We start from the raw sequence: 55,396 nt of genomic DNA on the forward strand, positions 1-55,396 counted from the left end.
GGTCCACGGTACTGGGGGTGGCGTCGATGGTCACCCCACAAGGCGCGGCGAAGGCCGCGGTCAAAGAGGTCGCCGAAAAGGCCACCGAAGAACTGGCCACCCACGCCGATGACCTCGCCAACACCGCCAAAAAGGTCATCGACACCGCCACCGAAGCCCCCACCCCGCCCACGCAACTGGCCAACGACATCGCCGCCGCACCGGCAGCAGCCAAACCACCCCTGCCCGGCGTCGACACCCCGAAAGCACCCAACGCACCGCCGTCTGCAGACGTTGTTCCTGGCGGCGAGCTTGCTCACCCGCTGCCCCCGGCTGCCGCCGACCGACGTCTGACCACCGATATCACCAGCCGGGCGCCCCTTCGCAAGGACACCAAAGCAGACATCCATGCCGCTGCGCGGCGGGACCCAGATACCGGACTTCCTATCGATCCAAACACTCGTGAACCGATTCATGGCACCCCTGATGTCGGACATAAGCCTGGTTTCGAGGAGAAGACCACCAACGACATGGTCACTCAGTACGGGTTGTCGCGTCGAGAGAAGCTTGAGTGGTCCAACGATCCCAGCCACTATCGGCTGGAGGCTCCAGGCTCGAACCGGTCTCACCAGTATGAGAGCCCGCGCAGCGCCAGTCACATGTATGACGATTACAAAGATTGGCTGCAGAAGAACATGCAGACCAATCCGAAGCTGGCGCAGGACCCCACTGCCCAGCGACGTCTGGCTAACATCAAATCCGAGACCCGACCGACAGGTGCAGCCCAACAACGCCAAATCCAGGAGACCAGCGTCAGGCAGAGCACTAACAGCCAGCGTGATGCCGCCCGGCAGTCAGCTCAGGAAGCAAACCAGAGCAACACCCGATCCTCGTCACAAGGCGAGGAGCATCACGACAACGGCAGTTCACACAAGAAGAGGTCCAACAGCAAGAAGAAGAAAAAGAAGAGCAGCCAACACCATCCCAAACCCAAGGGCTAGACGGAAGGAGCTTTCTCATGGCTCGCACACCTTTGCACCAAGCAGCGGTCCGAGGAACCCAGGACAGTGTTCGTGACACGATCGGTGAAGGTTTCGACGTCAACGAACCCGACGCCGACGGACTCACCCCCTTGCACATGGCCGCCATCAACAAGAACTATGACGCAGCGAAAGCGCTTCTGGAAGCCGGCGCTCATGTTGATCCCCAAGACAAATGGGGCAACACACCGTTGAACCGCGCTGTCTACGAAGAGGACACAGACGATCTTGTCCGTCTTCTCGTCGATCACGGCGCTAGTCCCACCCTCGAGAACTACCACGGCCACAGTCCCTTAAGTGAGGCTCAGCGCTACCAGAAGAACGCCTGCCTATCTGTGTTCAAAAGCATCACCTACGAATAAGTACGCCCACCCGTGTCTCATTTCTAGAGAACCGAGGCACCCCCATCGGCGCCACTCCTCCTTGGGATCTTGCAGGGTCACGGTGTCTCAGTTCTCGTCTCACAGTCCGTGTCTCGGATCTGCGCTGTCGCCGGCCGATCGGACATTCACTCGCACGGCGCCGCCCGTGTAAGCGCCCTCCAGCGAGGTCTCGATCTCCCCGCCGCGGGAGCACCGATAGCAGCAATTGCTAGCTGGACTATCGAGATTCCAAAATCGGTGGCGGATCCGCCAGAATCCGCCATCTTGTTTTGGAATCCGCCATGGAAAATTGAAACCTACAGCGTCCATGAACGCGAAGGCGTCTCCGCAAGACCGCGACAACACACATCACAGATCTTGTATGGTCAGCAAATGGCCGACCCTCGTGTCCTGGAACTCGACCTGCCGCACCTGCGCATGACGGCATTGGAGTGGGGCCCGTCCGACGGCAGGCTGGTCTTGTGTGTACACGGCTTCCCCGATAGCGCGCACAGCTGGCGTCTTGTGGCACCGGCGTTGGCCGACAAGGGGTTTCACGTCATCGCACCGTTCACCCGGGGTTACGCCCCGACCGGTCCCGCGCCCGACGGGGACTACCACCTGGGCGCACTCATGTCCGACCTGATCGATCTGCACGCCGCGCTCGGGGCTCCCGCGGACGCCGTGCTGATCGGTCACGACTGGGGAGGCTGGACCGCCAACGCGCTGGCCGCCTACCCCGACTCGCCGTTCGCCGCGCATATCTCGATGGCGCTGCCGCCGATCCGCGTCATCGCCAGCTCCTCGTTCGGCCTGGCCCGGACGGCGAAGATGGCAGCGATCCAGCTGCGCAACAGCTGGTACATCCTGTTCTTCCAGCTTCCGTTCCTGCCGGAGCGGGTGCTGGAGCGGGTGATCCCGCGGTTGTGGAAGGACTGGTCGCCGCGGCACGCCGATGTCGGCGGCGATGTGGCCAGGACGCTGGCCGCGCTGCCCACGCCGGCGCACCGCCGGGCCGCCGTCGCGTACTACCGGGCGAACGCCCGCTTTACGCCCGCCACGGCGCCCTACCGGCATCTGCACCGTTACCGACTGGACCTCCCCCGCGTCGGGATGTTATTGCTCCACGGCGACCAGGACGGGTGTATGCAGGTGGGCTACCTGGAGCGCGCGCAGAAACAACTACCGGACGGCAGTAAGGTCCAGATCATCCCGGGCGCAGGACATTTCCTGCAGGTGGACAAGCCCGAAGCCGTGACGGTGGCGATCCTGGACTACCTGGCCCAGCTAGGTCTGGCCGACCCGCCCGGTGAGTGACTGGATGGTCTGGATCTCGCTGGCTCGGTAGGCGCGGCCATCGGGGTAGAGCAGGTCGTGGAACCACAGCTTGGGCTCGGCCGCGTCAGGGCGGTCCCAGGAATCCCACGGGAAGTAGGTCTGCGTCTTTCCCGCCACCAGGCCCCAGTTGTACATGCCGATATTGCGGCGTTTGGCGATCGGCAGGATGGCCTCGATGGTGCTGCCCTCGGGTCGGGCCAGGTACTCGGTGCACAGCAGGGGACGCCCCAGCGGTACCAGCTCGTTGACGCGATCCTCGAAGTCTGCCGGCTTTCCATACGAGTGGAAGCTGATGACATCGGAGTTGTCCAGCTGGACGCGTGCCATATCGCTGAGCTTGCCCGGCGCCCAACTCCCCTGCCAGACACCACTTGTCAAGGGCTGGACCGGGTTGGCCGCCCGCGCCCATTGAAACACCTGCGGCAGCAGCGCCGTCACCAGCGCGACCTTGTCGGACCGCTCCGATGTGCGGTAGACCTTGGCCGGGTTGTCGGGCTCGTTCCACAGGTCCCAGCCCAAGACCCTGGTGTCGTTGCGGAACAGGCCGATCACGCCGGTGACATAGTCCACCAACACTTTCCGGTATTGCTGATCCCCCAGCAGCGCTGCACCTGGGCTCTGCACCCAGCCGGAATTGTGCACACCGAGAACGGGCGCATGTTGGGGTCCCAGCTTGGGGTGCGGGTCCCAGCAGGAATCGAACAACACGAACAGCGGTTTGATGCCGTGGCTGGCCGCGATGCTGACGAACTGCGCGAGCTTGCGCGCGAAGCCGGGACGGTCCTGTACCCACAGCTGATCGTGCAGGAACACCCGCATGGTGTTGAAGCCGATCTGCTGGGCGACGCGAAGTTCGCCGTCGATGCGGCGCGGGTCGTACGTGCCTGACTGCCACATCTCGATCTGGTTGATCGCGTTTGCCGGGATGTAGTTGGCGCCTACCAGCCAATCTTGAGCTTTGTACCAGGCATTGGCGCGATCAGCGGTCCACCGCGCGGAATCTGCCGAGGCAAGGGGTATTTGGGTCAGCGCAGCGCCGGCAGCCAGGAACAGGGGCAATTTGAGGGCGGTACGACGATCCACTTGGCGACCATAGTTTGCCAACACTCTGTAATCCGCCTCGCTTACCGAATAGCAACCAATGGGCGTGGGAATCGTTATAACCGGACGCCCGCCCCCGGAAGCGTCCGTAAGATGCGAGGCGTGCGGTACCCCGCTCGCCGTGAAATCCTCCGGTACTTACTCGCTGCGCCGGCCCTCGCCGTTACGCCCGCCGCGCTCGCACAGGCAGATGCCGCCACGCTCATAGACTTTGCACAGCGCTTGGTCCCGGCCGACCAGATCGCCGCCGCTGGATACGCCGGCGCCGTGGTCTTCGTGTCCGAGTCCCGGCCGGGCGCGAACTTCGATTTCAAGCCCGTCACGCGACCCTATGCCGATTCCCTCCGTGCGGCCGGTCTACACGTCGTGAGCAATTTTCAGTACGGTAAGCCTGGTTGGCCCGACCCGTCGGACTACACCCGCGGCTACGACGGTGGCGTGGCCGACGCCCAGACCGCGTTACGCCTGCATGCGGCTGCCGGCGGCCCCGACTCGGCGCCGATCTTCTTCAGTGTCGACGAGGACATCGACGCGGCCACCTGGAAAAGCACTGCACTGCAATGGTTCCACGGTATCAACGCGGTTCTGGGCGTGGCCCGCACCGGCATCTATGGTCACGCCCGGGCATGCACATGGGCGATGGCCGACGGCGTGATCGGGTACTCCAGCACCGTCGGCCACCGGTGGGCCTGGCAGACCCGAGCCTGGTCACGAGGTGAGCGGGTCACGGCGGCGGTGTTGTATCAGTCGGTGATCGTCGCCGGCACAGACCTGGGTGCTCCGCTGGGCGGTACCCATGTCGACGAGGACCAGGTGCTGGCGCCCGATTTCGGCCAGTGGGATCTGGCACGGTGAAATCGCACCCCAAATTGGATGGGAGTTAACATGATTGAGGTATTGCAGGATATGCCCGACGGCGTGACGGGGATCCGGGTGTCCGGCCGGATCAGCGGAGACGACTTACGCGCCTTCCAGCCGACCATGGCACAACTCGGCGACGCCGGCGAGATCCGGATTGTCGAGGTCATCGCAGCGGACTATGCGGGGTTCGGCCCGGGTGGCCTGGCCGCGGATCTGAAGTTGGGTTTTGGCACGCTGCTGCAGCATCATTCGGCGTTCAAGCGGATCGCGGTGGTGTCCGACAAGGAGTGGGTCAAGCACACCCTGCACGCCCTGGCGTGGATGGTCCCCGGTGAGCTTGCGATCTTCGGGTTGGACGAATTAGACCAGGCCAAGCAGTGGGCTGCCGAATAGCGCAGCGGGCTTAGCGCTCGCCCGCGTGGCGCTCCAACCGGATGTCGGCGAGCTCACGCATCTCCCCCAGCAGCCGTGACGCGACCCGGGCGGCCAGCCACAACGCCGCCCGGTCGTCCTCTGACAGGCCGTCCAGCAGATCGGCGATGCGCTCAAGACGCACCTCCTTGCGCCCGGCCCATAATTCCCGGCCGGCGGCGCCGACCATCACCAACGAGACTCGGCCGTCCTCGGGATCACTCCAGCGTTCCACCAGACCCTGACGCTCCATGCGTTGCACCAGCTGGGTCATTCCCGATTGGCTGGATCCCTCGGCCTCGGCCAGTGCCGTCAGCCGCATCGGGCCCTCGCGGTCCAGCCGGTTGAGTACCAGGGTCGCACTGGCGCTCAGACTGTCGCGGTCCACCAGGTACCGCCACATCAGGTCGGTGCTCGTCTCGATCATCGCCGACACTGCTGCCGCGTCATCGCCGATCGGAGTGGCCACCACCTGGCATTTATATCATGATCGGGATTTAATTTACGGTGCGGAAACGTCGACATCCCAGGTTTTCTGGCAATGGCCTGTGAATCCCGCCGCACGCGTTGCCCGTCGGAACAATTTTAGATCCCATATGCGATATAGATTTCGATGCGCGCGGATAGGCCGCGGCATGGATCGGGGTGTGCGAGTGAGCCAGCGTTCGGTCGGCAGGGTTGTCTTGGAGCGGGCCTGGCTACCGTTGGTCGCTGTCATCGCCGTCAGTGTCGGCGCCGTCTGCATGTGGAAGGTGCACCAGAGCTCCGCCCCCGGACCGGTGATCGCGGTCAACGGTCCGCAGGCTCCCGAGGAGTTCACCCCCAAACAGCTCACCTATGAGTTGTTCGGGGACCTGGGTAGCGGCGGCATGCTGGTCTACGTCGACTTGGACGCCCATCCACACCGGGTCGACATCGCCGAACTGCCATGGTCACACACCGAGACCACGACGCTGACCGTCGTGTCCGGCAGCATCTCGGCACAGGTGAAGGGCGGCCAGGTCGGCTGCCGCATGCTGGTGAACGGTGTGGTCCGCGATGAGCAGTCGGCCACCCGGGAGAACGCAGATGTCACCTGCCGGGTGAAGTCCGCGTGAGTGCACATCAGGCCAAGCGCCCGTTCTTCGCGCGGACGGTCCGCCTGCTGGCCATCCCGATCATCGTCTTCTGGGGACTGGTCGCGGTCACCACCAACACCTTCATCCCCAAGGTGGAGGATGTGGCCGCCGAACTGGCCGGTCCGATGATCCCGACCTACGCACCGTCGCAGGTGGCGATGTTGCACATCGGCGAGAAGTTCCAGGAATCCACCTCCACCAGCCTGACCATGGTGGTGTTGGAAGCCGACCATCCGCTGGGCGAGCAGGATCACCGGTACTACAACGACTTGGTGCAGCGCCTGCAGCACGACACCCGGCACGTGCAGTACGTCATGGACCTGTGGGGCAAGCCGATCACCGCGGCCGGCGCCCAGAGCGTCGACGGTAAAGCGACGTATGTGCTGCTGCGGCTGGCCGGCGATATCGGCCAGATCCAGGCGAACCAATCGGTGGACGCCGTGCGGCACATCGTCGCCGAGGACACCCCGCCGCCGGGGCTCAAGGTCTACGTCAGCGGCGCGGCACCCTTGGCCTCGGACACCCTGTCGATCGCCAACTCCAGCCTCAACAACATCACCATCGTGACGATCTTCCTGATCATCGCGATGCTGCTGATCGTCTACCGCTCCCCGAGCACCGTGTTGGTGCCGCTGGCCAGCGTGCTGTTCGAGATGCTGATCGCCAAGGGCGTGGTGTCCACGCTCGGGCACTTCGGTGTCATCCCGTTGTCCTCCTTCGCCGTGAACATGGTGGTGTCGCTGACGCTCGGCGCCGGAACGGACTACGGCATCTTCCTACTGGGCCGCTATCACGAAGCCCGCCAGGCCGGCGAGACCCGCGAGCAGGCGTACTACACCGCATACCAGGGCGTGTCCCCCATCATCATCGGTTCGGGCCTGACCATCGCCGGCGCCGGCTTCTGCCTGAGCTTCGCGCGACTGGACTACTTCCACACCATGGGCCCGGCGGTCGCCATCGCCATGCTGCTGACGATCTCGGCGGCGCTGACGCTCGGCCCGGCCATCCTGACCGTCGGCAGCCTCTTCGGTTTGTTCGACCCGAAACGGGTTGTCCGAGGCCATCTTTACCGCCGGATCGCGGCCAGCGTCGTGCGCTGGCCGGTGCCGATTCTGGCCGCAAGTTGCGCCGTCGTCATGCTGGGAGCGGTCTTCGTGCCGACCTATCGGGTCAGCTATGACGACCGCACATACCAACCCGCCGACGCACCCGCCAACCAGGGGTTCGCCGCCTCCGACCGGCACTTCGCCCCGAGCAAGCTGTTCACCGAGATGCTGATGGTCGAGTCCGACCACGACCTGCGCAACTCCGCCGATTTCATCTCGCTGGACCGGGTGGCCAAGGCGCTGATCCGGCTGCCCGGCGTGGCGATGGTGCAAAGCATCACCCGGCCGCTGGGCCGGCCGCTGGACCATGCCAGCATTCCGTACCTGTTCACCACCCAGGGCAGCGGCAGTGGCCAGCAGTTGCCGTTCAACCAGCAGGCCAACGGCGATACCGACAAACAGGCTCAGATCCAGGCGGACACCGTCGCGACGCTGGGCAAGACGATCGACCTCACCCAGAAGATGGCCGACGATCTGCACAGCACCGTGCTCACCTTCGAGAATCTGCAGCAGGTCACTGACGAGGTCAACTCCGATGTTGCCAACCTCGACGATTTCATGCGACCGCTGAAGAACTACTTCTACTGGGAGCCACACTGTTTCGACATTCCGGTGTGCTACGCCTTCAAGTCGCTGTTCGACGGGCTCGACGGCATCGACGCACTCAACGCCCAGATCGCCAACGCGACCGCCGACTTCCAGGCCATCGATGCACTGATGCCGCAGATGATCACCCAGCTGAAAATCCAGCGAGACCAGACCCAGGCCCTGCAGGCCGTCATCGTGAACTCCTACGGCCCCTCACACCTGCAGTCCACCCAGACCGATCAGACCTTCGACGACATGATCAACGTGGGCAACGATTTCGACGCATCCCGCAGCGATGACTTCTTCTACATGCCCCGGGAGGCCTTCGACAACGAAGACGTCAAGACCGGGATGAAACTGATGATCTCACCCGACGGCAAGGCTGCGCGGTTCATCGTCACGCATGAGGGCAACGCCATGGGGCCCGAGGGTGTCGAGCACGTCGAACAGTTCCCCGACGCCATCAAGGCGGCGCTGAAGGAGACATCGCTGGCCGGGTCGCGCATCTATATCGGTGGCGCGGGATCGAACAACAAGGACATCAAGCAATACGGCGCGTCAGATCTGCTGATCGTGGCGATCGCCGCATTCATCCTGATCTTCTTGATCATGTTGTTCATCACGCGAAGTCTGATCGCCGCCTTGGTGATTCCCGGCACGGTGGCCTTCTCGTTCGCCAGCGCGTTCGGGCTCTCGGTGCTGGTGTGGCAACACCTGATCGGACTGCACCTGCACTGGCTGGTGCTGCCGATCACGTTCATCATCCTGGTCGCGGTCGGATCCGACTACAACCTGCTGCTGATCGCCCGCGTCAAAGAGGAGGTGCACGCGGGGTTGCACACCGGACTCATCCGAGCGCTCGGCAGCACCGGCGGCGTGGTGACCTCGGCGGGGCTGGTGTTCGCGTTCACCATGTTGGCGATGCTCACCAGCGATCTGCGCACCATCGGGCAGGTCGGTACGACGGTGTGCATCGGCCTGCTGCTGGACACCCTGATCGTGCGGTCCTTCATCGTGCCGTGCCTGATCCGGATTCTGGGCCCGTGGTTCTGGTGGCCGACGCTGGTGCGCGCACGGCCACTGCGAGCCCCGTCCGATTTCGCGGGGGTGCGGCGATGAGCCTGTGGGCCACCTTCACGATCGTCTCCTTCGGGGCCTTGATGATCTTCGCCATCCTGGCGTCGATCTTCGTGGCGCGTCTGGTGCGACGGCCCACCCTGCCGTTGAGCGACGACGTCGGAGGAGTCGCCGAGGTGCTGCGCAAACTGCGCAAACGTGAACCGATGACCGACGAGGAGGTGACGCTGGCGCGACAGGCGGTGACCGATCGCGGGTCGTTCCTGGCGCTGTGCATCCCCCTGACCATCTTCAGCATCGGCTGTTTCTACGTGTTCGGCAGCCTCGAGCATCTGCACGGCCTGCGGCCTTCCGAACGCACGTTCCTCGGTGTCATCCCGATGTTCACCTCCACCAATCTGGGCATCCGGATGCTCAAGAGCGCCGGTCTGAAACGGCGGCTACCGAAGCTTGCACCCCAGCGTGTGGAAGAGTGACGGCATCCTCGACGACTACCTGCGCCAGTTCGACGAACCGACCGGCTACCTCGACTTCGCGCGGGTCGGGCCACCCTCACGCGCGGTAAGGGAGACCACCGCCGAGCTGCTGCAGCGGGTTGCCACCGCAGGCGTGGGCACCGTCGATGACCTGATGCGGCAGGAGAATCGGGCCAAAGCCGCCGTCGCCCGGCTGACCGGGACCGACGTCGGCCACGTCGTGCTGGTGCCGAACACCAGCCTTGGCTTGTTCCAGACCGCGTTCCACGCACCGGCGGGCAGCGAGGTACTCATCTCGCCGAGCGAGTTCCCCGCCAACACCTATCCGTGGCGCCGAGCCGAACAGGCAGGCCGCCTCGCGGTACGGCAGATGGACTCCGGGCCTGCGACCCCCGAGCTGGTGGCCGGGTCACTGACACCGGGCACCTCGCTCGTCGCGCTGAGCGCCGTGGACTTCCGGACCGGCTATCGGGCAGATCTGGCCGCGCTGCGCGATGTCGTCGGCGACCGCCTGCTTGTCATCGACGGGATTCAGGGCTTCGGCATCACCGACGAGCCGTGGGAAGTGGCCGATGTGCTCGTCGTCGGCGGCCAGAAGTGGCTACGCGCCGGATGGGGCACCGGGTTCGCGGTGCTCTCCGATCGTGCCCTCGACGTCATGGCACCCATCCTTTCGGGATGGACGGGTGCCCGTGACGCCGACGTCTTCGACGAGATGGTCCACCCGCCCGAACCCACCGCAGCCGGGTGGGCGATCACCCACCTCAGCCCGGTGACCTCCGGTGCGTTCGCGGCCGCCCTCGAACTCGTCGAGCAGACCGGCGTGTCCGCGATCGCCGCGCGCATCGCCGAACGAGTGACCGCGTTGGAGCAGATACTGCGGTCCCTGGGCGCACAGATCGTCTCCGAGACGCAGCGGCGCGCCGGAATTCTCGCGTTCACGATGCCCGGCCATCCGGCGCCCGACGTCGGTGCCGCACTCTCGGCGGCGGGCATCGCGGCGACCATCCGGCGCGAACACGTCAGGCTTTCGCCACACGCCTCGACACCACCGCAGACCGTGGCGCTGCTGCAATCGGCGCTCAAGTCCCTCGGCGGCACCTAGACTATTGCTGTGCGTCGCTGCCAGGTAGTCATTGCGCCCCTGCTGCTCGCCACCGTCACCCTCATCGGATGCGCTTCTCCCGCACCACAATCCGTCCCGACGCCGGCCACGCCGGCGGCTTCCCCACCGCGTGCCGCCATGCTGGACGAGACGACGACGGCGCCCGGGGCACAAGCACCGTTGGCTGCCGATCCGGCGCAGCTGGCCGACGACCTGGTCACCGATGAACGGGCACTGCACGACCCGGCCACGACCGAACCGGCGCTGAGCCAAGCCGCCCGGCGCCAGCAGGTGGCCTACCGGGCCATCGGCCGCCACCCCGAATGGGACGGGATCATCCGGCCGCGGATCCCGGCCGAACTTCTGAAGGGCTACGACCGCAATATCGATGCCCGCCGGCAACTCGCCGCGATGGCGCATCCCAAGGACACCGTGCCCGCGTGGCACATCGTCCCGCCCGCCCCTGCCGACGAGCTGATGAATTACTACCGCGAATCCGAGGCCGCCTCCGGCGTGGGGTGGAACTACCTGGCCGCGATCAACCTGGTGGAGACCCGGTTCGGCAGCATCGCCGGGGACAGTGTGGCGGGCGCGCAGGGACCGATGCAGTTCATGCCGTCCACCTTCGCCTCCTACGGCGACGGTGATATCCGGTCCCCGCGCGACAGCATCATGGCGGCAGGTCGATACCTGGCCGCCAATGGTTTTGCCGACGACCATGCTCGCGCGCTGTTCCGCTACAACCACGCCGACGAGTACGTCCGCGCGGTCGACGACTACGCCACGGCCATGGCGGCCGACCCGGCGGCGTTCCCCACCTTCTACCGTTGGGACGTCTACTACGTGACGACCGCCGGTGACGTACTGCTACCGATCGGCTACGCCGCCGACGCGCCGATCCCGGTGGGCGAATACCTCACGGCGCACCCGCAGTAGCGCGTCAGCCGGGCGCCTGTGTGCACAAGGTGCCACGTGCGGCCTGCACCAGGGCTGCGGCTTGCTCCGGTGTCGCACCATTCGGGCCCGCGACTGTGTCTATCGCTCCTTGGACCCCTTGCCGCATGTACAGCGCGCGGCAGGCCTGCTGCCCAGCCATCAGAATCTGATCATCGCCGCCGGGAAATCCCGCACCGCGGGCCTGGTCGATGAAGTTCTGCTGCTCCGGCGTGATCGGGATCGGCCAGGCTTGCGCGGTGCCGGCCGCCAGTCCCAGAAAGGTGCAGGCACCGAGCGTGGCCGCCAGTACCCGGACGAAATGTGTGCCACTCATGGTTCCCCCGCTTCACCACGTATCGACGTACCCCCGCTCCCCAGTACACCACCATCGGGAGGCCCGGCACCGAATGTCGTCGATATTTCGTTCGAGAGCCGCCGACTATCCGGCGCCCTTGCCGTTGTCGACGCGGTAGACCGCGCCATGGACGGCAGCGGCGGCGTCGCTGGCGAGGAAGGCGATCACGTTGGCCACGTCGAGTGGTGGCATCAAGCCGCGCGGTGCAGCCGTGCGCATGATCAGGTCGTAGTTGGGATCCTCGGGCGGACTGAACTGCTCGATCTGCGGGGTCAGCATGCCACCTGGGCATACGGCATTGACCCGCAGGCGTTCCGCGGTGTACTCCACTGCCAGCGCACGGGTGAGCCCGATCAGTCCGTGCTTGGCCGCACAGTAGCCGGCCGAGTACGCCTGGCCTTCGACACCGGCGATGGAGGCGACGTTGACGATGTTGCCGCCGCGAGTGAGCAGGTGCGGCAACGCCGCCCGACACAGATAGGACGGTCCACTGAGATTGACGGCGAGGTCGTCGGCCCAGTCCTCGTCGGTGAGCGTTTCCGTTCGGCGCATCTGGTGACGCCCCGCGACGTTGACCAGGATGTCCAGACCGCCCCATTGCGTGACGCACTGTTCGATTGCGTCGCGGCAGGCCTGAGCGGACGTCACGTCGACCACGGCGTGCGAGCCGCGCTCCACGCCCGCGAAGACTTCCGCAAGCCGCGTGGCATCGCGCGCGATACCGAAAACCGTTGCCCCCTGGCGTGACAACAGGCGGGCGGTCTCTGCCCCAAGACCTGATGAGGCGCCCGTCACGAAGGCGACCTTGTCCTTCAGCACCGGCATCAGTGGGCGTCCGCCTTGACGCCCGCTGCCTGTTGCAGATTCTCGGCGACCTCCTGGTGCCAGAATTCGTTGGCGTGGTGGGTGTCCACTTCCAACTCGAAGCGGTCGGTCATATCGCTGGTGACGTCGGCGGCGTCGACGTAGAACTGTTCATACCAGCGCCGGTGCTGATAGACCGCGCCGTCCTCTTCGGTGAGCAACGGATTCTCGATGCGGCTCTTGTGTTTCCAGATCTCGACATCCTCCAGGAAGCCCTCGCCGAACGATTTGTTCATCGCCGTGGCGAGCTTCGCGGCGTTCTCGGCGGGCATGCCCGGGATGAGCTGCACCGCGACACCCCACTGCAGTACGAATGAATCGTGCGACACCGGGTAGTGGCAGTTGATCAGGGCGACCTCGATCGTGAAATCGGGGGCGACGTCGTTGTGCAGCCAGTTGATCATGTACGCCGGGCCGAAGTAGGTGGCCTCCGAGCGCAGCTTCGTCCCCTCCCAGAGCTTCTCGTAATTCTTTGTGGTGTCCGGACGCGCCTTGGACTCCATGAACTGCGAGGCGGTGTGCCCCTCGATGACGTTCTTGAAGTAGGTCGGGTAGGCGTGGTGAATGTAGAAGAAGTGCGCCATGTCGACGTTGTTGTCGACGATCTCGCGGCAGTGCGAGCCCTCGATGAGGATCGAGTTCCACGACCACGGTGACCACTGCCCCTCGTCGTATCCCTCGATGGTCGGGGGGAACAGTTCGGGCGGCGGCGCGGCGCCTTCGGGGTCGTGCCACACCAACAACTGGCCGTTGACCTCGCCGGTGGGCCATCGCCGGGTGCGGGCCAGCCGCGGTGTGCGCTTGGCGTACGGCACCAGGGAGCACTTGCCGGTCGAGCCTTGCCAGCGCCAATCGTGGAACGGGCATGCCACCGAGTCGCCCTTCACCGAACCCCGCGAGAGATCGCCACCCATGTGCCGGCAGTAGGCATCCAGCACCTGGAGGTCGCCGTGCGAATCGGCGAAGACCACCAGGCGCGTTCCGAATGCATTGACGGCATGCGGGTTTCCGTCCCGGAAGTCGTCGGCCAATCCGATGCAGTGCCAGCCGCGCGCGAAGCGTTCCATGGGCGCGCCCGTGTCGATCTCCCGGACGTCATCCCGGATGTCGTTGTTGCCTGCAGCCACGATGGCCTCCTCTTTCCGCACCTCACACTTTAAGCACAAATGCTTATTTTGTCAGGTGCGATTATTATTCTGCCCATGAGGCGAGGTCAGCAGGCCCGAACGGCAATCTTGGACGCAGCCGAACGGCTGATCGCAGAGCGCGGCGCCCAGGTGCCGTTGCGCGATATCGCGCAGGCCGCCGGCCAGCGCAACAACTCCGCGGTCAACTACTACTTCCGCAATCGCCAGGAGCTGATCGACGCCGTGGTGCAACGTCGACTCCAGCCCATGGAACGCGAACGACGGCTCATGCTCGACGCGTTAGGGCCCGCCGCCGGCCATGACGTGCACGCCCTGTTGAGAGTGCTGGTGCTGCCGCTGACGACAGTCGAAAGTGACTGCTATGCACAGTTTCTCAGGGCGGCCGCCGTCTACCTGCCGACCGATACCGACAACGCCGAGGATTCGGCGTGGAGTGAGGTGCTCGACCGCCTGGCCCGCATGATCCCGACGACCGACTCTTCGGCGCGCCGACGTCGGGTCGCAGCGCTGGGAACCGCGATGTTCGCACTGCTCGCCGAACTCGAACGGACGGCAGGCAGTCCGTCGACCTGCGCCGGAAGCCTGGACGAGGTCATCGAGATGCTCGCCGCGATGCTGACGGCTCCCGTTCCGGCGGTGGCGCGGTTGAGTAGCATCGCGGCTAGCAACGCGGCCATGGGGGGACGTTTTGACGCAGGATGCATTGATCAATGAGTTGACGGCGGCCGTGGAACGGGCACCAGAGGCGGTCGGATTACGGCTTCACCTGGCCGAGCGGCTGTTACAGGATGGTCAGGTGACCGAAGCACTCGGCCACTGCAGCGCGGCGCTGGCCCAGGACGCCACGAATGCGACGGCCGTCGCGTTGCTGCAGCGGTGCAGCAACGCGTTGACCACCAAGGCCGACCCCGCCCCAACCGCAGCCGGGGAAGGCTTCGACTGGCCGGCCGCCGAGCAGCAGGTCTCCCACATCATCGAGCCGGCATTCGTGGATTCTCACGATCGCCCGTCAGCGCTGGACGAGGCTGACTATGAATCGGTGCAACGCAGCACGGTTCGGTTACGCGATGTTGCCGGCATGCCAGAGGTGAAGAAGCAACTGGAACTCTCCCTGTTGGGCCCGATCAGTAACCCGGAAATGATGAAGGCCTACAAGATCTCGGCGCGCGGCGGCCTGCTGCTCTACGGCCCGCCGGGCTGCGGGAAAACGTTCCTGGCCAGGGCCATTTCAGGGGAACTGGGCGCCAGCTTCTTACCGGTCGGCATCGCCGACGTGTTGCACCGCTGGTTCGGCGCCTCCGAACGGGCCTTGCATGAGGTCTTCGAGACCGCTCGGCGCAACTCGCCATGTGTGCTGTTCTTCGACGAGGTCGATGCGCTCGGCCAGCGTCGCGCTGCCCTGAGCAGTCACTCATCTCTGCGGCTGGTGGTCAACACTCTGCTCGCGGAACTGGATTCAGCGACATCGTCGAACGATGGCGTCTACGTGCTCGGTGCGACGAACATGCCGTGGGACGTCGACCCAGCGCTCCGCCGCCCCGGCCGGTTCGACCGGATGGTCTTCGTCGGCTTGCCCGACACTGATGCGCGGACGGAGATTCTGCGTTCGAACCTGCGGGATCGACCGGTCGCAGGCATCGACCTACGCAGGCTTGCGGACCGCACCGAAGGATTATCCGGAGCAGATCTGGCGCACGCCTGCGAGTCGGCGACGCAGATCGCGTTGGCTGATTCCCTGCAGACCGGTGAGGTTCGCCCGGTCGGCATGTCGGATCTCGAATCCGCGCTCGCCCAGATCAAGCCGAGCACCGGGCCGTGGTTCGACGTGGCACGCAACATCGTCGAATTCGGCAACAACGACGGAACCTACGACGAGTTGGCGAAGTACATGCGGCGTAGGAAGTTTCGTTGACCTCCGTCGAGGACGCGCTCACAACGGCAGATGCCTACCTCGCCGTGGATCGCACCGACCGTGCTGCACAGATACTCACCGCAGCGCTGGCGGAGCATCCTGATCACGCGGACCTGCTGACGGAGCTGTCGCGTGCGCAGTTGCGCATGGGCGCACCGGAATTGGCAATGTACACCGCACATTCGGCATTGCGCGTGGCGCCGGGATGCGCGGCAGCGATGCGTATGTACGCGCTGGCACTGTCCGGCATCGATGAGCGTGAGGCTGCTGCGCAGGTCGCCTATCGCGCCGTGGTGAGTGAACCCAACGACTACCTGACGCACTACACCTACGCGATCGTGTTGGCCGCAGGGTGGCAGTACCAGACGGCGCTGCTCTGTGTGGAGGAGGCGTTACGCCTGCAGCCCGCGAGCGCGGATGTCCATTTTCAGCGTGGCCTCATCCTGCAAAAGCTCGGGCGTATCGGCGAGTCCGACGCCGCGTACGCCGAAACATTGCGCTTGGATCCCGACCATTCAGCCGCAATGCACAACATGGCCCTCAACGGGTTGAAGCGTGGACGCTGGACCACTGCGCTGTCCGGGTTTCTCGGAGCGGCTCGCATGGATCCCAAGCTCGGCGATCTGGTGCGGGGCAACGTCGGCGCTGCGCTGCGTATGCCGTTGCGCTGGAGCACACTTGCCGGAGTGGTGGTCTGCTTCTTCGCCGGCACCATCGTCGCAGGATCACGAGACGCGCAACAGGTGCCGTATCGGCTCGCCGGGGCCGCCAGCCTCCTCGGCCTGATCGTTCTGCTGGGCTGGGTGTTCCGGGCAGCGCGGATCATTCCAAGGCGCGCTTGGCCGGCAGTGTTGAAGCGCCGACCGATGCTGGTGCTGCGGATCCTGGTATCGGTAGCTTCGGTGGCGGTCGCTATCCCGGCCAACCTCGGTGTTCAGACGATGACATTGCAGGCCTCGGCTGTCGCGCTGCTCGTCTTCGGCTTGATCATCACCATCATCGGATGGAAAGAGGGCAGCTGAGATCGCCGACAGCGAGCGTTCAGGGAACGTGTCGGATGAAATCGCCGCCGCCATCGCCGCCAGAGAGCACGCTCGCGAACCCTCCCGTGGCGTCCGGATCGCTGACGTCACCGCCTGTCTGCTGTTGATCGCGGTCCAGGTCGGCGGGGCCCTGCTTGCGTTCATGAGCTTCATGGCCATACCGATGAGCATCGACAACTGCGCCTACCAGACGTGCGGCGACGAAAAGTGGATCAACTACGCCATGTGGATCGCGCTCGCTTCGATGGCACCGGCCGGTCTGTTCTCCGGTATTGGCCTCATTCAGTTGGGGCGCAACAGAATCGCGTTCTGGTTACCACTGATCGGCGTCCTCGCACAGGGAACCACACTGTGGGCTGCCTGGAGGATCGCCGCGCTGGCCGGGCCAATCAGCGGATAGGTGCGCCACGGCATGTGCCGACGCACAGCGGGATCGCCATCACGAGGCATTCGCGAGTTGTCGGGTCGATCGACTGCGTGTAGCTTGGCGGTCAACGCGAAAAGCGACCGCTCATCCGGTCGTCGACACGGTCGCCGAGTCCCGCAGTCTCGACAACCCAGCGCCCTTTGACCGAACAGCCCGACACCCGTCGTGCCGTCACCGAGGAGCGCTGAATGTCGTTATCGATAGTCATCATTGGGGCCGGACTGGGCGGCCTGCTACTGGCCCGCACACTGCATCGCCATGGCGTACCCTCCGCAATTTACGATGCCGAAGCCTCAGCCGAGGTGCGCACTCAGGGCGGCCTACTGGACATTCACCTACCCACCGGGCAAGCGGCCCTACGCGAGGCCGGCCTTTTCGAGCCGTTTCGCAGCCTCATCCGCCCAGGCCACGACGCCAAACGCATCACCGACCGCAACGGCACCGTCCTGTTCGACTGGGGCGGCAGCAACCTCGACACCAGGCCCGAGGTGGACCGCGGCGAGCTGCGCACCATGCTGATCGCCTCGCTTCCTGAAGGCACGATCCACTGGGGACGCAAGGCGACCGGCGTACTCACCGCCCCCGGTCGTCGCCCTGCGGTGCACTTCGCCGACGGCTCAACAATCACGGCGGAGATCGTCGTAGGCGCCGATGGCGCCTGGTCGAGAGTGCGCCGCAGCATCTCCACCGCCGAGGCGGCCTATACGGGCACCTGCTTCATCGAGATCAGCTCTGCCGCTGGACAACTGCTCTCCCGCGAGAGCGCTGAGGTCATCGGCCGTGGCACGCTTATGGCGGTGGCCCCCGGGCAGGGTATCTTGGCCCACCACAACGCCGATGAGACGCTCAGCGGTTACGTCGCCATCAACACCCCGCTCGAACTGGTCGAGTCCGTCGACACCGCTGAGCCGGCCGCGATGCGGGCACTGGTGGCCCGGCGCTTCGAGCACTGGGCCCCTACGCTGACCACCCTGGTGTTGGACAACATGAGCAATCCCCTACTGCGCCCGATCTACGCTCTACCCACGACACATCGCTGGAAACGGGTGCCCGGTGTGACGCTGATCGGCGATGCTGCCCACCTCATGTCGCCGTTCGCCGGAGAGGGCGCCAATCTCGCCATGTTCGACGGCGCAGCGCTGGCCCTCCAGATCGCCACGCACCCCGCCGATATCGAGGGGGCATTGACCGCTTACGAGAAGGCGCTCTTCCCGCGTAGCGCCGAGGTCGCCCGACGCAGTGCAGAGAACCTGCAGCGGTTCTTCGGTCCTGACGCACCCCGCAGCACCGTAGACCTGTTCGCCCGGCTGCTCAGATAATCGGTCACCGAGAAGCGGCACCGGCAAGCCCGTCAGACTCACGGCTTGTCTCGTCAATCCCACTGTAGATACTGGATATCCGCACGCACTGCCGTCCACAACGACACCGGTAGATCTTTCACCGTGTTACTTCCACTCAACGCAGATCCTTGAGCATCGCCAAGCCCAGCGGCCCGCGGCCCTGACCAATCGTCGTGAAACCCTTGCGTTCGTAGAGACGTTGAGCCGGATTCCGTACGTGGACATTGGTGCACATCTCATCCATGGACTGCGCGCATCGAGCGAACAACGCGTCCAAGAGCGCACCACCGATGCCCGCCCCGCGGCGGCCGGGCGCGACGCCGATGCACAGTTCGGGGATCGATTTACCGTGAGCGTCGCGACGAAGCGGCGGATCGTTGTGCCATATCCATGTCGCCCCTACCAGTTCGCCGGCTTGGTCTTCGGCGATAATCGGTATCTCACCTGGTGGCGGCAACATGTCGAGCACCTCGTCGTCATCCGGATCAGGAAGCGGCCAGTCCTCGATGATGCAGGCATGGCGAGCCATCTCGACCACAAAGGCTTCGTCGGCGGCCGTAGCAGCGCGCAACCTTAGCGTCGGATCCTGAGACATAGTGCGATTCTGGCAGTCCCGCCGGCGAAACTCATCGCCTTTTCACGCTTCGACAGATTCACGTCACACCCACATGCGTCGGGTGGTGTCGAAAGGCCGGCACCTTAGCCAGGATTCACGAAATGCAACGTGATCGGGGCGGTTGTTCCGAGATGCTCTCCTGGGGCCGGACTTTGTGACGCTACGGCGCCGGCCGGGTAGCGCTCGTCGTTCACGTCTGGTCCTTTCACCAGGGTGCCCGACCAACCGATCGACCGCAGACTCCGATCAACGTCACCCCACCGCATACCGGTCACATTTGGCATCACCAGGAGCGACGGCGCCGGGGCAGACGAGGCCGCCGTCGGTGCGGACGTCATCGTCGGAACTGCTTGCGGTGGACCATCACTCAACGAACACGCCTGCGCAGCGCCCGCAATCAGCATCACAAGTGGGAGCAGCACCGCCCGCAACACTGCGCCTGCGGTCCGTGGCTGCCTCTGCACAACACGATTCTATGCGGTAGCAATCGCGCCTAGCGCCAATCTCCGGCCCGAAATGTATGCAGCTGCGCGGCCGCCAAGGTCTGTTCAGCACCCCATTGCTCAAACGTGTCAACGCTGGCGAACCCCAGCCGTTCAGCCACGCGAAGAGATGCATGGTTGGCCGTTTGAGTGATGATCAGGACCGGTTGATCGCAAAGCTCTGCGGCTGCACTGCGCAGCAACAAGCGAGCGGCTTCAACTGCATACCCTCTGCCCCAGACATGCCGTCGGAACACATACGTCAACTCCAACTCGTTTCCACCATCCTCAAGATGACCTGGCATGTCGGGTCCACGCCGGTCGAGCACCACCGTGCCCAACATCTCGTCGGTCTCCTTCGACGCCACCACATAGCAACCTGCGCCCCCGAGCAGCGCCGCGGCGCCGACCGACTCCAAGGCCGCCCGGACATCATGTTCCGGCCGCGGTCCGCCCAGGAAACGCCGCACACGCGCGTCAACCTGGGTTTCGATCACGCCCTCGACGTCGCCGTCGCGTGCATTTCTCAGCACCAACCGGTCGCCTCCGATGGAGGGCGCCGTCACTGTTGAACCACCAGGCACAGGACCACTATTACGCACCGACGGGGCCTTGTTTCCGTGCTGTCGCCACCCCACTGGTGATAGCGATGAGTCGGCTGACGTCACGAAATACGCCCGGCCAATACAGTGGTCCACTCGGCGAGGTAGTCGCCGTCAGGCACCTGAGCCTGGTTACGACGAAACAGGTGTGCAGCGATCCGTGCACCGAGCAGTCCGTTGACTCCGAGAGCTGCCAAGGTGTCGCGTTCTTTGGCTGTGAGATCCGGATTCCAGCTGTGCAGCCAACCGGCCAATTCAGCGGTAAGCCCGTCAACGAGTGCAGCGTAAGCCGTGTCGAGGCGGTCGGACAGGCCTGCGGGGGTGCGCGCGGCGATCTGCAGCAGTTCGGATTCCTGGTCGATGACGCTGAGTAGGTAGCGACCCAGCACCGTCAGCTCACTGTGCAGATCTCCAAGGCCGGCGAACAACGCTCGAATATCACCCATGGCGGCACGGCGGTCGAATTGGCGGTCTATCCCAGCGGTCAGCAGGGCGTCTTTAGATTTGAAATGCCGATACAGGGCGCCGGATCCGGCAGCCAGCCCCGCGGCGGCCTCTATTTGGGCGACGCTCGTCGCCTCAAAACCCTTGTCGCTGAACAACCGCATCGCTTCGGTGAGTAGCCGATCGCGAGTCGGAGCCGTCATTGACACCTCCAAAGTGATCACTTACTGTCTGTCTGTATCCACTTTACTACTCGCGATCAATCCGCGGGAAGGAGTCCGGGATGCCGACAGGCGAGACGCACGTGCCCCAGGGCCGGATTCGACGGACGATGCCGCTGGCGGGATTCACCGCCCGCGCGGCTGGTGGGCGATTGGTGGCGGGATTGCAACAGCGCGTCGGTGACGACGGCGCGGTGGGGCGGTTCCACGAGCGCACCGCAGAGCGCTACGTCGACCTGCTCGGCCAATCCAAGGGCGCCCTGATGAAACTCGGACAACTGATGTCATTGATCGACTCCTCCGAGGTGGGATCGGGCGGGTTCGCGCCCTATCAGACAGCGCTGACGCGACTACAGGCTGACGCTCCGCCGATGGCGGCCGAACTCGTCCACGACATCCTCCACCGGGAACTGCCCGACGGCACAAATACCTTCGCTGCGTTTGTCGACGAACCTGTCGCGTCTGCGTCTATAGGCCAAGTGCACCGGGCCGTCCTGCCCGACGGCCGCGATGTCGCCGTCAAAGTGCAGTACCCCGGTGTCGCGCAGGCCATCCGGGAGGATCTCGCCAACACCGAACTCGTGGCGACTTTTCTCCGCTTTGCCACGTCAGCGTCGGGCATTGTCCTGGATCCACGCGCACTGGCGCGCGAGTACACCGCACGCATCGTGGAAGAAGTCGACTACCGGCGCGAGGCCGCGATGATCGACACTTTCCATCACCTGTATGGCGACCACCCATTCTTTCGCGTTCCCGAGGTCGTCACACAGGCTTGCAGTGACCACGTCCTGACGATGACCTTCATGGAAGGAATCGGCTGGAGCGCAGCGCAACACGCCGACCAAGACTTGAAGAACACCTGGGCCGAAGTCGTTACCCGGTTCAGCTATGCCAACCTGCGCCATTCCAATCTGCTGCATGCTGACCCACACCCGGGTAACTACCGTTTCAGGGACGACGGCAGCGTCGGATTCGTCGACTTCGGCTGCATCAAAGTCCTGCCCGAGGACAAACGTCGACTGTGGATCTCGATCGTGCGCAACACGATCGACAAGAATCTCGATGCGCTCCGCGCCGACGTGATCGAGGCCGGGTTCATGACCGAGGACTTTCCCATGACCGGTGAGAACCTCCGCGACTTCTGGACTCAGGTCTTCTACGACTTCATCGCCGCACCGCAGCCGGTCACCTACACCACCAGAAGCACCACGCGCACTGCCCGCTGGATGTTCAGCCCCGACTCGGCCAATCCGTTATCGCGCATGCACATCCCCGACGATTACGCGTTCGCACCGCGCGTCAACCAGGCGTTGACCAAGCTTTGCGCCACTCTGCACGTCACCTTGCCGGCACGCAGCATCGTCGATGATATGGACGGTGTCGCCGAACCGATCACCGAGTTGGGCCAACAACACCACGCCTGGGTCCGGCATCGCGGCCTACCGGGTGCGCTGGACAACCACGACGACCACCGCGGCACCGCAGGTGTCCGTGTGGACGGAAACCGCTGATGGCCGGAGCGGGCCGATCGGTGCCACAGGGCCGGATCCGCCGAACAATGCCACTGGCGGGATTCACCGCCCGTGCGGCCGGCGGTCGACTGGTGGCGGGATTGCAACAGCGAGCCGGCGACGAAGGCGCAGTCGAGCGCTTCCACGAGCGCACCGCCGAACGTTACGCGGAAATGCTCGGCCATTCCAAAGGCGCCCTGATGAAGATTGGGCAACTCGCCTCGATGATCGACATGCAAAGCCTAGGTACTGGTGGATTTGCTCCGTACCAGAAGGCTCTCACCCGGCTGCAATCCGATGCGCCACCGATGGCTCCGGAACTTGTTCACGAGATGCTCGACAGCGAACTTGCCTCTGGTGTTGGGACATTCGCCGACTTCAGTGCCATCCCGATTGCAGCTGCATCTATCGGGCAAGTGCATCGGGCAACACTGCACGACGGACGCGAGGTCGCTGTGAAAGTCCAGTACCCAGGCGTGGCACACGCGATCCAAAGTGACCTCGCCAATACCGAGTTGGTGGCGACGTTCCTGCGGTTTGCAACCTCAGCATCTGGGATGGTGTTCAATCCACGGACGCTGGCGCGGGAGTTGACCATGCGGATCGGCGAGGAGCTCGATTACCAACGTGAAGCGACCACTGTCGCAACTTTCGGTGGGCTCTACCGCGGACACCCGTTATCCGGATCCCCGAAGTCATCGCCGAAGCTTCCAGTAGCCGCGTACTCACCCTGACTTACCTCGCGGGGATGGGTTGGGACGCCGCGCAACACGCCGATCAAGATCTGAAGAACGTATGGGCTGAAACGATATTGCGCTTCTCGTACGGCAACTTCAGGCATGCCAACCTCCTGCACGCCGATCCGCACCCGGGCAACTACAGATTCAACGATGATGGGTCCGTTGGCTTCGTTGACTTCGGCTGTGTCAAGACTCTTCCCGAGAAGAAGCGCCGACAATGGGTGTCTGTCGTGCGCAATGTGCTCGACAACCGCAGAGATGATCTCCGCGAGGCGCTCGTGCGAGCCGGCTTCATCACCGCTGACTCACCGTTGACAGGTGCGGACCTATATGGGTTCTACTCACAGGTCTTCTACGAGCTCGTTAGCGAACAACCTTTCACTTACACGCCTGACTGCGGCGCCCGGTCGGCGCGGTGGCTCTTCGGCGTGGATGCGGCGAACCCGTTGTCGCGCATGTCCGCACCAGATGACTTCGTGTTCGCCCCGCGGGTCCAGCAAGCCCTCACCAACATCTGCGGCTCACTAAACGCAACGCTGCCGGCCCGCTCGATTGCCGACGACATGGACGGCGTCGCCGAGCCCACCACCGAACTTGGAAACCAACACCACGCCTGGGTCCGCGAACGCGGCCTGCCCGGCGCATTGGAGCACCATGACCACCCCTGACATCCGAGTCGCGCCCCGGCTGCCGTGGGACGCAGCCGACCCCTACCCATTCTATGAAGCCCGCCACCACGACGGCACCGTCGTGTGGGACGACACCGCCCAGGCCTGGCTGATACTGAGCCATCCTGCAGCACGCGACGTGCTCGCCGACCCGCACTGGAGCACCGATCCCCGTGGTAATCCCGCCAACCGCGAGGTCCAACTTAACGCCGCCATCGTCGAATCCAACATGCTCTTCACCGACGGTCCTTCACATTCTCGCTTAAGAGGCGCAGTCCGAGACCTGTTCAGCCGCAACTTCATCAGCGGTCTCGCCGAAGGGATCGAAGCCATATGCGGCGACGTCATCAACTCGATCCCCGCTGGCGAATCCTTCGACCTGATGTCCCGGATCGCGCTGCCGCTTCCGGTTGCCGTCATCGGGGCCTGGCTGGGATTGGAACCCGACCAGTGCGCGACGCTGCGCGACCACTCCCCCGCCATTATTCGCCTGCTCGGCGGTTTCACCGATCAACAGGCCCTCGACGAAGGACTGGCCGCCTCGGGAGCGCTTATCGCCGACTTCCTACCGGCCGCCGCCGACCGCCGAGCACACCCCCGAGACGACCTGCTCAGCGTGCTGGCCACCGATCCAGATCTGAGCCTCGACGAAGTCACCACCAGCGCTATCCTCATCGCCGTCGCCGGCCACGAAACCACCGCCAACTTGCTTGGCGCGGCGCTGATCCGGCTGCTCACGGTCGCCGCAGATGGCACTCGACTGGCCGACACGTTCGACCCCAAGGATCCTGGAACATTCACCGAATTGCTGCGCCTGGACTCCCCCGTACAAGCCACCGCACGCACCGCCACCGCCGACCACAAGATCGACGGCGTCGAGATCCCGTGCGGCGACGGTGTCGTGGTCTGTCTGGCCGCGGCCAATCGCGATCCCGCAACCTATGACGAGCCCGACCGCTACCGGCCCAGCCGCTCAGGCCCCCCACCTCTGACCTTCGGCCACGGCGCCCACTACTGTCTCGGAGCCACGCTCGCCCGTCTGGAGACCGTCACCGCACTACAAAGCATGCTGGCTCGCAAGCCCGAACTCGCCGGCACGCCGAGTTGGCGCCAAACAACGGCCATCCGCGGACCCCAAACAGTGCCAGTGCGATTCACCGAATAGGCAAGACTCTCCAGCAGTGGGGGCAGCCCTGCCCGGTCACGCCCATCTTTCGACCATTCATCAGACCGGCTGCACCGGCACAATCTCAGTCCGCGCGATAGCAAGCTCACGTTGCCGGGATAGTATGGTCCGGCGTGGATCAGCCATGAAACCATCCATTGCCTCCGCCGAGGCCCATTCAAAGAGCTGTATCTCCAGCGGTCGGCCCGCAGCACCATCGGTCCGAGCCCGATGTACAACCTTCCCGCTGTGCTCTCCCACTAGCGCCAGTACCGCATCTTCGTAATCGACGAGAGCCTGTTCCATCCCCGAGCGCGCCCACAGAAAGACGTAGAACATCTGCTTCACTATGTGAGGTTGGCATGTGGCAGCTTGGAATCCAACCGAATTTGGACCTAGCCAGACGATCCCCGTCGACGCTGACCTTCAAGCACACCCGCCGCGGCACATCGGCGACGAAACGCCGGCGGTTGGCAGTACATGGCAGCGCCCGGGCTAGAGATGGCGGTCATGACCGGCGACGGTAGGGATATGAGTCCATCCAGTACTGCTGACGAGTTCGTAGCAAGGTTCACTGACTTCTGGCACAACCCGTCGCCTCGGCGTCTACCTGAGCTGCTTCACCCCGACGTGATACTGACCCAGCCCCTGGCACCAACAACCGAAGGGATCGTCGCCGCGCAGAAACAGTTCGAACGGTTTTGCCGCTGTCTCCCTGGCCTGAATGCCAGCATCGACCGCTGGTCCGGCACGGACGAATTGATCTTCATCGAATTCACCCTGCACGCCCGCCTCGGCCGCGACACCCTCGACTGGCCCACGGTGAATCGCCTCGTCCTCGACGATGGCAAGGCCACCGAACGGGCAACCTATTTCGATCCCCTCACGGTGCTACCCACCTTGCTGCGCCACCCGTCCGCCTGGTGGCGGTGGTACACGTCTTGACATCAATCTCGCCGAGACGGTGACCGTTGTCCCGCAAGCTACCGAGCGTCCGGAGACCAGGGAGACATAAACGTCTCGGTCGTTGTTCGTCACCAGAATCGTGATGAAATCGGGTAATGGCTGCCGACCCTGAGGTTCGTACCACGGCAGGAACTGTGCGCGGCAGGTGGGAGAATGCCGTGGCCATATTCCGCGGCATCCCTTATGCGCAACCGCCTGTCGGCCGCCACCGCTTCGGTTACCCCGTCCCGACCACGCGATGGGTCGGCGTTCGTGACGCGGTGCAGTTTGGCCCCCCGGCACCCCAACCTGACGCGACGACTTCTGACGTAGATACGGAGTGGCTCACACTTAACGTGTGGTCGCCAGATCCCGGTGTCGCTGGGCTGCCGGTCATGGTGTGGATCCACGGTGGCCGTTATCTGGAAGGCCATACCGCCAATCCGCACCAAGACGGTGCACTTCTCGCCAGGACCGGGGTGGTGATGGTGAGCCTGAACTACCGCGTCGGCGTCGAGGGGTTTGCCTGCATTGCCGGAGCACCGAACAATCGTGGCCTGCTTGACCAGATCGCCGCCTTGCACTGGGTGCACGACAACATCGCAGCTTTCGGCGGGAACCCCGCCAATGTCAGCGTGTTCGGGCAATCCGCGGGTGGCGGCAGCGTCGCGTCTCTTCTTGTGATGCCTGCAGCGAAGGGGCTGTTTCACCGCGCAATCGCCCAAAGCCCACCTGGCACATTCTTCACCGAGAATCTCGCCGCAGCGGTCGCGGGAGAGATCGCCGCCGAACTCAGCGCCCGACCCACAGTCGCTGAATTGCAACAATTCTCGCCCCACACCCTGGCCAACGCGAGCTTCGGCCTTCTGCGTCGTATGCCCGACTTTGTCAACGTCTGGGGTCCCATGGCGCTGACTCCGACGCCCTTCTCCCCCATCGTCGACGGCGTGATCCTGCCCGACGCGCCGTGGCGTGCACTAGCTGGTGGCGCTGCCCGCGGCATCAACCTCGTCTGCGGGCACACACGCGACGAATACTCGCTTTTCAATCCACTGCGCGGACAGCCCGTATCCGACGAACTCTTCGCTGAAACAGTCGACAGGCTCGGGCCCAACACCTGCGCCCCAAGTCAGTATCGCGCAGCCTACCCGGAGGCCACCACCTCGCAGCTTTACGAGACGGTGAACGCCGATTGGCTTTTCCGAATGCCGTGCCAACACCTCGCCACTGCCCACCGTGCGGGGGGCGGCACCGCATGGCTTTACGAACTGGCGTGGGGTTTCAACCCCGATGAGGGCGCCTCCCACAGTCTGGACATGCTCTTGGTCCTCGGCACACTCGACCGCGACGACATCACCAACCACCCCTCCGTACACCCGGGCGCCCCCGACGAATACGTCCAGGTCTCCCACGCGATGCGCACAGACTGGGCCGCATTCGCCGCCCGTGGCGAACCGGGTTGGGCAGCCTATGAGCCGAACACTCGATCCACGCGGGTTTACGACACCACGACGACCGACCGGTCCTACCCCGAAGAAGCTTCCCGCAGACTCTGGGAGAACCATCGATTCGCAGCGCTTGACCGCATCGACTGAAGCGAACGCCGACCCTTCTAACTCGATCGGGTGCGAAAACAGGTCTCAGTTCATCACGAGTGCCCTCCACGACATAGGGAATTGCACTGCGAACACCAACACCACGAGACGCGCTGTACACGCTGTGCGCATCCTTGGATCCCGGGAATCGATCGCACGTTTCGCCGAGCCGGGGTACCACGTCAATTCGGACGGACGCCGCACTCTTCAGATCGTCGTCGTACCGCGCGTGTCGTCCACCACGCCACCGCGCGATCCACCACTGCCGAGGGTGTGCGCGCCCACGCAATATGGTCGTTGCTCACTCCCTCGGGAACATCATCCGGTCGAAGATGCTCTCGGACAACGCACTTCGGTTCGAAGAATCGACGGGCGAGATCATCGACGCCCCGCTTCGGGGCCAAGGTGTCGTCGTGCATGCTGATCAGCAGGCTGGGCGTGGCGATCGGCTCGACCGCGGTGAACGGGGTCCGCCCCGTGCGTGCCATACGAGCCCACTCCCGCATGAGTGTTCGCGCGCCGGGACCTCCGAAGGCGGGCCGTGGCAGGTATCCGCAGGCGGCGGTGAGCGCAGGCACCGCTAGACATCCCATGGCCGCGACGTGCACGCCACCGAAACGGTAGTGACGGTAGTGCGGCACACATGCCCCGACGGTGATGATGCCGTCAGCGGGATCGCACGTGAGTTGGTGCCCGACTGCGAGCTGGCCACCGAGACTGTGGCCGAGGATCAGCACCGGGCGGGCGGCATCCAGTGACCGTGCCTGCGCGACAGCATCGGCAATGTCGCCGATCTCGTCACCGTAGGACCAGTCGTGGGTGCGACTGGCCCTGGGTGCGCCGGCTTCGAATCCGCGGCGGGGCAGCGCTCTGGCCGTCCAACCGACGCGCTCGAACGCTGCCGTCAACCGGGTGTAGTACTGCGATCCGATAGCCATGGCAGGGGCAACGAGAACGAGCGGATCGACGTGATCAGACATCGGCGGCGCCCCCCTTGGAATCGCGGAGTTGCCTGCGGTTGAGCAGCCACCAGGCCAGCACGAGATCGGCGGTCCGGTCGATGTCCAAGCCGGTGACCTCACCGAAACGCGTCAATCGGTAGTGAATGGTGTTGCGGTGCAGATGCAATGCGCTCGCAGTGTCGTTGACCCGTCGGTCGTGGGTGAGTAGGGCAAGCACCGTGTCCGCGACCTCGGCACCGCTGCGGCCCAGATCGAGCAGCGGCGCAAGGTGGCGTTCATGCAGCATCACGGCCGCGTCCTCGGCCTCGGCCAGCAGGGTCCGAGGCCCGAGGTCCGCCAGTTCGAGCACACCCGTCAGGTCATGCTGCTCTGCGATGTGCAGGGTGAGGCGTGCCTGGGCGTAAGACCTGCTGGCATCCGTCAGGTTGACCGCGTGGCCGAGCCCGACGGGGACGGGTTGGCGGACCGTGTCGGGAACCCGCGGCATCACGGCGATCAGCATGCCGTCGACGACCGCATCGACGACGGGAAGCTCTTGCGTCGCCCCGTGGACCCGTAGGACGGTCACCACGTCGGACAGCGATCCACCCGCGGGCGGTCGCATACACGCGACGCGGTAGGCGACGGAGAGGTCCAGGTGGTGCAGTCGAGCGTGGTCAGCGAGAACCGCAGGGGCGAGGCTACCGGCGACGAGTTGGCGCAGAAAGTCCGCCCGCCGCGTCGCGCTGGCGACGGCCAAATCTCGCTCGACGGCGTGGATCACCGCCGCACCCTCGGTCGCCCAATCCCACGCCAACTCCTGCACGTCGGCCGCCACATGATCCGAAACACCCAGCTCGACTGCGCGCTCGCGCAAGATGCCGGAGATGCGACGCGCGCCCAGCTGGACGCTGTGAGCAACCGGGTCCAGCGGAATGCCCTGATCGGCCAGATGACGTGCCAAGCTGGCCAGCGAATCGGTGCTCAACGACTGACTGTCATCACTCAACTGGGTGGCAACCAGACTGAGGATGAGCCTCGTGTTCGCGTAGATCACGGTGGGGTCGAAGTGCACGTACACCGGAATCTTGGCCTGATAGAGCTTCGTCAAGTCCGCGGCCAGCTCGTCGAGTTGCGGCTCGATCGCGGCTACCAACGTCGCCAGGACGTCCGGGCCCAGGCGTTCTCCCACGGCATGCGCGAAGGCGGCGACGTCCACAATCCGAGTCTGCCAGCTCACGGTGCACAGCGATATGTGCACGTGCACAAACGCCGACCCGAAAATGAGGGCACACGTCCATTCTCAGAGCGTTCTCGCAAGGAATGATTGGACACATGAACAGATCCTCCCGCCCAGACGCCGCGACTCAGCGGCCTCGCGTGGCGATCATCGGGTCCGGTTTCGGCGGACTGGGTGCTGCCGTTGCTCTGAAGCGCGCAGGGTTCGGCGACATCACCATCCTGGAACGCGCCACGGATATCGGCGGGGTGTGGCGTGACAACACCTACCCCGGTGCCGCCTGCGACGTGCAGAGTTACCTGTACTCGTTCTCCTTCGCGCCCAACAACGAATGGAGCCAGATGTTCTCGCCCCGGAGCGAGATCCACGACTACCTACGCGCGGTGGCTCGCGACCACGATCTCCTCCGGCATCTGCGGCTCAATTGTCCCGTCGAGAGCGCTCGGTGGGACGCGGAAGCGCTACTGTGGCGCCTGACCACGCCGCAGGGCGAGATCGAAGCCGAACACGTCGTGGTGGCCACCGGTGCCCTCGCCGACCCCGTCATTCCGCAGCTTCCCGGCATCGACTCGTTCGCGGGCGCCGTGTTCCACTCCTCGCGGTGGGACCACGACCTCGACCTGGCAGGCAAGCGCGTCGCTGTCGTCGGAACGGGTGCCTCGGCCATTCAATTCGTGCCGGCGATCCAACCGATCGTTGACCAGCTCAACGTTTTCCAACGCACACCGGCGTGGATCATGCCTCGCCACGACCGAGCCATCAGCAGGCGTGAGAAGGCTGCGCTGCGCTTGTTGCCGCCGCTGCACCGACTGCGCCGAGCCGCCATCTACGTCAAGCGAGAGTTTCAGATCCTCGCGTTCCGGAATCCGGCACTGATGAAGATCGCCGAGCGAACCGCGCTCAAGCACCTGGAAACTCAAGTCAAAGACCCCGATCTCCGCGCCAAACTGACTCCGACCTATCGCATCGGCTGCAAGCGCATCCTGATCTCCAACGACTACCTACCTGCACTGGACGCGCCGAATGCGGACGTGGTCACCGCCGGAATCCAAAAGGTTGTCCCCGATGGCATCGTCGATTCCACGGGTGCCCTGCACGAGGCGGATGTCATCATCTTCGGGACCGGCTTCAAGACCGACGGACTCCCGCTCACCGACCGGATCTACAACGCGGACGGCACCTCCATGGCCGACGCCTGGGGGGACAGTCCGCGTGCCTACCTCGGCACGATGGTCACCGGGTTCCCGAACCTGTATCTGATACACGGTCCCAACATCGGCCTCGGCCACACCTCGGTGATCACCATGTTCGAGGCTCAGAGCCGCTACCTGGTCGACGCCATCGCCCACGCGACCCAGAAGAATGCCGCGACGGTCGAGCCAACCCCTCAAGCACAAGCCGAATACGTTCTGACGGTTGATGACTTGACCAAGGGCACCGTGTGGACCAGTGGCGGCTGCACAAGCTGGTATCTCGACAAGACCGGCCGCAACAGCAACCTGTGGCCGGGTGCCACGTTCGACTATCACCGGCGCACAAGGCGTTTCACGGCGGCCGACCACAGCACACGCACCCCCGAGAAGGCCGTCCAAGCATGAGCACGACGACGTTGAGCGGGAAGACCGTCCTCATCACGGGGGCCGGTTCGGGTATCGGCGCCGCCACGGCGACTGTGCTCGCAGCCCGGGGAGCGCACCTGGCGCTGCTCGACCTCGACGAGCAAGCAGCCACCCGAGTCGCCGAAGGCCTCTCCGCACCGGGCCGGCACCTCGCGATCGGGGCCGATGTCACCAGCTCGGAATCACTGACCGCCGCCACCGACACCGCGATCACCCACTTCGGCGGGATCGACGTCGTGATTGCCAATGCCGGTGTGGCCGAAGCCGGTACGGTCGCGACAAGCCGGATCGAGAGCCTCGCACGAACCGTGGACGTCAACCTGACCGGGGTCATCCGCACCGTACACGCCACGCTGCCCCACGTCATCGACCGGCGGGGATACATCCTGCTGGTTTCGAGCGCCGCGGCACTGAAGAACGTGCCGGGAGGATCCTCCTATGCAGCCTCCAAGGCCGGCGTCGACGCGTTCGGAGGCGCCATGCGGCTCGAGGTCGCCCACCGTGGCGTCGACGTCGGCGTCGCACATCCCGCATGGGTGCGCACCCCGATTCTCGACGCGCAGTACAAGATCGACGCGGTACGTGAGGGCATCAGCAAGCTGCCGTGGCCCTTCAACGTCGTCACCGACGTCGAGGACTGCGCCGAGATCTTCGCCAAGGGTGTGGAGAAGCGCTCCCGCAAGGTGTACGTGCCAGGGGCGCTGGCCGCGGTCGACCGGGTCCGGCCGCTGTTCACCGGGGCACTGTGGGACCGCCTGGTCAAGCTTCGGGCGGCGACGACAGTTCCCGCACTGGAAGCCGAAATCTCCTCGCGGGCAACACGATGAGTGCACCCGTGCTCTTGCTTCACGGCCTTGGCGGCTCACCGGCAGCGTTTCAGCGGCTACGGCCCCTGCTCACCGATGACGGTGCGTCCTGGGCACCGGCGCTCACCCACCCGACATCCATCGACGCTGACGCCGACGCCCTGCTGGAGGAACTCACCAGGGCGGTCGGCAAGACCGGCACACCGGCCGTGGTGGTCGGGCACTCCCGCGGCGGGCTGGTCGCCACCGCCCTCGCCGAGCGGGCACCCGATCTCGTCGGGCACCTCGTACTGGTGAACGCCCCGCCCACCACGGGTAGCCGACTGACAGCGCACTCGGGCAGCGAGCGACTAGTGGCGACCCCGCTGCTGGGATCCCTTGCCTGGCGGGCGATGACGCCGCGGCTGGCGGCGCGAGGGCTGGCCACGGCGTTCGCGCCCGGCACCGCGGTGCCCGACAGCTTCGTCCGTGACTTACTCGCGACGGGCAGGGATCCCTTCCTCGCGGCCACCCTGGCCGTCGACGTCTACCTGAAATCGATGCCGTTACCCGACCGCCTAAGGCGTCTGCCGCACCGAGTCGACGTCGTCTTCGGTACTCAAGACCAGCGAGTCGCCTACCACCCGTACCGAGCCCTGACCGACGACGGCAGGATCCGCCAGACGGAGATCCCGCAGTCCGGGCACACCCCTATCTGGGAGGCCCCCGACGAGGTCGCACGGATCATCAACGAGGCGCTCCGCACGACGAAGGCGAGGTAGTTCCCATCAACGCCATCCCAACGTGGCCCACAGCGGTCATCGATCCGCACGTGCACCAGTGGGATCCCTACCGCACGCCGCGCCACGTCACGGGACGGGCACGTGCGCTGCGCCCGCTGCCAAGGATCCCTGCCGCAGCACGATTCGTCACCACCCGGGCGGAGCGCGAATTCGTCGGCGACCCGAACCACGTGCTCAAGCCCTATCGCCCGCGGGACTACCTCAACGACGCCGATCGGGTGCCCGTCCGTAGCGTCGTTCACGTCGAGGCAGCGTGGTTGGGCGTACCCGAAACCTCGGTCGACGAGACCCGCTGGGTATCGACGCTGCCGTGGAACACCGACGGCGCCCCCGACCTCGGCGCGATCGTCGTGCACGCCGACCCACGGTGGAAGGCCTGCGCCACAATCCTTGACGAGCACCTATCGGTCAGCGGTCTGGTTCGCGGAGTGCGGCATTCGGTCTCCCACCACGACGACCCACAGGTGCGCGACTTCGAAACCGGTCCCGATGTGCTGGCCCAACCCGACTTCATCGACGGATTCGCCGCCATCGCCGAACGCGGCCTGAGCTTCGAGCTGTGGCTCTACGCCCACCAGATCCCGACGGCGCGCCGGTTGGTCCGGGAATACCCCGACACCCGGTTCGTCTTCTGCCACTACGGAACTCCGGTCGGACTGCTCGGCCGCCGCGGAAAACACACCGCACGAACGACCGCGGCGCGGGACCGGATCCTGCAGACGTGGCGCGCGGACGTCGCCGGCCTCGCCGAGCACCCCAACGTCGTGGCCAAGCACTCGGGGCTGGGCATGCCGCTACTGGGCCGCGCGCCGCTGCGCCGACTGACGGCCACCCGGCTGGCCCAGTTCGCCGATCAGGTCGCCCCGCTCGTCCGTCACCTGCACGACTGCTTCGGTCCGAACCGCACCATGTGGGCGTCGAACTACCCGATGGACAAGCCCTGCCTCACCCTTCCCGCGACGGCCCAGATCGTGCTCGACGTCCTCGGCTCGGACGCCGACCCAGCCCAGCTGTTCCACGGCGTGGCCGCCCGGACCTATCGAATCCCGCCCATACCCCAGCCCGGCGGCGGTCCGCCGGCGCCCAGCAAGGAGAACCAATGTCCCACGACCCCTTGACCGATCAGGTCATCCTCATCAGCGGCGCCGCCGGCGGGATCGGATCGGCGACCGCGCGCCGACTGGTTCAACGAGGCGCGAAGGTGGTGCTGGGTGACCTCCATGCCCCGGCTCTCGACGAACTGGCGACCGAGCTCGGCGCGAACGCCCATCCGGTCGTTCTCGACGTCACCGACCCGGAGTCGTGCGCCGCAGCCGTGCAGTTTGCCGTGACCCAGCATGGTCGACTCGACGCCGTGTGGGCTAACGCCGGTATTTCCGCCTTCGGCCCCCTCGAACTCGTCGAACAGGACACCTGGCGACGCGTGATCGCCGTGAACCTGGTGGGCGTCTACAACTTGGTCCAGGCCGGGCTGCCGGCGGTTATCGACAGCCAGGGCTACGTGGCCATGACCGCTTCGTGGGCGTCGTTCGCGCATTCACCAGGACACAGCGCGTACGCCGCGGCAAAGGCAGGAGTAGAAGCACTCGCGAACTCGCTGCGCAGCGAACTCGCCCACCAAGGCGTCCGGGTCGGCGTGTTCCATCCCGGCTGGATCGACACCCCCATGGTCACCAACAAGATCGACACCCAGCCCGCGTTCAACGTGATGCTCAACAGCCTTCCCAAACCGTTGCGCAAGGTGACGGCGGTCGAGGACCTCGCCGAGATCCTCGCCGACGCACTCGCCACCCGACCCGACAAGGTGGTCTACCCCCGCGTCGGATGGGTACTACACGCACTGCGCCCGCTGCTGGCCACCCCACTACTAGCCAGTCGGGGCCGCAAGGTCGCCCCGCTCGTGCGCCGGTTGTATGCCGAACAAATCGAATGAATTGCCCCGATTTGCTGAAGCTTCGACGCGGACTGACCTTCCGCAACCATCCGCCACGGCGATCCGCTGGTGTGGCCGGGTAGAGGTGCCGAGCGTTTCGGCGTGAAACCAAAAAACCCCAGCTGATGTGGGGTTTCTGTGGTGGTCCCGACTGGGATCGAACCAGTGACCTTCCGCGTGTGAGGCGGACGCTCTCCCCCTGAGCTACGAGACCGGGGAACGACGTCGAACATTAGCACGGGTACCCGCCGCGGCCGAATCGCACCGGCCAGGGCGCCTTCACAGCCGTTACCCAGCCCGAACGGCGGCGCGCCGGTAGCGTCTGGCCGATGAAGCGCGGGACCGTCGCCCTCATCGCATCGTGGTCGCTACTGACCCTGACGGCGCCCACGGCTGCCGCCGAACCAGGTGGCCTGGTGACCTTCATCTCACCGACTGGCAACGTCGGGTGCATCCTTGACGCCGATTACGCGCGCTGCGACATCATCGACCGGGACTGGAATCCTCCGCCGCGGCCCGTCGACTGCGAACTCGACTACGGCCAGGGCATCGGTATCGCCCCCGGTGAGCGGCCCGCGTTCGTCTGCGCCGGCGACACCACCCTCGGCGGCGAGAAGGTGCTCGCCTACGGCGACTCACTCACCCGCGGGCAACTCAGTTGCGACAGCTCCGAGAACGGCATCTCCTGTCGCGACGCGCGCACCGGCCATGGCTTCTCCCTCGCACGCCAGGTTTACCAGCTGTTTTAGGGCCGATTGCCGTTCCGTTCCAAGTGATTTGTAGTTCGTCGTGTGGTTGGACTAATGTTCCATCCCGCACCGGGTGACGATCTCACCCGAGGCACGCGGATGTAGCGCAGTTGGTAGCGCATCACCTTGCCAAGGTGAGGGTCGCGGGTTCGAATCCCGTCATCCGCTCGAAGGTGCGAATGGCATCAACCCCAGCGGTGGAGTGGCCGAGTGGTGAGGCAACGGCCTGCAAAGCCGTGCACACGGGTTCGATTCCCGTCTCCACCTCCAAGTTGGACCCGGCGCGATTAGCTCAGCGGGAGAGCGCTTCCCTGACACGGAAGAGGTCACTGGTTCAATCCCAGTATCGCGCACCACGTTTCAAGCAGGTCAGCGGCACTAGTTAGAGCTTCTCACTAGATCGCATGCAACATTCATGCAACAGCGGTTCGGGTAGCCCCTAACGAAAGGGCCACCTTTGACCACTCCCCTGATCGACACCGACGCCTCTTGGTCGGCACATCCCGTCGACTCCACTACGCACACGTGCTGCGGCGGGATCGGTACCCACACCCGCGACTGCGAATGGGATGGACCGGTCACCACTATCGAGCAGACCGAACCATGGTCGTGGTCGGCCACCGTAGGTACCTGCGGCTGGCCGCGGGGCGACGGCACCGCATTCGAGGGCGTCTCCTACAAGGGTGAGGTGATCACCCGGGAGACCGCGCGACGGTTGGGTGAGGCTCTGATCGCGGCGGCAGAACAGTGAGGACCGTGTTCGGGCTGCTGCTCGCGGCCGATACAGCGGCGCTATGGTTCCTTACGTCAACGTCAGTATTGGGGGATTTTCATGAGCGAGTTGAAGTATCAGGTTGGCGAGGCGGTCACCTTCTCAAAGGCGCCAGACGACCTCAGCGTCCGCGCAGTCGGCGTCATCACCGAGGCCGGGGTGGAATCGGAGGGTGCGCCAGAACCCCACTACCGGGTCCAACTACAGACCGTGCTGGGCGACGAGCGCCCCGTGGAAGTGTTCTCGGAGTCGGAACTGTCACTTGTCCTATCGAAGCCGCTTGGATGGCACGAAGGATTGCTAACCCGGCTCCATCTCGTGCTTGCCAACGCCGATGGAGACGATCGGTCGACTGAGTACATTTTGTTCCAGGTGCGCGAGGTTATAGCCGAATTCTCGACAGCGAAAAAAGGTGAGGGCGAATGGCAAGAGCTCGCCCTCCTGCTAACGGCCTACCACCTCGGTGGACCAGCCGGCGTCGATCGCGCCGCCAAGCTGCCGTAGCTCCGACATCGACAATCACCCCGGTCATCGCTGACCGGGGTGATTTCGCTTATGTGAGTAGGGATTTCCAGATTTGCCACCCCGCCCCAGAGCATCGCGCCGAGCGAGTACTATCGAACAGGTGTTCGACACCTGGCGGAACCCTCGCACGCTGATCCTGCGGGACGAACCCGTGGAAGTGTTGACCAACCACGTCTGGCCCGATGCCCTGGGCGCGATGTCGCTAGCGCCGGCCGACGTCAGGAACCACGGCCTGTACGTGGATGCGATTGCGCGCGGGCGGTTGCTCGCGTGGGTGCGCCGATCCAACGGCGTGTGGTTGGCCGTGGTGCAGATCGAAGGCCGGTCCCGCGATGGGCAGTCGTCGCTAACGATGACGCTGTGGGTCCTGCCCAACGCGGTGCGGCCGGCGCGGTAAATCAATCACCTCTAAGCGGTATGTTTCGACTGAGCACCCCACCCAACTACCTTCGAGGAAGCGACCCGCACCTTGCCCGCCGAACACCAGGACAAACTAGTCACGCTGCAGGTGATTCCGGAAATCGAATCCTGGTGGGGTGCACAGTTCGATGACTCGCTTATAAATCATATGACTTCTGCTCCCCCGGAGCATTTGCTCGAGTTTAGTGACTACCTGATTCGCGATGCGCCTTGGGCCAGCCTGGAGGCAGTCCGGAAGGGCCAGCTTCGTCCGCTCGTCACCGACAGCATGGCTAACGCTCACGCTTTGGGCGACGCAAACGTGCATTTCAAGCAAGTTCCCATGCTCGCACTCTACTCGCACGAAATTCTGTTGGAATTTCCCGCAATATTCTTCGCGGATTTCGACGAAGTTTCGGATTTCATCGAACTAGGCGAGACTCTAAGACAGATGCTCAATCTTAGTTCGTTGATAAAATCTGGAGTTGTTACATTTTGCTATGATCCAATGCGCAGCAAGAATAGGCACCCGTCTAGAGGTCTATTGACCAGGAAACTGTTAGAAGAGTCGGAATATCCAGAAGTTGTCGCACCATTCGCAAAGCTTGACGCGTTCATGTCGAGTCAGGATCCAGATGTTGCGAGAAGTCTCTTCTTCTTTGGCAACAATGATGTCTCCTACCTCCTTCGAACCGCCACGGACTGGCCCGGATATTTCAACATGTGCAAGCAGGGCTCGGTCGCCACGTTATGTTTGGATGTTCTACTCGCTGCGAGCGGTCTTACGAGATCGGACCGTGGTACGCAGAACATCAACAAATTGCTAGCTTTGGACGTTCCAGGACTATCAGAAATGACAGGAAATATCGCATCTCTGCGAAGTCATTCCGATGAATTCGCGGAGTGGAGATCGAGGCTCAGTGCCGCGCTCTCATCCATCGAAGATATCCAGGAAGGCGACGCGCAGTGGGCACAGATCGCGCGTGATGCGCTTCTGGACGAGCTTTCCCCAATATCAGAGCGCCTGAAGAAGGCGGTTAAACGGTCCCCTGCCATGCAAGCGGCAAGTAGCGGTATGCGCACTTTCAGCCTCGCCGGCATCGGAACGCTGACGTCTAGCCTAATGGGCGGACCGCTGTTGCTGCCTGCAACCGGCCTTGCAACCGCAAAGGTGGTCGAAGCTACCTCCACCTATATCGAAGCTCGTAAGCGATATAGAGCCGACAAAGCGGTGCTCGACATCATAATGGCCTTCGAAGGTATCGAGAGCTAGCAACGACATTGTCAGGCGGTATCCCTCCGACAGGTGACTGTCACCTTGAACGGACCCGTCGCGTTGTTGAACACTCGCGGGCAACCCGTCGATCTGATACGTCACCCCGTCCACGACAACTTCATCGTTGGCCTTCGCGGCCAGGACCGCCGGCACTGGTGGGCACGTCGCCTTCCACGGATCAGCGACCTTGTCGCCGGTCTCGTCAACCGTCTCTGTGGCAGGCAGTGGCCGGAAGCGGCACCCGGGTACGTCTGTGCCCGTGCGCAGCTTGGCCGGTTTCTTGTACCTGTCCAACGCGGTCAGGTCTTGGGTGACCGATACGAACGTGATGGTGGTGCGGCCGAACTTCACGCCACTGCCCACAGCTTCCGGTACGGCGCGACGCTAGCCAGCACGTCGCTATCCAAGTCTTGACTGGCCACGGGTCTGCCCCCGGTTTGGTTGACTCTGATGTGCCCTGGGTTGCATGGAGTCGGTTTGCTTGACTTCTGGTCACGACATCCGCCGAAGGAGCCGTGTCCATGCCCAAGCGTTATCCCGAAGAGTTCCGCCGCAAAGTGCTCGACCTTGTCGCCGCCGGGCGCCCGATCGCGCAGATCGCCGCCGATCTGAATATCAGTGACCAGACGATCTACGGCTGGCGTAAGCAGGAGCTGATCGACACCGGCCAGCTGCCCGGACTCAACCGCGCCGAACTGGCCCAGCTCAGTGCGGCCAACAAACGCATCCGCGAGCTGGAGACTGAGGTCGCCATCCTCAAAAGGGCCCGTGAGCTGCTGCGGGAGCCGCACGACCCAAAAGGCGGTACGCGGCCATAGCCACGATGGCCGCAGAAGGACTTCCGGTGCAGGTCGCGTGCCGGCTGTTGGAGGTGACCGACTCTGGCTACTACGCGTGGCGATCGCGGGCTCCATCTCAACGGGCGCTGCGCCACGCGTGGCTGACCGAGCAGATCCGAGCCGTGCACACCGCCTCACGGGGCACCTACGGCGCCCGCCGGGTTCATGCCGAACTAACCCTCGGGTTGGGTCTGCAAGTCGGCCACAACCAGGTAGAGATGCTGATGGCCCGCGCGACCATCAAGGGCCTACCGGGTACCCGCCGTCCCCGCCCCCGTCACGAGACTCCCACGGCGACTGATCTGGTTGAGCGAATGTTCACCCGTGATGCCCCAAATCGGTTGTGGGTCACCGATATCACCGAACATCGCACCTACGAAGGAAAAGTGTTATGTGCGGTGGTGCTGGACACGTTCTCCAGGCGCGTGGTCGGCTGGTCGATCGATTCGAGTCAGACCTCAGCCTTGGTCACCAATGCGCTGGGGATGGCCATCGCTAACCGTGACCCGCAGGCCGGTGGGATCATTCATTCGGATCACGGAGTGCAATTCACCTCCTGGGCCTTCACCGATCGGGCCAAACGGTCCGGGTTGGTCCCATCGATGGGTTCGATCGGCGACTGCTACGACAACGCGATGATCGAATCATTCTGGGGCAGAATGCAAACCGAACTACTCAACCGAAAACGCTGGAAAACGCGGATCGAACTCGCCAATGCGATCTTCGACTACCTGGAGATCTTCCACAACCGCCAACGGCGTCACTCCGCCCTCGGCATGCGCACACCGATAGAGTTCGAACTGCTACACCAATCCGCCCAACCCGTGGCCTGAAACCAAGCCTGGCGACACCACCAACCCCAGGGCACATCATCCTGCATTCGCCACTAAGCGATGGCCGCCGCTAGCCCTCAGGTGTGTCGTCATAGATCACGGTTGCGACCACGTCGATGTTCGGTTCGCTCGGGAAGAACCACTGGACATCGATCACTGGGCCATACGCGACGCCGAGGACAGCGACGTTCTCACCGATGGCGGGGACCTGGGCGACTTCAAAGACCTTGCCCTGCGTATTTGAGTTTCTGGCGACGTTGATTCTCATTGCGTGAGATTACCGGTGGGTCTCTCACGCGCGCGGTCAATTCGGTGTGAGGTGAGCCCGTCGTAGTGATCTGGACCACCAAACGGGTCCCCCTCACCGCTGTCGGTGCCTGCCGCTACCGTCTCTGGCCATGAGCGATGCAGCAGCGTGGGCCGTAACAGCCGCCAGCAAGTTCCGCGAGGTCGCGCGGACCACAGAGAATCCGACCACGAAGCTCCTCGCTGAAGGAGCTAACTGCCCTGGCGCAGGCCATTAGGGGACTTGGACAGCCCCACCGACTGAGGCTCGGTGTGTGCCGGACACACTCCTGTGGCTAGCTGTTTGCGTGTATTACGCGTTTGTCGCTGCGCTGATTCAGCCTGAACTTTTGAATCGTGCTGTTCGCGCATGGGCAAGGTAATTGCCGAGGCAAAGGACCCCTGCAATATCCGGTCAACTGTGCCGCGACGTACCGTCAGCACCTCATCACGCGCGTTAATCCTGGCGCCGCCTTAAGCAGGTTCATCGTAAGCAGCCGCGCCGCGGCCGCCGAGTCGAGCCGTTCCCGAAGATCTTTACCGGCGGCCGTCCACGCCCGACCAGCCGCGGCTCGGGGTTGTCCCTGTCAGGCTCCAATTCAGTTGCGACGATGCGGGTTACATTGCTCGGCACAGCGAAAACAGTAGACCGCTCATCATTCATTGGATGACACCGCAAGCTGGGCGGTGGCGGAGCGCACTCCTTCGGTTCCATCGATGTCGCGCGCCAGGCCGCGCCGTCGCGGGTGTGTCAGCTGCTCATCCATTCCCATGCCAAAGCTGTGCCCCGCATTTACGCTGCATATGCACACCAACGCAAGGGCGGCGGTGAGGGGAGAGGGAGCGCAATGACGTCTCAGCCGATACCGCCAACTCCGAATGCACAGTCTTTGCCCATTGTCGGCGCCTCGATTGTTCTTGCGACTGCACTTGGATTCTTATTCAATGCAATTCACGCTCCAGACTCAGTACAAGCTAGCGTGCTGGCGGTAGCGGTGGGGCTACCCGCGGCAGTCGCGTATCACCGTCAAAGTGCGCAGCGGGATAAAGTCGCAGACTTCGCGCAAATCGCGCAGGGACAGCTGCGACGTCCTATCGGTCTCGTAGTAATACTGTTAGCCAGCTTGCTTCTTTTTGGATGGGGCGTTTCGGCGTGGATAGGCCTCCATCTTTTTAAGCCTGTTATCGGCTCGTGGCCGGCATGGTCGATTTGCGGGTTCACGCTCGCCTGGATTCTAAGTTTCTTGCTCGCTTCCTACGCTTCGCACTACATCGCAAAACACACCTATCGATGGACAACCGTTTCGGCAGGGCTGGTGGCTGTCATTCTCGTGCTTGCCTTTGTCGGTGACCCGTTTGTTCAGCGCGCACAGGGCCTGAACCTCGTACTGCGAATCCTCATGTGCGTGGTGGCTGTCACCGGCTTCGTAGGAGCCTGCCTCATCGGTACCTGGCACGGACGACGTCATCACGACGAGTTTCTTAAGAAGAAGCTCGAACGAATCGAGCGCAGCGCCGCTCAGCGGGGAGTAGTCCTCACCGGAACGCCAACGCAAGAAGTCAACGCAGCACCGGCGTCACGTAACCATCCCGCCAGCCAGCAGGCCGAGGCTCTACCTGGGTCAGATCTGGTAAGCCTGTTGAGCAGGCTAGCTGAATTGCGAGACGCCGGTGTACTGACTGAAACCGAGTTCCAAGCTAAGAAGGCTGAGATCCTCGCACGGATGTAACCCTAAATCGGCCACCATCGGCCAGCGCCGTGCGGAAGTGTTACGCCATGGCTATCCCCGAACCATTTCTAGCGACCTGCAACGATCTCGAAGCCCGTCTCGCGCAGAACCCAACCGACCGCGTACGACTTGAATCAACTCTCAGGTCTGGTGCGCCAATGGGTCTGCTGCACGATTAGTTGACAGTTTGACCTGACTCGCCGGTGCTCGTCGCGGGATGTGGATGGTCCACCATCCCCCGGCTAGGCAGATAGATCGACCGCTCATACGGGATGGCCGCTGAAGCCCAAAAACGATGGCCGAGTCGCAATCATCTAGCCAGTCAATTAACACCGCGACGAAGTAGAGTTCAGGCCCGTGCTACGGAACGTGAGTCACTGGCTGAAATGGCATGTATCTGCTCGTGGGCTGATGGTCACGGCAGCAGCCGCGGTCGTCGCGGGAGGTGTGGCGCTCGTTCTCCTCCACTCACCCAGAACCCCTCCGTACGTTCCGAAAACAACGGAGCCGACGTCCACCACACTCTCGCCATCGACTACCGAAGCCCCCGTGACCACCATCGAACCCACCACGACGGTGGCACCGACGACGACCGCACCGCCGGCAACCGAAGAGCCCTGGACATCAGAGGCTCCGTGGACACCGACCTCCCAGGAGCCGGCGACGACCACCCCGTCGACCACCACTCCGCACCCGACCCAAAGTAGACATGTCAAACCCCCGGAGAAGCCCACTTACATGCCCGGGCAGGTCCATTCCTGAGCACCCGACCAGGGTTCCAGCGCGGCTGCGCGCACCGAGAGTGAAAACCGGTTGAGTCCGGATGCCCCTTCACGAGAAAATGAGCCCATGACAGATCTCCTCGAGGTGAGCGGCCCCGCGTCGCTGGCTGCGCTGGTGTCTGCCCTCGCCCCCGGCCAACCGCGCCCGCTGGGCCACATTGCGAGCCTGTGGCTCGAGCACCAAACAGTCTTTGCGGTGGCGCATTTCGACGCCCTCGAGTACTGGCCGTTCACCATCAGCGTCCAACCCACCAGCCTGGGCCACGCAGGCGATGTCCGGCGAGAATCGAAGCGCCTGAGCCACCGCCTGCGTTCAGCCGGCTGGACCGTGCGACATGCACGCGCCGACGACCGCGCCATCGCCTGAGCTCAGAAGCCGAACGCGCTGATCCGTTTCCCGATGGTCACCAGCCGTGCGCGCCTTCAGTTTCCGCCACCACCGCAACCTCCGCCACCACCGCACCCGCCGTGACCCCCGCATCCGCCGTGCCCGTGCCCGTGCCCGTGCCCGTGCCCATGGTCGGACCCGCCCACGCCACCGGCGCCCCAGAACCCGGCAGCGCCACCGGCCGCACCACGTCCATAACGGGATGTGCTCCGCAGATTGCGAGCCTCACGGCGGTACCGCTCCAACGGCGTCTCCCGAGCCCGTTGGTCGGCACGTCGGCGCCGAACCGTCAGCACTGCTGCCGCTACGCACACCAGCAGCACAACGCTCACCAGAATGACGCCCATGGACGAACGCTACGCGCGGATGCTCCGTCGGCCTACCCGCTGAACGAATGAATTCCGACGGTCTCTAGACCATCGGAAACCTCGAAGCGATCGCGTCGGCCAGCCGATTGAGCGTCGCCAACTCGGCCTCCTTCATCTTGATGGCCCGCTGTAGCCGGCTCACGCCGAACTCGACGCCGTTGAGTTCCCGTTTGGCCAGCGAGGCCCGCTGATGCGCGAGATCCTCGGTGACCGCCGCCCGCAACTCATCGAGCAAATCCACGTAATACTCGGCCTGGCGCACGTCACCGCGGTGGGCGGCAACCGGCTGCAGGGCATGCGCGGCGGTGTTCAGCATCTGTGCACAGTCTCAGCCCGATATTGCCCAGACGCAGCAATCGATTCACCACGGTGTCACCATTTCTTCACGACGGCCCAAGGCACGGTGTGAGCACTATCGTGAGACCGTGCGAAAGCGGCGCCCACCCCACCTCGGGCACACCAGTGCGGCGGTGGCCGAGTTGTCCCTGCCCGACGCGGTGTTCAAAACGTGTCCGTGGCAGCCGCGGGAACTGATCGAGACCGGACTGCGGCAATGGCTCAGGTGTTGTGGCGCCGCACTGCGCGACGGCCAGGTGATCGGCATGCCGTCACACGCGGTCGACGAGGCCTGGCACGGGCTCATCCTCTGCACCGCCCGCTACGCGACGTTCTGCGACCGGGCCTACGGCCGCTTCCTGCACCATCACCCGGACGGGGACGCACCCGCCGGCGGCGACTCGATGTCAGAACAACTGCGCCGCACCATCATTGCCTGGTCTCTGGTCGCCGAACCGGGCGAGCAATGCGTGCTGTGGGACCTGGATCGCCGCGTCGACGTAGAGCACCCGTGGGGCGTCGACGCCACCCGGGTGCGCGAAATCGAGAGCGCGCTGGCCAGACGCTAGCGACGCAATCGAAACGCGTAGACCGCGATGCCCACCCCGATCAGAGCCGTGACGGGACCGATGATCGACCACGTGGTCGTGTTGCTCATCGGACTGCCCTGCAACGCGCCGAAGCCCTGCAGTGCCCACACCGTGCCGAAGAACGCCAGCACCACGCCGATACCGATCACCAGATAACGCACGCCTCCACAGTAGGCCCGAAAAGAGAAGGCCGGGTGCCAGACTGCAGCCATGACAGAACGCATCGAAGTGAGTCGCACCATCGCCGAGCCCGCTGCCGCGATCTTCGCGGTGCTGACCGATCCGCAGGGTCACGTGGCGATCGACTCGTCCGGGATGCTGCAGGACGCCGACGGCGAGCGGGTAACGGCGGTCGACGACAGCTTCACGGTGCACATGGATCGCGAGTCACTCAACGATTTCCCCTTGGGCCGCTACGACGTCACCGTCCGCATCACCGAATTCGAGCCGGACCGACTGATCGCCTGGACCATTCTGGGCCAGCTCAAACCGCAGATCGGCCACGTCTACGGCTACCGTCTGGAGCCCGGCACCGACGGCACGGTCGTCACCTCGTTCTACGACTGGTCACAGATCGACCCGAAATGGCGTGAGGCCGGCATCTTTCCGGTGATCTCGGAGAGCGCGCTACGCGCCACCCTGGGCATCCTGGAGCGCGCCGTCCGACGCGGCTACCCGAAATCGTCAACCATCAGTTGACGATTTCTTGGAGTCAACCTACGGTTGACGCATGAGCGACACCACCTCATCCGTCAGCCTCGACACCCTCATCCGCGCCATCAAGTCGGTCCACGGCGACGCGCTCGACCAACTCGCCGACGCCATGCTGGCCGCCGAACATCTCGGCGATGTGGCCGATCACCTCATCGGCCACTTTGTCGATCAGGCCCGGCGCTCCGGCGCCTCCTGGACCGACATCGGCGCCCGGATGGGCGTCACCAAACAGGCCGCACAGAAACGCTTCGTCCCCAAGGGCGACACCATCGACCCCAATGAGGGCTTCGCCCGATTCACCCCGCGGGCCCGCGCCGCCGTCGTCGCCGCCCAGGATGCCGCCCGCGACGCCGGCAACACCGAGATCACCCCCGAGCACCTCATCCTCGGACTGCTCGCCGATGAGGGATCGCTGGGTGTCGCCGCCGTCAAAGCCCAGGGCATCGACACCGCCACGATCCGCGATGCGGTGCAGTTGCCTCCCGACACCGGCGAGAAACTCCACCTGGTCCCGTTCAGCGGTCCCGCCAAGAAAGTCCTGGAACTGACCTTCCGCGAGGCGCTTCGGCTGGGCCACAACTACATCGGGACCGAGCACCTGCTGCTGGCATTGCTGGAATCCGAAGACGGCACCGGTCCCCTGCACAGCGTCGGCATCGACAAGGTCCGCACCGAGACCGATGTGGTCGCGTTGCTTTCCGCACTACCGGGAATGAATCAGGCCACCACGGAGTAGAAGATGCCATGACACTCAACGACGCGGCACGTGCACTGATCGGAGCGGGCGCCGACGCCACGCTCGTCACCATCAACCCCGACGGCAGTCCGCAGGTATCGGTGGTCTGGGTGGCCGTGCAATCCACTCCCGACGGTGACGAACTGGTGGCCGCGCACCTGTCCGAGAGCTACAAGAAGGTACGCAACGTGCGCCGCGAGCCCAACGTCGCGGTGACCATCCTGGCCTCGCCGAAGCCCGGGCAGCAGCGCGAGTACCTGTCCGTGAACGGAACCGCCCGGATCGTCGAGGGCGGGGCGCCGGAACTGCTCAAGGACCTGGCCATCGCACTGCTGGGCTCCGACGAACACTTCCCCCCGCCCAACTCCCCCGAAGGTTTCCTCACCCGGATCCGCATCGACTCGATCGGCGGCCACGGCCCCTGGGTGGAGTAAAGCTCCGACGCGCGGCAAACCATGTGCCAAGATGCCAGACATGCTTCGGATGATGTCGGTAGTGCTTGCTGGTTTGACGGCGGTGATGGCCGTCGGGCTGGCTCCGGCAGCCCCGGCCGCACCGCCGGCCGCCGCTCCCATCACCCCGATCGGCAATCTGGGTGACACCCTGCACGTGCAATTCGACGATTTCGCCGCCGACGTCACCGTGCACGACGTCGTCCCCACAGACGTGCCGCCGGGCTGGACCTGGAACGGCTCGCCGCGCTGGCGGGCCACCGGCGGACCGTGGAAGGCGCCGATCACCGTGCACGTCCTCTCGGCGCCCAACCCGTACAAGCTGGCGATCGCGACCACGTTCAGCGGTGTCACCCCCTACGCCGACGCCTACACCGCCAAGCACACCGACGCGCCGGACTCGCTGGAGACTGCGCTGCTCAACGCTGCGCCCGGGTCAACCGTCAACGGCGCGATCTACTGGGATGTGTACCGCGGCCTGGTGACCAACGTGGTGATGCTCAACCCGCAGACGGGAACCCACCTGGCGCAGTGGAACATCTGGCAGCCCGGCACCCCGCTACCGTAAGGCGCATGCGCGTCGAGTCAGCCACCCCTGCGGATCTGCCCGAACTGGCCGAGGTTGCCGCGACCACCTTCCCGCTGGCCTGCCCACCCGCGGTGTCGCCTGACAATGTCGCGGCCTTCGTCGCGGACCACCTCGCAGTGGAGAACTTCGCGAAGTATCTCGACGACCCCGCCCGGGTGGTGCTGATCGCGCGCGATGACACCCGAATCCTGGGCTATGCCATGCTGATTCGGGGCGTACCCGACGATCCCGAGGTGGCCGGCGCGGTCACGCTGCGGCCGGCGGTGGAACTGTCCAAGATGTATGCCCTGCCCGATGTGCACGGCGCCGGGGTCTCCGCGGCGCTGATGGTCGAGGTGCTGGCCCACAGCACGGCGCTCGGGGCGGCGTGCGTGTGGCTGGGCGTCAACCAGGAAAACCAACGGGCCCAACGCTTCTACGCCAAGTCGGGATTCACCGTCAGCGGCACCAAGACGTTCCGGCTGGGCGGGCATGTCGAGAACGACTACGTGATGGTGCGACCGCTGTAACGATTCCCGGGTCGCTGCGCTCCTGCCCTCCGCTACGAAACCTGGGCGGCCGCGGTCAGCGCCAGCAGACGCGACGTGGCACGCAGGTACTTCTTGCGGAACCCACCGGCCAGCATCTCCTCGCTGAAGATGGTGTCCAGCTTGGTGCCCGAGGCCAGAATCGGCACGCCCGCGTCGTAGAGCCGGTCGGTCAGCGCCACCAACCGCAGCGCCACACTCTGATCGGTGATCGGGTGCACACCGGTGATGAACACCTCGTCGACCCCGTCGATCAACGCGTGATACCGCGACGGGTGCATGGTCGCCAGGTGGGCACACAGCGCGTCGAAATCGTCCAGCGTCGCCCCCGACACCCCGACCGCCCGAGTGCGCACATCCTCGTCGGACAGCGGTTCCGGAGCGGGCGGCAGCCCACGGTGCCGGTAGTCCGGCCCCTCGACCCGCACGGTGGTGAAGATCGAGGCCAGCGTGTTGATCTCGCGCAGGAAATCCTGCGCGGCGAACCGGCCCTCACCGAGTTGCTCGGGCAGCGTGTTGGAGGTGGCCGCGATCGACACCCCGCGCTCCACCAGCGCCGAGAGCAACCGGGAGATCAGCGTGGTGTTGCCCGGGTCGTCGAGTTCGAACTCGTCGATACACACCACCACGTACTCGGCGAGCAGATCGATGCACTCGGTGAAACCGAACACCCCGGCCAACTGGGTCAGCTCGCCGAAGGTCGCGAACGCCGTCGGCGCCACCTCGGCGTTCGACAGCGCGTAATAGGTGGAGGCCAGCAGGTGCGTCTTGCCGACACCGAACCCACCGTCGAGGTAGACCCCGACTCCGGGCAGCACCTCCCGTTTGCCGAACAGCTTCTTCTTGCCCGCGCGCCGCTCCAGCGCCTGCTCGGTGAACGTGCGGCACTTGACCACAGCGGCGGCCTGCGACGGCTCGGCCGGATCTGGACGGTACGTGTCGAAACTGACATCGGCGAACGTCGGCGGCGGTACCAACCGTGCGACCAGCTGTTCCGGTGTGACCTTGGGATGCCGATCCACCAGAGCTTCGACGCCTGCGCCGCTTTGCATGTCGTGCACCCTATCGACGTGCTGCAATGATCCCCATGTCGGATGCCGCTGCTGGGACGGAACTCACAACACTGCAACCCGCCGACGGCGCCACCGACAGCGGGCTGGCCAGGCAGTATGCCTATCCCGACGCACTGACCACCTGCTGGGTTCGGGCCAACTTCGTCACCAGCCTGGACGGCGCGGCCACCACCGGCGGCCGCTCGGGCGGGCTCGGGGGTGCCGGGGACCGGGCACTGTTCGGACTGATGCGCGAACTCGCCGATGTCGTGGTCGTCGGTGCCGGGACGGTCCGTACCGAGAACTATTCGGGCGCACAGCTGGGCGCCGGCGAGCGTGCCGCGCGCCAAGACCGCGGCCAGGCCGAGGTGCCCCCCATCGCGATCGTCACCCGGTCGGCGCAGCTCAACCACGACCTACTGGTGTTCACCCACACCGAGATCCCACCGCTCGTGCTGACCTCCCACAACGCCGCCATCGACGCCCGAACCCGGCTGTCCGGGCTGGCCGCGGTGCACGACTGTTCGGCCGGTGACCCCGATGAGGTGGACCCGCACGCCATGGTCGCCACCCTGGCCGGGCTCGGGTTGACCCGGGTGCTCACCGAGGGTGGTCCCAGCCTGCTCGGCACCTTCATCGCCGCCGACCTGCTCGACGAGCTGTGTCTGACCATCGCGCCGTTCGTCGTCGGCGGTAAAGCCAAACGGGTCACCGACAGCCCGACCGAAGCGCTGCACCGGATGCAGCGCCGGCATGTGCTCACCGATTCGGAGGGCTACCTCTACACGCGCTACAGCCGTGCGGCGCACGAGTCCTCTGCGTGACCATCGCTACTGTGGTCGGCATGCGTACGGCGGGCAGGAGCGAAGCGACTCGGGGATTATGTGCGATTCGGGCCGTGAGTATCTCGGCTGCGGTGTTGCTGCTGACATCGTGTGCCCCGTTGCTGGCCGCAAACCCGCGCTATGCCACCGACTCCGGTGCCGGCCCGCAGGGCCAGCCCGCGACCACCAGCACGGTCGCCGGCCCGCCCCCGATCGCCGCGCCCAAGAACGATCAAGCTCTGCAGTGGCGGGATTGCACGGCTCAGACGTTCACCGCCGCATCGACCGCCCCGGTACCCGGGGTCAAACTGGACTGCGCCACCTTCGCCGCCGATCTGGACCCGATCAGCGGCGCCAACGGCAGCATCGACATCGGCGTGGTCCGGGCCAGCACGTCCGACACCCCCGCCGACGCCGGCCCGCTGGTGATGACCACCGGCAGCGACCTGCCGTCGTCCAGTCAGCTGCCGGTCTGGCTGACCCGCGGCGGCACCGATGTGCTCAAGACACATCCCGTCGTCGCCATCGACCGCCGCGGTATCGGCCTGTCGGCGGCCATCAACTGCCGCGACGGCTTCGACCGCCAGGAGATGATCGACCAGGCCCAGTTCGAGTCCGGCGACGACCCGGTGGCCAACCTGAGCGCGATCGCCCAGACCGCCACCACCAGCTGCACCGACACCATCGCCCCCGGCGACTCCGCCTACGACAACGCACACGCCGCCGAGGACATCGAGCGACTGCGCAGCACCTGGGATGCTGACACCATCGCACTGCTTGGCGTCGGCAACGGCGCACAGGTGGCGCTCGCCTACGCCGGATCCCATCCGAACAAGGTGTCTCGCCTCGTCCTCGATTCACCGCTGCCGCTGGCGATCAACGCCGAAGCCACCGCCGAGCAGAAGGTGAAGGGCCAGCAGGCTGCACTTGATGCGTTCGCCGCCCAATGCGCCGCCGTGAACTGCCCGCTCGGCCCGGATCCGAAGGGTGCCATCGACGCGATCCTGTCCTCCGCCCGAGCCGGCAACGGTCCCGGCGGTGCCTCGGTCGCCGCCGTCGCCGACGCGATCAGCACCGCGCTGGCCTTCCCGCGCGGTGACCGCGTCGCGGCCACCAATGCGCTTGCGGGGGCACTCGCCTCGGCCCGCGGCGGCGACGCAACTGCACTGAACACTCTGATCAGCCAGGCCGACGCGACGCGCCAGACCGACGGTCAGTTCGTCAACGGCTGCAGCGACGCGCTCAACCGGCCCACCCCCGACCGGGTCCGGGAACTCGTCGTCGCCTGGCCGAAGTTGTACCCGCAGTTCGGTGCTGTCGGCGCGCTGCGCATGGTCAACTGCCTGAGCTGGCCGAGCGGCACCGCACCGAAGGACCCCAAGGATCTCAAGATCCCGGTGCTGCTGCTCGGCGTGCAGAACGATCCGATCATCGGCAATGAAGGGGTGGCCGCGGTGGCCGCCACCATGATCAACGCCGGCGCCACCAGCAAGCGGGTGATCTGGCAGGGCATCGGCCACGGCGCCAGCATCTACTCACCGTGTGCCCTCGCGCCGGTGCTGGGCTATCTGGACAGTGGGAAGCTGCCGGGCAACGACACGTTCTGCCCCGCCTGAACGGAGCCCGCCGCACTCCGGTGTACGGTGCGCTGGTGGCGCCAACCGATACCATCCTGAGCGTCTTTCGACCTCGCACGTCCGCTCCCACCACCGCCAATGTGGTGCGGTCCGCGCTGTGGCCGATCGCCATCATGTCGATCATCCACCGCAGTTACGTGCTCACCACCAACGGCTACATCACCGACGACTTCGGTGCGGTGTACCGGGCGGTCTCGAATTTCCGCCGGCACTGGGACATCTACAACGAGCACTTCAACTACGTCGATCCGCATTACCTGTACCCCCCGGGCGGCACCCTGCTGTTGGCCCCGTTCGGGTTCCTGCCGGAGTTCGCGTCGCGCTTCTGGTTCGTCGCGTTCAACTCGATCGCGATCATCATCGCCTGCGGCATCCTGGTGCGGCTGTTCAAGTTCTCGCTGACCTCGGTGGCATTCCCCGCCCTGTTGCTGTCCGTGTACTGCACCGAATCGGTGACCAACACCTTGGTTTTCACCAATATCAACGGCTGCCTGCTGCTGGCCGAGGTGCTGTTCTTCTACTGGTTGTTGTCCGGCAAGGTGGGCCATCAGTGGTGGGCGGGTGCGGCCATCGGACTGACGCTGGTACTCAAACCCCTACTGGCCGTGCTGTTGTTGCTGCCGCTGCTCAACCGGCAATGGCGCGCCCTGGTGACAGCCTTCGCGGTGCCGCTGGTGTTCAACGCGGTGGCCTGGCCCCTGTCCGCCGACCCGATGGGTTTCCTCCGCAACACCGTCCCGTACATCCTGTCCACCCGGGACTACTTCAATTCGTCGATCCTGGGCAACGGCATCTACTACGGGCTGCCGATGTGGCTGATCCTGTTGTTGCGGGTGATCGCGCTGGTGCTGGCCGCGGCCAGCCTGTGGCTGCTGTACCGGTACTACCGCGTGCGCGATCCACTGTTCTGGATGCTGACCTCCTCCGGTGTCCTGCTGATCACCTCGTGGCTGGTGCTGTCCCTGGCGCAGGGCTACTACTCGATGATGTTGTTCCCGTTCCTGATGACGGTGGTGCTGCCGAACTCGGTGGTGCGCAACTGGCCGGCCTGGCTCGGTGTGTACGGGTTCCTCACGATGGACCGCTGGCTGATGTGGCGCTGGCCGACCACCGGACGGTTCCTGGAGTACATGAAGATCACCTACGGCTGGTCACTGCTGCTGGTGGTGGTGTTCTGCGTGCTGTATTACCGCTACCTGGACGCCAAGGCCGAAGGCCGGCTGGATTCCGGAATCGATCCACCCTGGATGACGGAAGACCGGCCACGCGCTAGCGTGGCGTCATGACCGAGCCGAAGATCCAGCTCACCGACGACGAGTGGCGCGAGAAGCTCAGCGCGGCCGAGTTCGCGGTGCTCCGCCGTGCCGGCACCGAGCGGCCGTTCACCGGCGAGTACACCGACACCAAGACCCCCGGTGTCTACGAGTGCCGGGCCTGCGGGGCAGAACTGTTCCGCAGCACCGAGAAGTTCGAATCCCATTGCGGCTGGCCGTCTTTCTTCGACCCGAAAGACTCCGAGGCGGTGATCCTGCGGCGGGACGACACCTTGGGGATGACACGCGTCGAGGTGCTGTGCGCCAACTGCCACAGCCACCTGGGCCATGTCTTCGAGGGCGAGGGCTACCCGACCCCCACCGATCAGCGGTACTGCATCAACTCGATATCACTGCGCCTCGTGCCCGCCGGCGCGCAGTGAGCAGTTCCAGCATCGCGGCGGCCGAAAGCGGCTCGCTGTAGAAGAACCCCTGCGCGTAGCGGCAGCCGTACTCGCGAAGCAGCGCAACGGTTTCGGCGTTCTCTATCCCCTCCGCGACCGTTGTCATACCCAGTTCGTGCGCCAGCGCGATGACCGTGCGCACGATCACCCCGGCCCGCCGATCACCACGCACCGCGCTGACGAAATCGCGGTCCAGTTTGATCTCGTCGATCGGGAGATCGCGAAGGTAGGCCAGCGTCGAATACCCACTGCCGAAGTCGTCGAGGGCCACCCGCACACCGTGCCCGCGCAGCGTCTCGATGACCGCGCGGGTCCGATCGACGTTGTCCAGCAACAGATCCTCGGTGACCTCGACCGTGAGCGTCTCGCACGCCAGGCCACGCTCGTCGAGTGCCCGCACGATGCGGTCGGACATGGTCAGATCGGCCAGCGACGGCGCGAACAGGTTCACCGCGATCGGCACCGTGAACCCGTGATCGCGCCACAGCGCCGCCTGATCCAGGGCTTGGGTGACCACCAGTTCGGTCACCGACCGTATCAACCCGTGCTCACGGACCAGGGCCAGGAACTCGTCCGGTGCGAGCAGCCCGCGCGAGGGGTGCGGCCAGCGCAGCAGCGCCTCGACACCGACGATGGATTCGTCGCGCAGGTCGAACTTCGGTTGATACATCAGGATGAGATCGTCGTTGTCGATTGCCGAGCGCAACTCGCCGAGCATCTGCAGGGTCGCGGCACCGTCAACGGGAGTCCGGGTCGCCGACCACCCCTCCGCACGCTGCATCTCCGCCGAGAACACCCGTACCTCGCGCGCTCGAGCCCGCTTCGCCGAGTACATCGCCACGTCGGCACGCTCCATCAGTGCCTCGGCGGACAGTTCCGGGCCCTCGGGCGCCGCGATGGCCAGACCCGCGCTGGGCCGCAGCGGTAGGTGATGGCCCTCGATGGCGAACGGGTCGCCGAAACCGGCCGCGATGCGCTGCGCGACCTGGATGGACTGCTCGGCATCACCTTCGAGCAGTACCGCGAATTCGTCACCGCCCAGCCGGGCGACCGTATCGCTGCTGCGTGCGGCACCCACGATGCGTTCGGCGACGCTGGTCAGCAGGACATCGCCGGTCGGATGGCCCAGACCGTCGTTGACGAGCTTGAAATCGTCGAGGTCGAGCGACAACACCGCGACCGGCTGCTTGTCGCGACGGTGCAGCACCAACGCGTGAGTCAACCGGTCCTGGAACAGGGCCCGGTTGGCCAGCCCGGTCAGCGGGTCGTGCATGGCCTGCGCTTCGGCATTTGCCAGCAGCCGGCGGTTCTCCCCCACCACGATGACCTGCCGGAACACCACGGCACTCACCAACAGGACGAAGGCCACCAACGCCGGCGCCAGCTCCGGTACCCACACCACATTGGCCACGCCGATCACCATGGCGACGGCCAACGGCACATACGGCACCCACAGTGCAGCGGCGGTCGGCGCACTCGCTCCGTCGACATGGGAGCGCGGAAGGTGCGACGACAGCAGTGCGCCGACCCCGATCAGCAGCAGCCCCCATGCCCAGCCGAGATCGACGGCGCTGACCGTGCGGTAGTCGTCGTGGGAGATCAGATACGCCCAGCCGCAGTCGGCCAGAGCCATCAGCACGACACCGGCGGTCAACAGCACCAGCGGGGCACGGTTGCCGGGCCGGGCGCGCGCAAGCACCAGCAGTGCCACCGTCACCACCACCAGATCGGTGAGCGGATAGGCCAGCGACAGCCCGACTTCGAATGTCTTTGCCCCGCCGTTCGCGAACATCTGCCGCACCACGGCGAACCAGGCGACGACGAAAAGTGAGCCCGCGACGATCACGCCGTCCAGGACGAGGCGGGTGTAGGTGTACCCCGACGCCCCGACGGGCAGGACCAGCAGCCCGGCGCATACGAAGACCGGAAACATGAGGTAGCCGGCGTCGGCGAGGGAAGGAAACGGCGCGGTCCCCAACCACCATTCGTAGTAGGCCCATGCGGCCGACCCCATGGTCCAGCCGAACAGCCCGATCGTGATGAAAACCCACGCCAGCCGTTGCCGACCGAGAGCACGCCACGCGGTGTAACCAGCGCAGCTCATCGCAAAACCGGACACCGCCACGAAGCCGAGATCATCGGCGGCCGACACCACGTCGGGTCCGCCCCAGCCCGCCATCAGCCATGCACACCACGCGGCGGTGGTGACCGTCGCCGCACTCGCTACCCATGCGAACCGTGGCATCGGACGTGAGGCTAGCAAAATTGCGGTCGTCACCGCCCGAGGTTGGGCGCAGGATCAGGGTAGACGGGCCAGCAGATCCTCGACCGCCACCCGGGGACCGGTGAAGAAGGGGGTCTCCTCCCGGACATGGCGAC

Annotated in this window: 61 protein-coding genes, 4 tRNA genes and 2 pseudogenes (1 of these 67 cut by a window edge); 47 read left to right on the forward strand and 20 right to left on the reverse strand. The window is 64.8% G+C overall.

Annotated elements, in window-relative coordinates; genetic code table 11:
* From H7J86_RS03055 to H7J86_RS03065, 3 genes are all read left to right on the forward strand, one after another.
* A partial coding sequence (locus tag H7J86_RS03055; protein ID WP_267289312.1) for a GH-E family nuclease occupies window positions 1–980 on the forward strand: 980 nt, incomplete at its 5' end.
* 17 nt (window positions 981–997) lie between these two features.
* Window positions 998–1,381: an ankyrin repeat domain-containing protein gene (locus H7J86_RS03060; protein WP_090356338.1), complete on the forward strand. Its 384-nt coding sequence runs from the start codon at window positions 998–1,000 to the stop codon at window positions 1,379–1,381.
* 393 nt (window positions 1,382–1,774) lie between these two features.
* The gene (locus tag H7J86_RS03065) at window positions 1,775–2,698 is read left to right on the forward strand and encodes an alpha/beta fold hydrolase (RefSeq protein ID WP_267289314.1); all 924 of its coding nucleotides are present in this window, start codon (window positions 1,775–1,777) and stop codon (window positions 2,696–2,698) included.
* Here H7J86_RS03065 and H7J86_RS03070 read toward each other — a convergent pair.
* Window positions 2,669–3,802, reverse strand: a complete 1,134-nt coding sequence (locus tag H7J86_RS03070; RefSeq protein ID WP_090356342.1) for a glycoside hydrolase 5 family protein — start codon at window positions 3,800–3,802, stop codon at window positions 2,669–2,671. The genes H7J86_RS03065 and H7J86_RS03070 overlap by 30 nt on opposite strands.
* Before the next feature lie 111 nt (window positions 3,803–3,913).
* Here H7J86_RS03070 and H7J86_RS03075 point away from each other — a divergent pair, with 111 nt between their 5' ends.
* Window positions 3,914–4,675, forward strand: coding sequence for a DUF1906 domain-containing protein (locus tag H7J86_RS03075; RefSeq protein ID WP_267289317.1), 762 nt, complete (start codon window positions 3,914–3,916; stop codon window positions 4,673–4,675).
* Window positions 4,676–4,705: 30 nt separating this feature from the next.
* Window positions 4,706–5,074, forward strand: coding sequence for a SpoIIAA family protein (locus H7J86_RS03080; protein WP_090356346.1), 369 nt, complete (start codon window positions 4,706–4,708; stop codon window positions 5,072–5,074).
* Between the two features lie 10 nt (window positions 5,075–5,084).
* Here H7J86_RS03080 and H7J86_RS03085 read toward each other — a convergent pair whose 3' ends face one another.
* Window positions 5,085–5,564: a MarR family winged helix-turn-helix transcriptional regulator gene (locus H7J86_RS03085; RefSeq protein ID WP_267289324.1), complete on the reverse strand. Its 480-nt coding sequence runs from the start codon at window positions 5,562–5,564 to the stop codon at window positions 5,085–5,087.
* 181 nt (window positions 5,565–5,745) lie between these two features.
* Between H7J86_RS03085 and H7J86_RS03090 the strand changes: the two genes are divergently transcribed.
* Genes H7J86_RS03090 through H7J86_RS03110 form a run of 5 tightly spaced genes read left to right on the forward strand, consistent with a single transcriptional unit; the run spans window position 5,746 to window position 11,498 of the window.
* Window positions 5,746–6,189, forward strand: coding sequence for an MmpS family transport accessory protein (locus H7J86_RS03090; RefSeq protein ID WP_090357201.1), 444 nt, complete (start codon window positions 5,746–5,748; stop codon window positions 6,187–6,189).
* The gene (locus H7J86_RS03095) at window positions 6,186–9,023 is read left to right on the forward strand and encodes an MMPL/RND family transporter (RefSeq protein WP_372517215.1); all 2,838 of its coding nucleotides are present in this window, start codon (window positions 6,186–6,188) and stop codon (window positions 9,021–9,023) included. The genes H7J86_RS03090 and H7J86_RS03095 overlap by 4 nt, the downstream gene beginning before the upstream one ends.
* The gene (locus H7J86_RS03100) at window positions 9,020–9,457 is read left to right on the forward strand and encodes a hypothetical protein (RefSeq protein WP_267289326.1); all 438 of its coding nucleotides are present in this window, start codon (window positions 9,020–9,022) and stop codon (window positions 9,455–9,457) included. Before H7J86_RS03095 ends, H7J86_RS03100 begins: the two co-directional genes overlap by 4 nt.
* The gene (locus H7J86_RS03105) at window positions 9,444–10,562 is read left to right on the forward strand and encodes an aminotransferase class V-fold PLP-dependent enzyme (protein WP_267289328.1); all 1,119 of its coding nucleotides are present in this window, start codon (window positions 9,444–9,446) and stop codon (window positions 10,560–10,562) included. The genes H7J86_RS03100 and H7J86_RS03105 overlap by 14 nt, the downstream gene beginning before the upstream one ends.
* 3 nt (window positions 10,563–10,565) lie before the next feature.
* On the forward strand, window positions 10,566–11,498 hold the full coding sequence (locus tag H7J86_RS03110; protein WP_267290549.1) for a lytic transglycosylase domain-containing protein: 933 nt from the start codon (window positions 10,566–10,568) through the stop codon (window positions 11,496–11,498).
* Between the two features lie 4 nt (window positions 11,499–11,502).
* Here H7J86_RS03110 and H7J86_RS03115 read toward each other — a convergent pair whose 3' ends face one another.
* The 3 genes from H7J86_RS03115 to H7J86_RS03125 form a co-directional block, all read right to left on the reverse strand.
* Window positions 11,503–11,832, reverse strand: coding sequence for a DUF732 domain-containing protein (locus tag H7J86_RS03115; protein WP_267289330.1), 330 nt, complete (start codon window positions 11,830–11,832; stop codon window positions 11,503–11,505).
* A 105-nt stretch (window positions 11,833–11,937) separates the two neighbouring features.
* Entirely contained in the window at window positions 11,938–12,678 is a 741-nt protein-coding gene (locus H7J86_RS03120) for an SDR family NAD(P)-dependent oxidoreductase (protein WP_267289332.1), read from the reverse strand.
* Window positions 12,678–13,784, reverse strand: a complete 1,107-nt coding sequence (locus H7J86_RS03125; RefSeq protein ID WP_267290551.1) for a 3-ketosteroid-9-alpha-monooxygenase, oxygenase component — start codon at window positions 13,782–13,784, stop codon at window positions 12,678–12,680. Before H7J86_RS03125 ends, H7J86_RS03120 begins: the two co-directional genes overlap by 1 nt.
* Window positions 13,785–13,919: 135 nt before the next feature.
* Between H7J86_RS03125 and H7J86_RS03130 the strand changes: the two genes are divergently transcribed.
* From H7J86_RS03130 to H7J86_RS03150, 5 genes are all read left to right on the forward strand, one after another.
* Complete coding sequence (locus tag H7J86_RS03130) at window positions 13,920–14,579, forward strand: TetR/AcrR family transcriptional regulator (protein ID WP_267289334.1); 660 nt, start codon at window positions 13,920–13,922, stop codon at window positions 14,577–14,579.
* Complete coding sequence (locus H7J86_RS03135) at window positions 14,554–15,777, forward strand: ATP-binding protein (RefSeq protein ID WP_267289336.1); 1,224 nt, start codon at window positions 14,554–14,556, stop codon at window positions 15,775–15,777. The genes H7J86_RS03130 and H7J86_RS03135 overlap by 26 nt, the downstream gene beginning before the upstream one ends.
* Window positions 15,774–16,799 (forward strand): tetratricopeptide repeat protein, encoded by a 1,026-nt coding sequence (locus H7J86_RS03140; protein WP_267289338.1) that lies wholly within the window; start codon window positions 15,774–15,776, stop codon window positions 16,797–16,799. The genes H7J86_RS03135 and H7J86_RS03140 overlap by 4 nt, the downstream gene beginning before the upstream one ends.
* Before the next feature lie 28 nt (window positions 16,800–16,827).
* A complete protein-coding gene (locus H7J86_RS03145; protein ID WP_267289340.1) occupies window positions 16,828–17,220 on the forward strand; it encodes a hypothetical protein in 393 nt (130 codons plus the stop codon).
* Window positions 17,221–17,435: 215 nt separating this feature from the next.
* The gene (locus H7J86_RS03150) at window positions 17,436–18,566 is read left to right on the forward strand and encodes an FAD-dependent oxidoreductase (protein ID WP_267289341.1); all 1,131 of its coding nucleotides are present in this window, start codon (window positions 17,436–17,438) and stop codon (window positions 18,564–18,566) included.
* Between the two features lie 136 nt (window positions 18,567–18,702).
* Here H7J86_RS03150 and H7J86_RS03155 read toward each other — a convergent pair whose 3' ends face one another.
* The 4 genes from H7J86_RS03155 to H7J86_RS03165 all read right to left on the reverse strand — a co-directional run bounded on the left by H7J86_RS03155 (window position 18,703) and on the right by H7J86_RS03165 (window position 20,934).
* Complete coding sequence (locus tag H7J86_RS03155) at window positions 18,703–19,182, reverse strand: GNAT family N-acetyltransferase (protein WP_267289342.1); 480 nt, start codon at window positions 19,180–19,182, stop codon at window positions 18,703–18,705.
* Window positions 19,183–19,286: 104 nt separating this feature from the next.
* The gene (locus H7J86_RS33525; protein WP_372517235.1) at window positions 19,287–19,607 is read right to left on the reverse strand and encodes a PASTA domain-containing protein; all 321 of its coding nucleotides are present in this window, start codon (window positions 19,605–19,607) and stop codon (window positions 19,287–19,289) included.
* 89 nt (window positions 19,608–19,696) lie between these two features.
* Window positions 19,697–20,251, reverse strand: a complete 555-nt coding sequence (locus H7J86_RS03160) for a GNAT family N-acetyltransferase (RefSeq protein WP_267289344.1) — start codon at window positions 20,249–20,251, stop codon at window positions 19,697–19,699.
* A 98-nt stretch (window positions 20,252–20,349) separates the two neighbouring features.
* The gene (locus H7J86_RS03165) at window positions 20,350–20,934 is read right to left on the reverse strand and encodes a TetR/AcrR family transcriptional regulator (RefSeq protein WP_267290553.1); all 585 of its coding nucleotides are present in this window, start codon (window positions 20,932–20,934) and stop codon (window positions 20,350–20,352) included.
* An 80-nt stretch (window positions 20,935–21,014) separates the two neighbouring features.
* On the opposite strand from H7J86_RS03165, the gene H7J86_RS03170 reads away from it, so the two are divergent.
* From H7J86_RS03170 to H7J86_RS03180, 3 genes and pseudogenes are all read left to right on the forward strand, one after another.
* Window positions 21,015–22,463, forward strand: a complete 1,449-nt coding sequence (locus H7J86_RS03170; protein ID WP_267289346.1) for an ABC1 kinase family protein — start codon at window positions 21,015–21,017, stop codon at window positions 22,461–22,463.
* A gap of 332 nt (window positions 22,464–22,795) precedes the next feature.
* Window positions 22,796–23,871 (forward strand): annotated as a pseudogene (locus tag H7J86_RS03175) (ABC1 kinase family protein).
* Window positions 23,858–25,036, forward strand: coding sequence for a cytochrome P450 (locus tag H7J86_RS03180; protein ID WP_267289348.1), 1,179 nt, complete (start codon window positions 23,858–23,860; stop codon window positions 25,034–25,036). The pseudogene H7J86_RS03175 and the gene H7J86_RS03180 overlap by 14 nt, the downstream one beginning before the upstream one ends.
* A gap of 60 nt (window positions 25,037–25,096) precedes the next feature.
* Here H7J86_RS03180 and H7J86_RS03185 read toward each other — a convergent pair whose 3' ends face one another.
* Window positions 25,097–25,375 (reverse strand): hypothetical protein, encoded by a 279-nt coding sequence (locus tag H7J86_RS03185; RefSeq protein WP_267290555.1) that lies wholly within the window; start codon window positions 25,373–25,375, stop codon window positions 25,097–25,099.
* Between the two features lie 171 nt (window positions 25,376–25,546).
* Between H7J86_RS03185 and H7J86_RS03190 the strand changes: the two genes are divergently transcribed.
* Both H7J86_RS03190 and H7J86_RS03195 read left to right on the forward strand, forming a co-directional pair.
* Window positions 25,547–25,981, forward strand: a complete 435-nt coding sequence (locus tag H7J86_RS03190; RefSeq protein ID WP_267289350.1) for a nuclear transport factor 2 family protein — start codon at window positions 25,547–25,549, stop codon at window positions 25,979–25,981.
* Between the two features lie 116 nt (window positions 25,982–26,097).
* A complete protein-coding gene (locus H7J86_RS03195) occupies window positions 26,098–27,576 on the forward strand; it encodes a carboxylesterase/lipase family protein (RefSeq protein WP_267289352.1) in 1,479 nt (492 codons plus the stop codon).
* 182 nt (window positions 27,577–27,758) lie between these two features.
* Here H7J86_RS03195 and H7J86_RS03200 read toward each other — a convergent pair whose 3' ends face one another.
* Together H7J86_RS03200 and H7J86_RS33345 are read right to left on the reverse strand one after the other, a co-directional pair.
* Complete coding sequence (locus tag H7J86_RS03200; RefSeq protein WP_267289354.1) at window positions 27,759–28,556, reverse strand: serine aminopeptidase domain-containing protein; 798 nt, start codon at window positions 28,554–28,556, stop codon at window positions 27,759–27,761.
* Window positions 28,549–29,736, reverse strand: a complete 1,188-nt coding sequence (locus H7J86_RS33345) for a PucR family transcriptional regulator (RefSeq protein WP_267289355.1) — start codon at window positions 29,734–29,736, stop codon at window positions 28,549–28,551. Before H7J86_RS33345 ends, H7J86_RS03200 begins: the two co-directional genes overlap by 8 nt.
* Window positions 29,737–29,852: 116 nt before the next feature.
* Between H7J86_RS33345 and H7J86_RS03210 the strand changes: the two genes are divergently transcribed.
* The 5 genes from H7J86_RS03210 to H7J86_RS03230 are packed head-to-tail and all read left to right on the forward strand — an operon-like array spanning window position 29,853 to window position 34,897.
* Window positions 29,853–31,355 (forward strand): flavin-containing monooxygenase, encoded by a 1,503-nt coding sequence (locus tag H7J86_RS03210; RefSeq protein ID WP_267289357.1) that lies wholly within the window; start codon window positions 29,853–29,855, stop codon window positions 31,353–31,355.
* Complete coding sequence (locus H7J86_RS03215) at window positions 31,352–32,203, forward strand: SDR family oxidoreductase (RefSeq protein WP_267289359.1); 852 nt, start codon at window positions 31,352–31,354, stop codon at window positions 32,201–32,203. The genes H7J86_RS03210 and H7J86_RS03215 overlap by 4 nt, the downstream gene beginning before the upstream one ends.
* Before the next feature lie 8 nt (window positions 32,204–32,211).
* Window positions 32,212–32,943, forward strand: a complete 732-nt coding sequence (locus tag H7J86_RS03220) for an alpha/beta fold hydrolase (protein WP_267289361.1) — start codon at window positions 32,212–32,214, stop codon at window positions 32,941–32,943.
* A gap of 50 nt (window positions 32,944–32,993) precedes the next feature.
* Window positions 32,994–34,082, forward strand: coding sequence for an amidohydrolase family protein (locus H7J86_RS03225; protein ID WP_267289363.1), 1,089 nt, complete (start codon window positions 32,994–32,996; stop codon window positions 34,080–34,082).
* On the forward strand, window positions 34,064–34,897 hold the full coding sequence (locus H7J86_RS03230) for an SDR family NAD(P)-dependent oxidoreductase (protein WP_267289365.1): 834 nt from the start codon (window positions 34,064–34,066) through the stop codon (window positions 34,895–34,897). The genes H7J86_RS03225 and H7J86_RS03230 overlap by 19 nt, the downstream gene beginning before the upstream one ends.
* 139 nt (window positions 34,898–35,036) lie before the next feature.
* Here the strand turns inward: H7J86_RS03230 and H7J86_RS03235 are convergent.
* A tRNA-Val gene (locus tag H7J86_RS03235) sits at window positions 35,037–35,111 on the reverse strand.
* 115 nt (window positions 35,112–35,226) lie between these two features.
* Between H7J86_RS03235 and H7J86_RS03240 the strand changes: the two genes are divergently transcribed.
* From H7J86_RS03240 to H7J86_RS03280, 9 genes and pseudogenes are all read left to right on the forward strand, one after another.
* Window positions 35,227–35,646: a DUF6636 domain-containing protein gene (locus H7J86_RS03240; RefSeq protein WP_267289367.1), complete on the forward strand. Its 420-nt coding sequence runs from the start codon at window positions 35,227–35,229 to the stop codon at window positions 35,644–35,646.
* Window positions 35,647–35,741: 95 nt separating this feature from the next.
* Window positions 35,742–35,814 (forward strand) — tRNA-Gly (locus H7J86_RS03245).
* A 28-nt stretch (window positions 35,815–35,842) separates the two neighbouring features.
* Window positions 35,843–35,916 (forward strand) — tRNA-Cys (locus tag H7J86_RS03250).
* A gap of 11 nt (window positions 35,917–35,927) precedes the next feature.
* A tRNA-Val gene (locus H7J86_RS03255) sits at window positions 35,928–36,002 on the forward strand.
* A gap of 101 nt (window positions 36,003–36,103) precedes the next feature.
* Window positions 36,104–36,397 carry a hypothetical protein gene (locus H7J86_RS03260; protein WP_090356403.1) on the forward strand — a complete coding sequence of 98 codons (294 nt, stop codon included), beginning with the start codon at window positions 36,104–36,106 and terminating at the stop codon, window positions 36,395–36,397.
* Between the two features lie 81 nt (window positions 36,398–36,478).
* Window positions 36,479–36,922, forward strand: a complete 444-nt coding sequence (locus tag H7J86_RS03265; RefSeq protein WP_090356405.1) for a hypothetical protein — start codon at window positions 36,479–36,481, stop codon at window positions 36,920–36,922.
* 121 nt (window positions 36,923–37,043) lie between these two features.
* Entirely contained in the window at window positions 37,044–37,340 is a 297-nt protein-coding gene (locus H7J86_RS03270; RefSeq protein ID WP_235632799.1) for a hypothetical protein, read from the forward strand.
* A 72-nt stretch (window positions 37,341–37,412) separates the two neighbouring features.
* Window positions 37,413–38,615: a hypothetical protein gene (locus tag H7J86_RS03275; protein WP_139169917.1), complete on the forward strand. Its 1,203-nt coding sequence runs from the start codon at window positions 37,413–37,415 to the stop codon at window positions 38,613–38,615.
* 524 nt (window positions 38,616–39,139) lie between these two features.
* Window positions 39,140–40,290 (forward strand): annotated as a pseudogene (locus tag H7J86_RS03280) (IS3 family transposase).
* A gap of 70 nt (window positions 40,291–40,360) precedes the next feature.
* On the opposite strand, the gene H7J86_RS03285 reads toward H7J86_RS03280, so the two are convergent.
* Window positions 40,361–40,558, reverse strand: a complete 198-nt coding sequence (locus H7J86_RS03285; protein WP_090356409.1) for a hypothetical protein — start codon at window positions 40,556–40,558, stop codon at window positions 40,361–40,363.
* 865 nt (window positions 40,559–41,423) lie between these two features.
* Between H7J86_RS03285 and H7J86_RS03290 the strand changes: the two genes are divergently transcribed.
* From H7J86_RS03290 to H7J86_RS03300, 3 genes are all read left to right on the forward strand, one after another.
* Window positions 41,424–42,305, forward strand: coding sequence for an SHOCT domain-containing protein (locus H7J86_RS03290; protein WP_220388624.1), 882 nt, complete (start codon window positions 41,424–41,426; stop codon window positions 42,303–42,305).
* Window positions 42,306–42,854: 549 nt separating this feature from the next.
* A complete protein-coding gene (locus H7J86_RS03295) occupies window positions 42,855–43,067 on the forward strand; it encodes a hypothetical protein (protein ID WP_139169919.1) in 213 nt (70 codons plus the stop codon).
* An 87-nt stretch (window positions 43,068–43,154) separates the two neighbouring features.
* On the forward strand, window positions 43,155–43,454 hold the full coding sequence (locus H7J86_RS03300; protein WP_090356413.1) for a hypothetical protein: 300 nt from the start codon (window positions 43,155–43,157) through the stop codon (window positions 43,452–43,454).
* A gap of 37 nt (window positions 43,455–43,491) precedes the next feature.
* Here H7J86_RS03300 and H7J86_RS03305 read toward each other — a convergent pair whose 3' ends face one another.
* Entirely contained in the window at window positions 43,492–43,704 is a 213-nt protein-coding gene (locus tag H7J86_RS03305; RefSeq protein WP_267289369.1) for a hypothetical protein, read from the reverse strand.
* A 182-nt stretch (window positions 43,705–43,886) separates the two neighbouring features.
* The gene (locus H7J86_RS03310) at window positions 43,887–44,159 is read right to left on the reverse strand and encodes a hypothetical protein (protein WP_090356416.1); all 273 of its coding nucleotides are present in this window, start codon (window positions 44,157–44,159) and stop codon (window positions 43,887–43,889) included.
* A gap of 109 nt (window positions 44,160–44,268) precedes the next feature.
* Between H7J86_RS03310 and H7J86_RS03315 the strand changes: the two genes are divergently transcribed.
* Window positions 44,269–44,748, forward strand: coding sequence for a UCP032817 domain-containing protein (locus H7J86_RS03315; RefSeq protein ID WP_267289371.1), 480 nt, complete (start codon window positions 44,269–44,271; stop codon window positions 44,746–44,748).
* Here H7J86_RS03315 and H7J86_RS03320 read toward each other — a convergent pair.
* The gene (locus tag H7J86_RS03320) at window positions 44,745–44,930 is read right to left on the reverse strand and encodes a hypothetical protein (protein ID WP_090357213.1); all 186 of its coding nucleotides are present in this window, start codon (window positions 44,928–44,930) and stop codon (window positions 44,745–44,747) included. The genes H7J86_RS03315 and H7J86_RS03320 overlap by 4 nt on opposite strands.
* A gap of 49 nt (window positions 44,931–44,979) precedes the next feature.
* Between H7J86_RS03320 and H7J86_RS03325 the strand changes: the two genes are divergently transcribed.
* The 5 genes from H7J86_RS03325 to H7J86_RS03345 are packed head-to-tail and all read left to right on the forward strand — an operon-like array spanning window position 44,980 to window position 47,769.
* Entirely contained in the window at window positions 44,980–45,468 is a 489-nt protein-coding gene (locus H7J86_RS03325; RefSeq protein WP_267289373.1) for an SRPBCC family protein, read from the forward strand.
* A 31-nt stretch (window positions 45,469–45,499) separates the two neighbouring features.
* A complete protein-coding gene (locus tag H7J86_RS03330) occupies window positions 45,500–46,219 on the forward strand; it encodes a Clp protease N-terminal domain-containing protein (RefSeq protein ID WP_267289375.1) in 720 nt (239 codons plus the stop codon).
* 8 nt (window positions 46,220–46,227) lie between these two features.
* Entirely contained in the window at window positions 46,228–46,653 is a 426-nt protein-coding gene (locus tag H7J86_RS03335; protein WP_267289377.1) for a PPOX class F420-dependent oxidoreductase, read from the forward strand.
* A 52-nt stretch (window positions 46,654–46,705) separates the two neighbouring features.
* Window positions 46,706–47,239, forward strand: a complete 534-nt coding sequence (locus H7J86_RS03340) for a hypothetical protein (RefSeq protein ID WP_372517216.1) — start codon at window positions 46,706–46,708, stop codon at window positions 47,237–47,239.
* 5 nt (window positions 47,240–47,244) lie between these two features.
* The gene (locus H7J86_RS03345) at window positions 47,245–47,769 is read left to right on the forward strand and encodes a GNAT family N-acetyltransferase (RefSeq protein ID WP_267289378.1); all 525 of its coding nucleotides are present in this window, start codon (window positions 47,245–47,247) and stop codon (window positions 47,767–47,769) included.
* A gap of 32 nt (window positions 47,770–47,801) precedes the next feature.
* Here the strand turns inward: H7J86_RS03345 and zapE are convergent, their stop codons facing one another.
* Entirely contained in the window at window positions 47,802–48,839 is a 1,038-nt protein-coding gene (gene zapE, locus H7J86_RS03350; RefSeq protein WP_187099088.1) for a cell division protein ZapE, read from the reverse strand.
* A gap of 35 nt (window positions 48,840–48,874) precedes the next feature.
* Between zapE and H7J86_RS03355 the strand changes: the two genes are divergently transcribed.
* From H7J86_RS03355 to msrB, 4 genes are read left to right on the forward strand one after another with little or no spacing between them, the layout of a single operon-like run.
* A complete protein-coding gene (locus H7J86_RS03355) occupies window positions 48,875–49,663 on the forward strand; it encodes a pyrimidine reductase family protein (RefSeq protein WP_267290557.1) in 789 nt (262 codons plus the stop codon).
* Window positions 49,664–49,683: 20 nt separating this feature from the next.
* A complete protein-coding gene (locus H7J86_RS03360; RefSeq protein WP_267290559.1) occupies window positions 49,684–51,279 on the forward strand; it encodes an alpha/beta hydrolase in 1,596 nt (531 codons plus the stop codon).
* Between the two features lie 20 nt (window positions 51,280–51,299).
* The gene (aftC, locus tag H7J86_RS03365; protein WP_267289380.1) at window positions 51,300–52,586 is read left to right on the forward strand and encodes an arabinofuranan 3-O-arabinosyltransferase; all 1,287 of its coding nucleotides are present in this window, start codon (window positions 51,300–51,302) and stop codon (window positions 52,584–52,586) included.
* Entirely contained in the window at window positions 52,583–52,996 is a 414-nt protein-coding gene (gene msrB, locus H7J86_RS03370) for a peptide-methionine (R)-S-oxide reductase MsrB (RefSeq protein WP_090356430.1), read from the forward strand. The genes aftC and msrB overlap by 4 nt, the downstream gene beginning before the upstream one ends.
* Here msrB and H7J86_RS03375 read toward each other — a convergent pair.
* Both H7J86_RS03375 and hemQ read right to left on the reverse strand, forming a co-directional pair.
* Window positions 52,953–55,262, reverse strand: a complete 2,310-nt coding sequence (locus H7J86_RS03375; RefSeq protein WP_267289382.1) for a putative bifunctional diguanylate cyclase/phosphodiesterase — start codon at window positions 55,260–55,262, stop codon at window positions 52,953–52,955. The two genes, msrB and H7J86_RS03375, sit on opposite strands and share 44 nt — an antisense overlap.
* A gap of 54 nt (window positions 55,263–55,316) precedes the next feature.
* On the reverse strand, window positions 55,317–55,396 hold the 3' end of the coding sequence (gene hemQ / locus H7J86_RS03380) for a hydrogen peroxide-dependent heme synthase (protein ID WP_090356433.1). The gene runs 613 nt beyond the window's last position; the window shows 80 of its 693 coding nt (coding positions 614–693); the start codon falls outside the window, past its right edge; its stop codon occupies window positions 55,317–55,319.

It is taken from the genome of Mycobacterium hackensackense (assembly GCF_025822555.1).
GTDB classification, from domain to species: domain Bacteria; phylum Actinomycetota; class Actinomycetes; order Mycobacteriales; family Mycobacteriaceae; genus Mycobacterium; species Mycobacterium fluoranthenivorans.

What these genes read in the sequence shown, in the direction of transcription:
- H7J86_RS03170 (WP_267289346.1), top strand. Translation starts at nt 21,015, where the DNA reads ATGCCGACAGGCGAGACGCACGTGCCCCAGGGCCGGATTCGACGGACG.
- H7J86_RS03080 (WP_090356346.1), top strand. Translation starts at nt 4,706, where the DNA reads ATGATTGAGGTATTGCAGGATATGCCCGACGGCGTGACGGGGATCCGG.
- H7J86_RS03215 (WP_267289359.1), top strand. Translation starts at nt 31,352, where the DNA reads ATGAGCACGACGACGTTGAGCGGGAAGACCGTCCTCATCACGGGGGCC.
- H7J86_RS03165 (WP_267290553.1), bottom strand. Translation starts at nt 20,934, where the DNA reads ATGACGGCTCCGACTCGCGATCGGCTACTCACCGAAGCGATGCGGTTG.
- H7J86_RS03100 (WP_267289326.1), top strand. Translation starts at nt 9,020, where the DNA reads ATGAGCCTGTGGGCCACCTTCACGATCGTCTCCTTCGGGGCCTTGATG.
- H7J86_RS03125 (WP_267290551.1), bottom strand. Translation starts at nt 13,784, where the DNA reads ATGGAACGCTTCGCGCGCGGCTGGCACTGCATCGGATTGGCCGACGAC.
- H7J86_RS03190 (WP_267289350.1), top strand. Translation starts at nt 25,547, where the DNA reads ATGACCGGCGACGGTAGGGATATGAGTCCATCCAGTACTGCTGACGAG.
- H7J86_RS03310 (WP_090356416.1), bottom strand. Translation starts at nt 44,159, where the DNA reads ATGCTGAACACCGCCGCGCATGCCCTGCAGCCGGTTGCCGCCCACCGC.
- H7J86_RS03335 (WP_267289377.1), top strand. Translation starts at nt 46,228, where the DNA reads ATGACACTCAACGACGCGGCACGTGCACTGATCGGAGCGGGCGCCGAC.
- H7J86_RS03340 (WP_372517216.1), top strand. Translation starts at nt 46,706, where the DNA reads ATGTCGGTAGTGCTTGCTGGTTTGACGGCGGTGATGGCCGTCGGGCTG.
- H7J86_RS03230 (WP_267289365.1), top strand. Translation starts at nt 34,064, where the DNA reads ATGTCCCACGACCCCTTGACCGATCAGGTCATCCTCATCAGCGGCGCC.
- H7J86_RS03265 (WP_090356405.1), top strand. Translation starts at nt 36,479, where the DNA reads ATGAGCGAGTTGAAGTATCAGGTTGGCGAGGCGGTCACCTTCTCAAAG.
- H7J86_RS03345 (WP_267289378.1), top strand. Translation starts at nt 47,245, where the DNA reads ATGCGCGTCGAGTCAGCCACCCCTGCGGATCTGCCCGAACTGGCCGAG.
- H7J86_RS03200 (WP_267289354.1), bottom strand. Translation starts at nt 28,556, where the DNA reads ATGTCTGATCACGTCGATCCGCTCGTTCTCGTTGCCCCTGCCATGGCT.
- H7J86_RS03150 (WP_267289341.1), top strand. Translation starts at nt 17,436, where the DNA reads ATGTCGTTATCGATAGTCATCATTGGGGCCGGACTGGGCGGCCTGCTA.
- H7J86_RS03325 (WP_267289373.1), top strand. Translation starts at nt 44,980, where the DNA reads ATGACAGAACGCATCGAAGTGAGTCGCACCATCGCCGAGCCCGCTGCC.
- H7J86_RS03075 (WP_267289317.1), top strand. Translation starts at nt 3,914, where the DNA reads ATGCGAGGCGTGCGGTACCCCGCTCGCCGTGAAATCCTCCGGTACTTA.
- H7J86_RS03120 (WP_267289332.1), bottom strand. Translation starts at nt 12,678, where the DNA reads ATGCCGGTGCTGAAGGACAAGGTCGCCTTCGTGACGGGCGCCTCATCA.
- H7J86_RS03195 (WP_267289352.1), top strand. Translation starts at nt 26,098, where the DNA reads ATGGCTGCCGACCCTGAGGTTCGTACCACGGCAGGAACTGTGCGCGGC.
- H7J86_RS03290 (WP_220388624.1), top strand. Translation starts at nt 41,424, where the DNA reads ATGACGTCTCAGCCGATACCGCCAACTCCGAATGCACAGTCTTTGCCC.
- msrB (WP_090356430.1), top strand. Translation starts at nt 52,583, where the DNA reads ATGACCGAGCCGAAGATCCAGCTCACCGACGACGAGTGGCGCGAGAAG.
- H7J86_RS03355 (WP_267290557.1), top strand. Translation starts at nt 48,875, where the DNA reads ATGTCGGATGCCGCTGCTGGGACGGAACTCACAACACTGCAACCCGCC.
- H7J86_RS03210 (WP_267289357.1), top strand. Translation starts at nt 29,853, where the DNA reads ATGAACAGATCCTCCCGCCCAGACGCCGCGACTCAGCGGCCTCGCGTG.
- H7J86_RS03375 (WP_267289382.1), bottom strand. Translation starts at nt 55,262, where the DNA reads ATGCCACGGTTCGCATGGGTAGCGAGTGCGGCGACGGTCACCACCGCC.
- H7J86_RS03155 (WP_267289342.1), bottom strand. Translation starts at nt 19,182, where the DNA reads ATGTCTCAGGATCCGACGCTAAGGTTGCGCGCTGCTACGGCCGCCGAC.
- H7J86_RS03360 (WP_267290559.1), top strand. Translation starts at nt 49,684, where the DNA reads ATGCGTACGGCGGGCAGGAGCGAAGCGACTCGGGGATTATGTGCGATT.
- H7J86_RS33525 (WP_372517235.1), bottom strand. Translation starts at nt 19,607, where the DNA reads ATGCTGATTGCGGGCGCTGCGCAGGCGTGTTCGTTGAGTGATGGTCCA.
- H7J86_RS03285 (WP_090356409.1), bottom strand. Translation starts at nt 40,558, where the DNA reads ATGAGAATCAACGTCGCCAGAAACTCAAATACGCAGGGCAAGGTCTTT.
- H7J86_RS03240 (WP_267289367.1), top strand. Translation starts at nt 35,227, where the DNA reads ATGAAGCGCGGGACCGTCGCCCTCATCGCATCGTGGTCGCTACTGACC.
- H7J86_RS03130 (WP_267289334.1), top strand. Translation starts at nt 13,920, where the DNA reads ATGAGGCGAGGTCAGCAGGCCCGAACGGCAATCTTGGACGCAGCCGAA.
- zapE (WP_187099088.1), bottom strand. Translation starts at nt 48,839, where the DNA reads ATGCAAAGCGGCGCAGGCGTCGAAGCTCTGGTGGATCGGCATCCCAAG.
- H7J86_RS03060 (WP_090356338.1), top strand. Translation starts at nt 998, where the DNA reads ATGGCTCGCACACCTTTGCACCAAGCAGCGGTCCGAGGAACCCAGGAC.
- H7J86_RS03065 (WP_267289314.1), top strand. Translation starts at nt 1,775, where the DNA reads ATGGCCGACCCTCGTGTCCTGGAACTCGACCTGCCGCACCTGCGCATG.
- H7J86_RS03185 (WP_267290555.1), bottom strand. Translation starts at nt 25,375, where the DNA reads ATGTTCTACGTCTTTCTGTGGGCGCGCTCGGGGATGGAACAGGCTCTC.
- H7J86_RS03330 (WP_267289375.1), top strand. Translation starts at nt 45,500, where the DNA reads ATGAGCGACACCACCTCATCCGTCAGCCTCGACACCCTCATCCGCGCC.
- H7J86_RS03300 (WP_090356413.1), top strand. Translation starts at nt 43,155, where the DNA reads ATGACAGATCTCCTCGAGGTGAGCGGCCCCGCGTCGCTGGCTGCGCTG.
- H7J86_RS03115 (WP_267289330.1), bottom strand. Translation starts at nt 11,832, where the DNA reads ATGAGTGGCACACATTTCGTCCGGGTACTGGCGGCCACGCTCGGTGCC.
- H7J86_RS03180 (WP_267289348.1), top strand. Translation starts at nt 23,858, where the DNA reads ATGACCACCCCTGACATCCGAGTCGCGCCCCGGCTGCCGTGGGACGCA.